This is a genomic window from Pseudomonas sp. GM25 (genome assembly GCF_000282255.1).
Classification (GTDB): domain Bacteria; phylum Pseudomonadota; class Gammaproteobacteria; order Pseudomonadales; family Pseudomonadaceae; genus Aquipseudomonas; species Aquipseudomonas aphyarum.
Window position 1 is genome coordinate 227,338 of record NZ_AKJQ01000038.1, and the last position, 55,659, is coordinate 282,996.

Here is a 55,659-nt window from a genome sequence, read left to right on the forward strand (position 1 = left end):
GCCCATCGGGCGTAGGTTTGGCGTTGGTGCGGACGGTAGAAGGAACTGTTGATTTCAACGCCATTGAATTGTGCGGTATAGCGTTGCAGGTGCGTGCCCTGCTCCGGGAATGACGGCCAGTATTCGCGGGGCAGGCTCCAACCGGCGCAACCGATGAAGATCGTCGGCGCACTCAAAACAGCACCTTGCCCGCTTCGCGCATAAAGATTTCCACGGTTTTCGGGCCGATGCCGTCGAACGCTTGCAAACGCTTTTCGAAGTCCTGGCGGTCGGTGCTCGCCTCGACCATGTTCATTACCCGCCCGGCATACTCTTCATTCAATTTGGTAGCCAGCGCGAGCAGTCGCTCGGCGGTGGTTTCGTCGTAACGCACGTAATGCGCCTGGCCGAGCATCCGCACCAGTTCGCGATGGGTGCAATGGCCCAGTTTGCGCGGGGTGTCGCGCTGGTGTTGATCGACTATCACTCGGTAGGCTTCGGCGGCAATTTCGGCCTGGATTCGTTTGCCCATCAGGAAACTGGCGAGCAGCCATTTGAACAGGGCTGATTCGCTCAACGGGTGGAGGCGGATATGCAATTCTTCGGCGCTGATGGTTTTGGTCATGCAGCTTTTGAGCGAGCGTCGGCGTGATGAGTGCGAGGCTGGCGACGAAAGGTTTGAGGCGTAAAGCGTCAGGCTTCTCCTCGTTGAGCGATGATCGATAAACAGGTTTGCATCGCGCCGTTTAAAGACATGTCGGAATGCGTCCAGATGCCTACAAATCCTTGCGCCAGAGCCTACCGCTACGCCAGAATCCGCCGGCTTGTGCGCCTTGGGGTCGGCCGGTAACTTGGATCGGGTCACTGATTTCCAGTGATCGGGTTTAGCAGCCCGTGGTCAACCTAAGGTCGTACGCGCACTATCAATCAGGTTCCATGCCTGCATTTGATGGCGGCTGTACGCAGGGCGCTTCGGCGCGCCGGCTTCCTTAGGTTCCCCGGTCTGCTAACCTGCGTCCAGCTGCCTCCCTTCTTTTAGCAGAGAAGCGGTTTCAGCATCATTTCGGAACCTGAAAATGATCAAACCGACTCCAAACCCTCCGGTCACCGAACCGGCCAGCATTACCGACCCAACCTCCCCCTACGAATGCCCTGACTCCAAGAGATTCAACGAAGCCGCCAACCGCGCCCTCGACTACCACCTCGGCCCGATCTCAGCCCACATGATGGCCGCGCCCTACTACCCCAACCGCCTCTACCAGGCCAACCCGGCCAGCAACAACGAATCCCTGCTCGCCGACGCCGTCGAGACCCTCGGTTCGGCCAACGTCATGCTCAACAACTTCGTCGACCTCCTCGAAGGCCCCCACCGCAAGACCGCGCAAGGCATCGCGCAAATCGTGATGCTGGCGGAACTGGCGGTGAATCAGGTGCTGGATAACGTCGTGCCGACGGAATAAAACCCTTGGCGGCAGGTCTCTCCTGCCGCCCCTGCATCAGTCGATCAATCCCCGCCACTGGATATCCCCCCAATCCCAATTATGCTCAATGAAACCCCGCCCTCCCGCGCGGGGCGGTGATTCTGTGCACGCTCCACGAAACACCTGATACGGCATCCGCCACAGGCCTCGGGTACGCGACGTTGATGAAGTGCTCCGGCCTACAAAAACAAGCACGACGGAGAACACCCATGGCAGTACTCGACAGCATGTCCACCGGCAGCGCGCCGCCCACCAACCACAGCATCAGCCGCGAGGAGCGCAAGGTGATTTTTGCGTCGTCCCTCGGCACGGTGTTCGAGTGGTACGACTTTTACCTGTACGGCTCACTCGCCGCGATCATCGCCAAGCACTTCTTTGCCGGGGTGAACGAGACCACGGCGTTCATCTTCGCCCTGCTCGCCTTCGCCGCAGGCTTTGCGGTGCGGCCGTTCGGGGCGATTGTGTTCGGGCGGTTGGGCGACATGATCGGGCGCAAGCACACGTTTCTGATCACGATTGTGATCATGGGTGTGTCGACGGCGATTGTGGGGTTCCTGCCCGGTTACGCGACCATCGGGGTCGCCGCGCCGATCATTCTGATTACCCTGCGGCTGCTGCAAGGTCTGGCGCTGGGTGGTGAGTACGGCGGGGCTGCAACCTATGTGGCTGAGCATGCGCCGAAGGGCAAACGCGGGTTCTTCACCTCGTGGATTCAGACCACCGCGACGCTGGGGCTGTTTCTGTCGCTGCTGGTGATTCTAGCCTGCCGCACGGCGCTGGGCACCGAGGCGTTCGAGGCCTGGGGCTGGCGGATTCCGTTCCTGCTGTCGATCCTGCTGCTGGCGGTGTCGGTGTACATCCGCCTGCAACTGAGCGAGTCGCCGGTGTTCATGAAAATGAAGGCCGAAGGCAAGGCGTCGAAAGCACCGCTGACCGAATCCTTCGCCCGTTGGGACAACCTGAAAATCGTGATCATGGCCCTGCTCGGCGGTACCGCAGGCCAGGCAGTGGTCTGGTACACCGGGCAGTTCTACGCGCTGTTTTTCCTGCTGCAAACCCTGAAGATCGACCCGCAGACCGCCAACCTGCTGATCGCCGGTTCACTGCTGATCGGTACGCCGTTCTTCGTGATCTTCGGCAGCCTGTCCGACCGCATCGGGCGCAAGGGCATCATCATGGCCGGTTGTATTCTGGCGGCGGTGACCTACTTCCCGATCTTCCATGCGCTGACGCAGTACGGTAACCCCGACGTGTTCGTCGCCCAGGAGAAGAACCCGGTCAAGGTGATCGCCAACCCCGACCAGTGCTCGTTCCAGTTCGATCCGGTGGGCAAGGCCAAATTCACCAGTTCCTGTGATCTGGCGAAGACCATCCTGGCCAAACGGGCGATCCCGTACGAAAACGTGGTGGCGGAACCGGGCACCGTGGCCCAGGTGCGCATCGGCGACAAGGTCATCGAAAGTTTTGAAGGCACGCCCCTGCCGGCCGCTGACTTCAAGACCCGCAACGACGCCTTCACCGCCAGCCTCACAACCGCACTGAAAGAAGCCGGTTACCCGGAAAAAGCCGACCCGGCCAAGACCAATTACCCGATGGTCTTGCTGCTGCTGACCATCCTCGTCATCTACGTGACCATGGTCTACGGCCCGATTGCCGCATGGCTGGTCGAGCTGTTCCCGGCGCGCATCCGCTACACCTCGATGTCGCTGCCGTACCACATCGGTAACGGCTGGTTCGGCGGGTTCCTGCCGACCGTGGCGTTCGCGATGGTCGCGGCCACCGGGGATATCTATTACGGCTTGTGGTACCCGATCGTGATTGCGGTGATGACGGCGATTCTCGGCATTTTCTTCATGCCTGAAACCAAGGATCGCGACATCCATCACACCTGAGGATTGAGCGTCGCCTGCTTCTGCAAGGAAGCGGGCGGCGCATGCCTCACCTCGTTTCTGAAAGCTCACTGGCAAGCCACGTAATCCGTTTGTGTCATGTCGCTGTCACTCTTGGTTGCTAACGTCCTCGCGCCTCTTTGCCCCGACTGCCAAGGTGACCTTCCCGGTGTACTCCAGCCCGACGCGCCAGACCATCATCCTCAGATCCGCCGATATGTCCTGCGACAACTTCGGTGCTTTGTTCTCCCGCATGTTCGGCAATCGTTATGGCGACACCCCGCCACCGCCCAAGGACATCATCATCGGCGGCGTGTACGGGCGGCACGACGGGGTCAGTTTTCGGCGCATGCATTACCGGGGCGATTTCACCGTGGTGTTCCCCGAGCCCTACGACGAAATCACCTTCGTGATTCCCACCGCCGGCCGGATCATCTTCAACGACTCGACCGAATCCCTGGGCCTGCCGCACATCGGGCTGGCCATCGACAAGGCGGATCTGCGTTCGATGCGCTTCGTCGACAATCATGCCCAGCACGGCATGTCGATCAGCCGTGCGGCGCTCACCGAACGGCTTTCGTCACTGCTGGGCCGACCGATCGTGCACAAGCTGCATTTCGAGCCGAGGGTGGATCTGAACAGCCCGGCGTTTCAGGGCATTCGTGCGCTGATCGATCTGGCCACCGGCACTGAATTCGATCTGTTGCTGAACGCCGGTTCGCTGATGCCGTCGCGCCTGCGGGAGATGCTGGTGGACGCGGTGCTGGAAGCATGGCCGCACAACTTCAGCGAAGCCTTGCGCCGCCCCGAGGCGCAGATCGCACCACGGCATGTGAAACAGGCCATCGAATACATTCAGGCGCATCCCGAGCAGATGGTCAGCGGGACGGATCTGGCGGGTTTGGTGAACGTCAGTCTGCGGGCCTTGCAGGAAGGTTTCCGGCGGTTCGTCGGCACCTCGATTGTCGCGTATCAACGCCAAGTACGCCTGGAGCGTGCCTGTGATGCATTGAAGCAAGGCCCATCGTCATCCGTGACCGACGTGGCCCTGCAATTCGGGTTCAGCAACGTCGGCCGGTTCTGCCAGTACTTTCAGGATGCCTACGGCGTGAGCCCTGCAGAAATGCGAAAAGGACTGCGCTGAGGCAGTCCTTTTTCTTCACCTGCAGTTTTGTCAGAACTGATAACTGGCCTTGAGCCCGCCGCTGAAACCCTGGCTGTCACCCCCGCCACTGGCACCGACTTCGGCGCCCAGGCTAAGCGCACCGAGGTTGGCCATCAGGTTGACGCCGCCGCTGAACTGATCGCGGTTATCGAACGCCGCGCGCTGTTCGATATCCAGCCCCAGCAGGTGCCCTTCGCTGTCGACCTGGTGATCGCCGAGCACACGCTCATAACCGACCCGCACGCCCGGCACCAGTTGCCACGCGCCCATCGGCATCGGGGCGAACGAGACGTCGAGATTGGCCACCGCGCTGCGCCGGGTTTCCTGAATGTCATCGACATTGAGAGCCAATTCGCTGCCCTTCTCCTGGAAGCCGGACAGGTCCAGGCGGCTGACGCGCACGCCGAGGCTCGGTTCCAGAATCACAGTGTTCAGCGGCATGCGATAACCCAGCGCCAGCGTCGCGCCACTGAGATTGCCGTGAGTGTCGCCTTTCGCCGAACCGAGGCCGCCGCCAAGGTCGCGTTTGCTGTCGTAGTCGACGTAACCGGCGCTGACGTTGGCATCGACAAACAGGCCACGTTCCAGGCTGGTGAAACCATAACGGGCGCCAAGCTCGAGGAAGGTGAAATCGGTGTCGGCCTCTCCGCCTGCGCCACCCACCGAACCTTTGCTGTAACCGATGCCGCCACGAGCGCTGAGCTGTTCGGAGAAACGCTGCGTGACGCCAACCATCAGGCCCTGACTGTGTTCGTTGCTGCTTTGCGCATGGGCCGAACCGTCGGTGCCGAGGTAACCGGCGAGCGCGGTGCTCCACAACCGGTACTGGCCGACCTTGAGGTCGGTGCCGCTGGCGAACGGCGCGGCGGCCTGCTCGATCATCGCGTTCTGACGCAGCAGATAACTCGCCGCATCCGCGTGAACCTGTCCGCCGACCGTGGACTCGACGCCACTAAGGGTTCCGGCGTCGATGGCCGATTGCAGGTAGTAGTTGTAGGCGCTGTATGTGCCCGACAGCTTGCTGTTCTGCAATTCCTGCAACAGCTGCGCACCGGCGGCGGCGTTGCCGATCAGCCCTGCCTGACCGGGCAGGCTGTTGTACTCGACCATCTTGCCGCGCAGCACATAAATGGTTTCCTGGGACAGACCCAGCCCCTGCTTGAGGTAGTTGTCCATGCTGCCGTATTGCGCGGTCACCTGATCCAGACCCGCTTGCAGGTAACTGGCCTCGACGCCCAGCAGCGGCGCGTAGATCGCCGCCATGCTCGGCGGCATCATCGCCAGGGTCTTGGCTACGCGGTCGGCGGTGTAGTCGTTGGTCGCCAGGTAGTTGCTCATGATCGTCGCGTTGTCGACCCCGGCGATGCTTTGCAGCACAGCGGCGGTCCAGCCCGTGCGGTCCTTGCCGGCGGTGCAATGGAACAGCGCGGCGCCGTCGACACCGGCCAGTTCGTTGAACAGCACGCCAAGCTGCCCGCGCATGCCGGCGTCGCTGACGAACGCGCGGTTGGTCTCTTGCATCATCGCCGTCGCATCGGCCGCGCTTTTGAACGAGACCGTGGTGATGTTCGCGCCCGACGTGGTGGCGCCGATGATGTCGATGTTCTGATAGGTTGCCCCGCTGATCATCGTGTCCGGCGTGGCGGCGATTTCGCTGGGGGTGCGCAGGTCGTAAACGGCCTTGATCCCCAGACCGTTGAGGGTCGCCAGATCCGACGCTGTTGGCGTCAGCGCGTTGGAGCGGTAGAACACGCCGGCGCGCATGGTGCCGTCGTGGGTCGTGGAGTAAGCGGTGGTGATACCGGCGACATCGCGAAAGTTGTCGATGCCCTTCAGGCGCGGGGTATCAAGGTCGGCCGCGTGGGCGGCGGCGATGGACAGACTCAACACGGACAGCGAACACAGAAGACGTGGAAACACGATGCAGCCTCATTGGAAACCGGTTGGGCTGCCCACTATCTACAATGGAATGTGACTGAATATGGCAAATCTTCGAAAAGCGTAAATGGCGGCGCGATCTGTCCGGCGCGCGCGCGTTCTGTCCGTGGTTGCCGACTAAATCCATTCCGTGCTTTGACGTTTTTTTTGCAAGCACCCACGTAAACTGCAGTCTTCGACCCCTCTGGAACCCGTCAATGAACGACGCAGATGATGAAATCCTGACGCAAGCGGCGCACTGGTGCATGCGCCTGCAAGACGAAACCTGCACGCCCGACGAACGCCAGGCGTTCCAGCAGTGGATTCAGATCGACCCGCGCCACGCCTTCGAATACGCGAAGATGCTTGAGGTCTGGGAATTGAGCGATCAACTGCCGGACGAGCGCGACAAGTCGAAAAAACGCAAAGCCACGACGCTGCCCTGCAGCTTCGAAGAGTTTCAACGCAACCTGGCGCAGCGCACCTAGTGCGCCGCGATACGCTGGGGTTGTTGATCTGACGGCTCGCCCAGACCCGCACCGCCTGAGCGAACAATCGCATTGATCGAGCTGCGTCCTTTATTCAGGGTTAGAATCCGCCCGGTTCGGCTAACAGTTTAAGGATGATCCCGGCATGTCCCACGACACCTCCCTGCAAGACACCGCCGCCCCCGAGGGCGTCTGCTTTGGCTGCGGCAGCAGCAACCCGCACGGTTTGCACATCAAGAGTTTCTGGCACGAAGACGGCGTGCACGTCATGGCCGAGCATGTGCCAGAAGCCAAATACTGCGGCTGGCCGGAGCTGGTCTACGGCGGTTTGATCGCGATGCTGGTGGACTGCCATTCCAACTGGTCCGCAATGGCGTATCACTACCGGGCCGAGCAGCGCGACCCCGAAAGCCTGCCGCGCATCAATTGCGTCACCGGCAACCTCGGCATCAAGTTCATCAAACCGACGCCAATGGGCGTGCCGCTGACGCTGAAGGCCCGAGTCGAGGGTGAGGTCGGGCGCAAGACCCGGGTGATCTGCGAGGTGTACGCCGGCGATGTGCTGACGGCGGTGGGTGATTCCGTATTTGTGCGAGTGGATACAGTGCAGCTGGCTGCGACCGCGCACGGTCGCTGAAATCCGTCACTGAAGGAAAACACGATGTCCGATCGCAAAATCATCATCCCCGACTCCATGAAAACCATCGTCGAACGCGCCGGATACGCCCCGGCGGTTCTGGTCGGCGACACGCTTTATTGCGCCGGTCAGGTGGGCCGGACGGCTGACTTGAAGGTCATCGAAGACCCCGAGCAACAATTCATCCGCGCCTGGGAAAACCTCGCCGAAGTGCTGAAGGCCGGTGGTTGCAGCTTCGACGATGTGGTGGAGATGACCACCTATCACGTCGACATGAGCCAGCACATGCCGGTGTTTCGCGAAGTGAAAAACCGCGTATTCCCCAAAGGCTTCTGCGCCTGGACCTGCATCGGCGTCAGCGAACTGGCCCATCCGGGGTTGCTGGTGGAAATCAAATGCGTGGCGGTGCGCAGGCGCGCTATACCTGAGTAACGCCATTCCCCCCTCATCGAGGTGTTGAACGATGGACTTGACCCTCTATTACCACCCGCTGTCGTCCTACTGCCACAAAGCTTTGATCGCCCTCTACGAACACGGCGTCGCCTTCGAGAAACGCCTGATCGACCTGTCCAGCGAAGCCGAGCGGGCCGAGCTTCAGGCGCTGTGGCCGCTGGTCAAATTCCCGGTGTTGCGCGATCACGCCCGCCAGCGCACGGTGCCGGAATCGAGCGTGATCATCGAGTATCTGGATCATCAACCGGGGCAGTCAAAGCGACTGATTCCCGAAGACTGGGAGACCGCGCTGGACGTGCGTCTGTGGGATCGGTTCTTCGACCATTACGTGATGACGCCGATGCAGCAGATCGTCGCCGACCGCATCCAGTCCGCCAATGGCGACCTGAGCAGTCAGCGGGCGCTGCTGGCCACGGCGTACGGCATGCTCGAGCAGCAACTGGCGGACCGCGAATGGATCGCCAGCGCGGATTTCAGCCTGGCCGATTGCTCCGCCGCACCGGCCCTGTTCTACGCCAGCACGCTGGTGCCGTTTGCCGCAGAACAACCGCGTTTGAGCGCCTACTTCGAACGGCTGGTGCAGCGCCCGTCGTTCAGTCGGGTCATCGAAGAAGCCAAACCGTGGTTCGACTTCTATCCCTTTGCCGAAGCCCTGCCCCAACGTTTCCGCTGAGGCGCAGCCTTACGCCGGCTGGTGACTGGTCACGCAGTGAATCCCGCCACCACCGGCCGCGATGGCGTCGATGTTGATCTGCACCACGTCGCGGTTCGGGTAGAGCTTTTTCAGCAGGTCGAAGGCCTTCTTGTCGGCGTCCTTGTCGCCGAATTCCGGGGCGATCACCGCGCCGTTGATCACGAAATAGTTGATGTAACCGGCGGCAAAATCGTCGTTGTCCCTGTTGAACTTGGTCTTGCGCGGTTTCAGCGGTGGCGACACGGTGTGGATCTGCAGCGGGCGACCGTCGGCGTCGGTGGCCTTTTTCAGGATTTCCAGGTGCGCCAGGGTGACCTTGTTGTCGTAGGAGCGCGGGTCGGTGTCGAGGTTGGCGATCACCACGCCGGGCGTGACGAAGCGCGCATAGAAATCGACGTGGGCATCGGTGATGTCCTTGCCCTTGATGCCCGGCAGCCAGATGATCTTGCGCAGACCGAGGCGTGCTTTCAGTTCCGCCTCGACGTCAGCCTTGCTCCAGCCGGGGTTGCGGTTTTCGTTGACCCAGCAGCTTTCGGTCATGATCGCGGTGCCGTGGCCATCGACTTCGATGCCGCCGCCCTCGCCCACCAGTTCGCTGCGCTGGTAGGTCGCCTGCGCATCGGCCGCCACGCGCTTGGCGATCTTCGCGTCTTTCGAGTGCTGCTGCTTGTTGCCCCAGCCGCTGAAGTTGAAGTCCACCGCGCCCAGGCCGTTTTTGTCATCGATGACGAAGTTGGCGCTGATGTCACGCATCCAGATGTCGTCGAGGTTGGCGATCTGGTAGGTGATGTTGGAGGTGCCGCAAATCTCTTCGGCCAGGCTGCGTTCGCCGCTGCGGCAATAGATGGTCAGCGGTTCGTAGCGGGCGATGGCGCGGGCGATCCGGCCCAGCGCTTCCTGGACGTCTTCGGTGAAGTCTTCCCAGATCGCGTCCTGCGCGCCGAAGGCCATGTAGGCGCGTTCGTGCTTGTCGCCCTCGTCGGGCATGAACCAGCGACCTTCGCTGGCCGCCAGCACGCGCGCCGGTGACAGGCCGAGGCCCATGACGGCAGCGCCTACGCCGGCGGCGACTGAAACCTGTTTGATGAACTCGCGACGAGTCGGCATTTGTACGTTCCTGTGGTGTAAGGGGCCACCGAGGCGGCCCGGAAAAATCACTTTGCAGTGGCGGTCTTGAATTTGGTCCAGGTGCGCATGCGGGCGCGCATGTCTGCCTGGGGAATATCCTTGCCCGGTATCAAACGAGCATAGGTCGCTTCGTCGAGGTAGATGTCCGGGTTGTTGCGCATCGCCTCATCCACGTTTGGCCGGGCCTTGGCGTTGGAGGTCGGGTAACCGGTGAAATTGCTGATCGCAGCCATGTTCTCCGGGCGCATCACGAAGTTGATGAATTCGTAGGCGTATTCCGGGTGTTTGGCATCCACCGGAATGGCCATGGTGTCCATCCACACCGTGGTGCCTTCGCGCGGCACGCGGTACTGGAAGCGGGTCTGCTTGCCGGCGCTGTCCGAGGTGCGCTGGGCCTGGGTCATGTCGCCGCTGTAGCCGAGGGACAGGCACAGGTTGCCGTTGACCAGATCGGTCACCGGTTGCGACTGGAACTTGCGGATATACGGCCGCAGTTTCATCAGCAGATCACTGGCCGCTGCCAGATCCGCAGGCTTGGCGCTGCGCGGGTCGCGGCCCAGATAGTTGAGCACCACGGCCAGCACTTCGTCCGGCGAGTCGATCATCGAAATCCCGCAATCGGCGAATTTGGCCGCCAGCTCCGGTTTGAACAGCATGTCGAGGCTGTTGACCGGCGCGTCGGCCATACGCTGCTTGATCTGCTCGGCGTTATAGGTCAGGCCGATGGTGCCCCAGGTGTACGGCACCGTGGCCTTGTTCGAATGCTCGTAATGGCTGCGCAGCTTTTGCAGGCCGGGCTCGATGTCGTTCATTGCCGTGATCTTCGACGGATCCAGCGGCAACAGGCTGCCGGCGCGCATCAGGCGTTCGGCCACGGTGTCGCCGGGGAAGATCAGGTCGTAGCCGCTGCCGCCGGAAAGCATCTTGGCTTCCAGGGTTTCGCTGCCATCCATCACGTCGTAGATCACCTTGATCCCGGTTTCGGCGGTGAATTTGCTCAACGTGTCTTCAGCGAAATAATCCGCCCAGTTGTACAGCCGCAGGGTCTTGTCTTCGGCGTGTACGGCGGGCATCAAACCGGCCAGCGCCAGGCCCAGAGCGCCCAGCAACCACTTGTGTGAAGTAGGCATATCAGACTCCTTGAGGATTCCAGCGGGCGTTAAGGTGACGGCCGTCCTGGCTCAACAATGCGCCATACATTTCCGGGCGACGGTCGCGGTAGATGCCCCAGCTCAGGCGATCTTCACGCATGGCTGCCAGATCCAGGCTTTGCACCAACACGCCGGTGCTGGCGCGGTCGGCTTCGGCGAGCATTTTTCCCTTGTGGTTGCAGATGAACGACGAGCCGTAGAAATTCATTTGCAGCGCCGCATCGGTGCCGGCCACTTCGCGGCCAAGCCGGTTGGACGCAATCACCGGCAGTAGATTGGCAGCCGCATGGCCGCGCATGGTCATCTGCCAGTGGTCGCGCGAATCCAGATCCGCGCAGCCCGGTTCCGAGCCGATAGCCGTCGGGAACAACAGCACTTCAGCGCCCATCAAGGCCAGGCAACGCGCGGTTTCCGGAAACCACTGATCCCAGCAGATGCCGACGCCGAGGCGACCGAACGCGGTGTCCCAGACTTTGAAACCGGTGTCGCCGGGGCTGAAATACTCCTTCTCCTGATAGCCGATAGCGTTGGGGATGTGGGTCTTGCGGTACACGCCCAACAGGCGCCCGTCGGCATCGGCCACGCTCAGGGAGTTGAAGTAGGCGTTGCCGGCCTTCTCGTACCAGCTCAACGGCAGCACCACGCCGAGCTCCCGGGCCAGCGCGGCGAAGCGCGACAGCACCTGACTGTCGCGGTACTCCTCGGCCAGCCCCATGTGATGGTGGCTCTGTTCGATGCAGAAATACGGCGTGGCGAACAGCTCCTGCAACAGGATCACTTGCGCGCCCTGCGAGGCCGCTTCACGCACCAACTGCTCGGCGCGGTCGAGGTTGCTTTTCAGGTCCCAGGTGCACGGCATCTGGGTGGTGGCGACTTTCAATATCGTCATCGATCAACCCTCCACCGGCCAGGCGGGCTGTTGCTGGGTGATGCAGTGCACACCGCCGCCACCGTGGGCCAGGTGATTGATCTGCACCGGCACCACTTCGCGGCCCGGGAACGCCTTGGCCAGGGTTTCTGCCGCCACATGGTCGGCCTCGATGCCGTACGCCGGCATGATGATCGCGCCGTTGGCGATGTAGAAATTGGTGTACGAGGCGCAGAACACTTCGGCTTCGGTGTCCACCGCATCGGTGGCTTCGTACAGCTCGATCAGCTCGAACTTGCGGCCCTGAGCGTCGGTGGCCAGTTCCAGTGCGCGGCGGTTTTCCCGCACGACTTCGGCATACACCGAACTGCGATCGTGAGTGGCATCCACCAGCAACACGCCAGGGCGAGCGAAGGCGCAGACGCCATCGACGTGGCCGTCGGTCATGTCGCCGGTGACATAATCCGGATCGCCCGGCAGCCAAATGGTTTTCTTCACGCCGAGCAGGCGGCTGAAGATTTCTTCCATCTCGGCCTTGCTCACGCCGGGGTTGCGGTTGGGGTTGAGCAGCACCGATTCGGTGGTGATCAACGTGCCCTCGCCGTCCACGTGGATCGCGCCGCCCTCGTTGCTCAGCGCGGTGCCGAAGCACTCGCCGCCCAAATGATTGAGCACGCGGCGGGCCAGGCTTTCGTCCAGATCATGGGCGGACTTGCCGCCCCACGCGTTGAAGCGCCAGCTCACGCCAGCCAGGCCTTGCTCCGGATGCACGACGAAGCTTGGGCCCGAGTCGCGGCACCAGCTGTCGTTGACGGCCAGTGGAATCAGTTCGATGTTCGGCCCGCACAAGGCTTTGGCACGGGCGATAGCCGACGGATCGACGACCATTTTCACTGGCTCGAACCGGGCGATCGCATTGGCGACGCGGGCGAAATCTTCCTGCACCAACGGCAACGTGACGCCCCAGCCCGACTCCCACAGGGCCTGATTGTGTGGCCAGACCATCCAGGTCGCCGCGTGCGTCACCCACTCTGCCGGCATCATCCAACTGCTGTTGTTGTTTTTGTTCTGCTGCATGGTAAAAAGCCCTTTGAGTTAAGCCATTGTGTTCAATGAAAACAGCCTTGGCGGCGTTGACGTGCATGCTAATGGCGGCCTTAAGGGCAAACAAACGATGGATTTAGCGGAAAACTGATTAGAGGAACTTATCGATCATGCTGAAACACTGGCCACCCCTCAGCTCGTTGCGCGGCTTCGAAGCCGCTGCAAGGCTGGGCAGTTTTCACAAGGCCGCCGAGGAACTGAGCCTCACGCAGTCGGCCATCAGCCAGCAGATCCGCAGCCTTGAGGCGTATCTGGAACAGCCTCTGTTTTTCCGCAGCGGGCGCAGCGTCAGCCTGACCGACGCCGGCCACGACCTGCTCAGCACCACTCAGGCGATGCTGCAGCAATTGTCGGTGGGCATCCGGCGGCTGGGGCAATACCAGAAGCCCAATCAACTGGTGCTCAACACCACGCCGGCGTTTGCCCGGCACTGGTTACTGCCGCGGCTGGGGGATTTCCGCCGTCAGCATCCGAATGTGGATCTGTGGATTTTCAGCACCGATGAAGTGCCGGACATGGCGACCCAGACCATCGATCTGGCGGTGCGCGACGACATCAGTTCGCAGGCTGAATGCAGCTTCAAGGTGCTGCATGCCGACCGCCTCTACCCCGCGTGTCACCCGAGCTTGTTAAGCGTGCCGAGCGCGCAGCGGACAACGCTGCACGGCGAGCGGGAAATGGACTGGAGCCATTGGGCGGTGGAGTCGGGAATCGATGTCGGCCAGCAGGATCAGGGCTTGAACTTCTCTGATCCGGGCCTGCTGCTGGACGCGGCATGTTCAGGTCTGGGGATTGCGCTGGTCAGTCAGTTGCTCAGCCGTCAGGCGCAACAAAACGGGCTGTTGCAGCCACTGGTGGAGCAAACCATTCGCGGCCCGAACTGGGCAATGCTGACGCACCGCGACAGCGAGAACGACCCGATGGCGCGATGCTTCAGTCAATGGCTGACAACTCAGCTGGCAGAACCCGACCCGCAGGTTCAGACCGCCGTGAAATGACCGGCGCCAAGGCGGCCTTCCAGTCGACCGAACAGTACGTAATGCTGATAACCGCTGGTGAAGGCACCCGTGGAAATCGCGTTCCTGACGTCCTGATTCATATGCAGGTATTGCGCTTCGTCGAAGTTCTCGGCACTGACTTCGCCATTGCGCCCAAGCTTGTCGCTCTCGACCGGCGCCCCCATGATCGTGCGCCGCTGGAAATCGATGATCCGGTTGACGGCGTGACTTTCCAGCGGTCCCCGATTGGAGTGTGCCGAGTAGATGTGCAATCCGTTGTTCGCGCAGCGATTGCACATGTCGATGCAGTTCGACTGGGTGGACTTGCGTTCGGTCAGTTGCGCCAGCGGCATGTCCAGGTATTTGCCGACCTGATATTCGGTCTGATTGAAAATCGAACAACACAGGATGGTGTTGCCATTGCAGTCGAGCACCAGCCAGTCATCCTTGAGCGTGCAGGCCTGCTGAGGGTACTGGCGGACCAGATTGACCAGATCGTCGTAGGGCGGCAGCGCGAGTCGCTGCAGGGTCTCGCGATCAGTATCGGTCACCGACGGGTCGCGCTCGATCAGCGCCAGCGTCTTCTCCAGCGGCATCATCACTGAATAACCGGTCGAGAATTCGAAGCCCAGGCGCTGGCTGAATTCGCGCATCAGCCCTTCTTCTTCCATGTTGTCCAGGTAGCGGTGGTAATAGACCTCGATCCGCGTGTTCAAGCCATGTTGCTGCTTGAGCTCATGCAGTTTGATCATGTTGGCCTTCACGACTTCGATGTCGCCGCCGACGTGCCCTTGTTCGTACGTCTGCTGATAAAACCCGGACAGCGAGATACGGAAGAACCATGGATTGGCGAGCATCGCCGTCTCCATGTTTTTCGCCAGATTCAGGTTGGAACTGATACCACTGCGCAGACCGGCCGCGTTGATGATTTCGACAAACTCGCCGATTCGCGGGTGGATCAACGGCTCGGTCCAGTTATACAGAAAAATGGCCTCGACCCCTTCGTTTCGGGCCTTCTCGACGATCTTCCTGAACATGTCAACTTGCATGGCTTTCTTGAAGTTGACGTTTTCCGAGTTACCCATCGGACACGAAGGGCAGCTCAAATTGCACGCGCCGACAATATCGATGTACATATTCATTGCGAGTGACGCTCCTGGGGTGAATAGCGGTGCATCCAGACTGTCGACTTTTGTGATTGCCGTTATTCGCTATTTTTTTGACAGTCCGAGAGCGCGGCCAGCAAGTTCCGCGCCATTGGCATGCGTGGCCATCAATTCCACGATCCAATCGATAAATACCCGCAGCTTTTGGCTGATATGCCGGTTCGGCGGGTACGCAACGTACAGCGGCATCGGGTCAAGCGCCCAACCCTCGAACAGCGCCACCAGCTCACCGCGGGCCTCGTGCACCGCCGACATGTAGCGCGGCAGCCAGAGCACACCCAGACCGGCAAGGCCTGCCGCCAGATAAGCGTTGCCATCATCGACCGCCAGAACATGCCGGCCCTTGATCAGCAGGTTCTCCGTGGCATTGCGCAAGGCATAAGGCACTGGCCTGCCGGTGCGCGCCCAAAGGAAACCGACCACCCGGTGATGGCTGTCTTCCAGCTCCCGGGGATGCATCGGGGTGCCGGAGCGGGCCAGATAACTCGGCGCGGCGTACACGCCAAGTTGAAGATCCGCCACCTTCCGGGCCATCAGTGACTGATCCCGCAGCTCCCCGCCTCGGATAACGCAATCGACGTTTTCATCGATGATGTCGACGATCCGGTCGCTGACGCCCATGTCGATCTGGATCTCCGGGTAGCGCGCGTAAAACTCGGGCAGCGCCGGCACCAGAATCAGGTTGGCCAGAGGACTGGGCACGTCGACCCGCAAGCGTCCCTTGGGCTGCGCTGCCGCGCCAGGCAGGCTGGTTTCGGCATCGTCCATGTCCGCCAGCAACTTGATCACCCGCTCGTAATAGGCCGCGCCGTCCGCCGTGGCGTTGACCTTGCGCGTGGTGCGGTTGAGCAACTTCACTCGCAGCCGCGCCTCCAGTTGCTGAATGAGCTGGGTCACGGTGGTCTTGCTCATGTGCAGCGTTTCGGCGGCCTTGGTGAAACTGCCCGCCTCCACCACTCGGGCGAAGGCTTGCATCGAGTCAAAACGGTCCATATCCCACCTCTGATAGCGGCTCGATTGTTTGGGATTTGCAAACAGTGAGCGCCAAGGTTGCGCGTTTATCGCGCCGAGGCAAGTCCCTAGAGTTGCTCCATCACCGGTTTTCAACCCATTGAAGGAGACACCCCATGACCCGTGCCCAGCCAAAACGCGACGTGGTTTTCCCGCCCGGACGCCATGCGCTTTACGAGCGCAACCGTTATTCGCCAGCAATTCGCTCCAACGGTTTTCTGTTTGTCTCCGGGCAAGTCGGCAGCCTTGAGGACGGCTCGCCGGAGCCGGATCTCAAGCAACAGGTGCGACGGGCCTTCACCAACCTCAACGCCATTCTCGGCGCGGCCGGCGCCAGCTTCGATGACGTGGTGGACGTGACGGTGTTCATGGTCGACCCGCAATCGTCTTTCGAAACCATCTGGGAAGTGGTGCCGGAGTTCTGGGGCGAGGCACCGCATCCGACCATTACCGCAGTCGGCGTGACGTGGCTGTATGGCTTTCAGTTCGAGATCAAGGTGATCGCCAAACTGCCGGAATGACCTGATATCGCGTCGATTTGCAGCACGGGCCGACAGTCTTCAGACTGTCGACCCGCATTCCTTTTGCGATCCATCGCCATGTCCGACACCTTGTTGAAGCCCAGCCTGCCCGGCATCGCCCTGCGCCGCTGGCGCGTGCTGCACCGCGTCAAGCAGAGCCATGCCGCCGAGTTGTTCAGGGTCACCCAGTCGACTATTTCCCGTTGGGAAAGCGGCGTGCAGGCGATGGACCCGGACGCCCATCTTCAGCTCGAACGGCTGCTCGCGGCGCGACTCGACAGCGCCGCCGATCAGGCCCTCGCGCGACTGGTTACGGACAGCGCGCGGCCGGTTCACCTGGTATGCGACCTGACTCATCGCCTGCTGGCCTGCTCCCCGGCTCGCGCGGCGCAGTTCAGCAGTCCGCTGAGCGATCTGCTGGGGCAATCGCTGTGGCGCTTTGCGACGGCGCAAATCCAGCACAAGGAATCCTTGCTGGATGACACCGGTTGGCGCGAAGTCCCGGCGCCGCCGGCACTGGAATTCGTCACTGGCCGCAATGACTCGAACCTCGTGCCCATCCGCGAAAGCCTGTGCCGCTGGACGCGGATCGCGCTGTCGGACGGCACCGCCGCACGGCTGGTGGAAACGCTGTAGGCCGCGCGCCGCATATTTTATGCGTGGACGATGAACGAGGCCGGGCCTAGGCTTTGAGCCCTGCTCTCTTAATCCCGGCCACTGTATGAACCTCGAAAAAATCAAGGGACGCCTCGACTTCCTGCGCGAAGCGGAACGGCTCAAGGACGTCCTCAGAAGCGCCCATACCTCCTCCGGACGCAGCGAAAGCACCGCCGAACACAGCTGGCGCCTGTGCCTGATGGCGATCGTGTTCGCCGACGACCTGGCCGGGCTGGACGTGCTGAAAGTCCTGAAAATGTGCGTCATCCACGACCTCGGCGAAGCCATCAACGGTGACATTCCAGCAGTCGATCAAGCCGGTTTTCCCGACAAGGGCGAACAGGAGCGCAATGACTTGCTGCTGCTCACCCGCTCCCTGGACGACGCACTGAGAAACGAAATCGTCGCGCTCTGGGACGACTACGAAAACGCCCGCTCCCCCGAAGCCAAAGCGGTGAAGGCCCTCGACAAGCTGGAAACACTTTTACAACACACGCAAGGGAAGAATCCGCCAGACTTCGACTATGGCTTCAACCTGGCCTACGGCAAGCAATACACCAACGCCGATCCGCTGTTCGAAACCCTTCGAACCCTGATCGACCGGGACACCCGAGAACGCATGAACACAAACATCACAATCCGCAACGAACGTCCCGAAGACATCGACGCCATCGCCCGAATCACCGAGGCCGCGTTCCAGCACGAAGAACACTCCAGCCACACCGAACAATTCATCGTCAACGCCCTGCGCCGCGCCGGCCAGCTCAGCGTGTCGCTGGTGGCAGTGGAGAACGACACGGTGGTCGGCCATGTCGCCATTTCCCCCGTGACGATTTCCTCCGGCGCTCAAGGCTGGTACGGCCTCGGCCCGATCTCCGTATGCCCGACCCGCCAGCAGCAAGGCATCGGCTCGGCGCTGATGAAAGCCTCGCTGGCGGAGTTGCAGCGCATTGGCGGGGTTGGTTGCGTGGTGCTTGGCGATCCGGGCTACTACGGCCGTTTTGGCTTCAAGGCTCATGCAGGCCTGGAGTTGCCGGGGATTCCGGCGGAGTACTTTCAGGCGTTGGCGTTTGCAGGTGAGTTGCCGGTCGGTGTCGTCAGCTACCACGAGGCTTTTGACGCTACCGCGTGATTGCTCACCGTCCTCGATTACTCACATTCCGTGTTCAACCGCTTCACTAATACGCTCTTGCTGCCATTTCTGCGATCAATATTCTGTGCTCATGTTGTTTTTGCCCCGGACAGAAAAGAGCGCAAGCCATGCCCAGCCCGAGAACGCTGTACCAGAAGCACATCGACAGTCACACCGTCTGCACCCTCGACGATCAGGGCCACGTGCTGCTTTACATTGACCGCCAGGTCGCCAACGAATACACCAGCCCGCAAGCCTTCAGCGGCCTGCGTGATGCCGGGCGCACGGTGTGGCGGCCTGCGGCGACGCTGGCGGTGGTCGATCATGTGAACCCCACCGCACCGAAACGCATCGCGACCATGCCCGACGCCGGGGGCGCGCGTCAGGTGTCGTACTTCGAAGAAAACTGCCGCGACTTCGGCATCGAGCTGTTCGATGTGCTGGACAAACGCCAGGGCATCGAACACGTCGTGGCGCCGGAACAAGGCTTCATTTTGCCGGGCATGGTGGTGGCGGCCGGTGACAGCCACACCACCACTTACGGCGCACTGGGCGCCTTCGGTTTCGGCATCGGCACTTCGGAAATCGAGCACCTGCTGGCAACCCAGACGCTGGTCTACAAGCGCCTGAAAACCTTGCGTGTGACGGTCAACGGTGAGCTCGGCGCAGGCGTCACGTCCAAGGACATCATCATGGCGCTGATCGAAAGGATCGGCGCGTCCGGCGCCACCGGTTACGCCATCGAATTCACCGGCCCGGCCATCAGCGCCCTCAGCGTCGAAGCGCGCATGACCATCTGCAACATGGCCGTCGAGGCCGGTGCCCGGGGTGCGTTCATGGCTCCGGACGACAAGGTGTTCGCTTACCTGCAGCTTAAGCCGCGTGCGCCCAAGGGCAAGGTCTGGGAGCAGGCCGTCGAGCGCTGGAAAACTCTGCACAGTGACGAGGGCGCAGTGTTCGATCGCGAAGTCATCCTCGATGTCGCCGCGCTGGAGCCGATGGTGACCTGGGGCACCAGCCCCGATCAGGCCGCGCCGATCAAAGGCCACGTGCCGGACCCGGCGGCCCAGCCCGATCCGATCCTGCGTCAGGGCCTGCAGCGCGCCCTCGACTACATGGGCCTGACACCCGGCATGCCGCTGAACGAAGTGACGATCAGCCATGCCTTCATCGGCTCCTGCACCAATGCGCGGATCGAAGATTTGCGCGACGTTGCCCGCGTGGTGCGCGGCAAGCGTGTGGCGGCCCATGTGCGGGCGATGATCGTTCCCGGCTCGACGTTGGTGCGCAACCAGGCGGAGGACGAAGGCCTGGCGCAGATTTTTCTCGACGCCGGTTTCGAGTGGCGGCAATCGGGTTGCTCGATGTGCCTGGCGATGAACGACGACGTGCTCGCGCCGGGTGATCGCTGTGCGTCCAGCACCAATCGCAACTTCGAAGGCCGTCAGGGCGCCGGTGCGCGCACCCACCTGATGAGCCCGGCGATGGTCGCCGCCGCCGCCATCAGCGGCCATTTGACTGACGTGCGCACCGTCGCGCTGGAGGCTTGAACCATGCAACCTTTCGACACCGTCAGCGGCAGTGCCGCGCCGTTTCTCGCATCCAACATCGACACCGACGTGATCATGCCCAAGCAGTTTCTCAAGGGCATCGATCGTCAGGGGCTGGATCGCGGGCTGTTCTTCGATCTGCGCTTTCTCGCGTCCGGCGAACCCAACCCTGAATTCGTGCTCAACCAGACGGCCTGGCAGGACGCGGCGTTTCTGGTAACCGGCCCCAACTTCGGCTGCGGCTCCAGCCGCGAACACGCGGTGTGGGGCTTGAAGCAAGTGGGGATACGGGCCTTGATCGGCACCACGTTCGCCGGGATTTTCTACGACAACTGCCAGCGCAATGGCGTGCTGGCGATTCAACTGGATGACGCGCAGTTCAAGCGCGTGGCCGAGGCGATCAGCGTCCCTGAGACCGCGCGGATCAGCGTGAACCTGGCGCAGCAGACCCTCGAGCTGGCAGACGGCACTCAAATCGAGTTCGAGATCGATCAGTTGCGCAAACAGTCGTTGCTGCTGGGACTGGACGCCATCGGCACCACGCTGCAACGCACCGAGCAGATCCGCGCCTTTGAAGCGCGGCATCTGGCGGACAATCCCTGGCTGGGTTGATGGCAAAAAAAACGGGAGGTTCATTGAACCGCCCGTTTTCATTCCACGGACAAATCGCGGAAGTACTCTTCCAGAAACTCCACGCACACCCGCAATTTCGCCGACTCGCTGAGCCGGGTCGGATAGACCGCCCAGACGTTGGCGCTCTGGGTGTAGCCGTCCAGCACCTGCACCAGCCTGCCCTGCTCGAGCATCGGTTTGACGTCCCACATCGAGCGCAACAGAATTCCGCCACCGCTCAAGGCCCACTCCAGCACGATCTCGCCGCTGTTGGAGGACAACGGGCCATTCACTCGCACCGTCTCCTCTTGTCCGTCCTTGCTCAGGGTCCAGATGCCGAATGCGTTGTTGCGCTCCTTGAGCACCAGACAATCGTGGTCTTTCAGGTCTTCGAGAGATTGCGGCGTGCCCCGGCGTTCGAGGTATTCCGGCGTGGCGCACAGCACGCGCCGGTTGCTCACCAGTTTGCGCGCCAGATGCTGACCCGGCAGGTCATCGCCGACGAGGATTTCCAGGTCGAAGCCCTCGCCCACCAGATCGACCACCCGGTCGAACACGTCCAGCCGGATATCGAGTTTCGGGCACGCCCGGGACAACTGGCTGATGGCCGGCGCCACATGATTGCGGCCGAAACCGAAGCTGCTGCAAATGTGCAGCGATCCCGCCGGCTGGTGCCGCGCCTGGGAAATCTCGCCGAGAAACTGATCGAAATCCCCGAGCAGTTTCTCCGCCCAGATCCGCACCCGCTCGCCATCGTCGGTCAGCGCGATGCGCCGGGTGGTGCGGTGCAACAGCTTGGTCGCCAGCGTGGTTTCCAGCACCGAGATGCGCTTGCTGACGTAGGCCGGTGAAAAGCCCAGCTCGTCGGCGGCGCTGGCAAAGCTGTTCTTGCGGATGACGGTGAGGAACACCTTGAGGTCTTCAGGCAAGGGAAATTGGTCACGATTCGTGTTCATAGGCCGCATGCTTCCGCTGTTTATCACGCATTTTGCGAAGGATACCATCGAATCACCGCCTCGCCACCCGAGCTCGGTGCACCGTGGTTTCCCGTCCATCCTCGATAAAAACAAACATGAGGACATGCGTCATGAGCGACTCCCTTGAGCAATCCCTGAACGTCGACGGCCCGCGCGCCGGCGGCTTCATCCAGCGCCTGCGCAGCTATGAGATCGGCGTGATCCCGCTGCCGATCTTCGTCGGCATCGCCGTGATCGTGTTTCTGTCGGCCCACCTCGGTTTTCTGCCGAAGAACATGATCGGCGGACTGGCCGTGATCATGACCATGGGCGTGTTCTTCGGCCAGATGGGCTCGCGTCTGCCGATCCTGCGGGAAATCGGTGGCGGCGCCATCCTGTGCCTGATGCTGCCGTCGGTGCTGGTGTTCTACGGTTTCTTCGGCGCGCCAACAATCGACGCGACCAAAATGCTGATGAAGGAAGCCAACTTCCTGTACTTCGTGATCGCCAGTCTGGTGGTCGGCAGCATTTTGGGCATGAGCCGGTTCATTCTGGTCCAGGGCATGATCCGCATGTTCATCCCCTTGCTGGCCGGCACCCTGGCCGCCGTCGCGAGCGGGCTGATCGTCGGCAAGCTTGCCGGCTACAGCGTCTACCACACGTTCTTTTTCATCATCGTGCCGATCATTGGCGGCGGCATCGGCGAAGGCATCCTGCCGCTGTCCCTGGCCTATTCGGCAATCCTCGGCGGCACGCCGGACATCTACGTCGCGCAACTGGTCCCGGCGGCCGTGGTCGGCAACATTGCAGCGATCATCTGCGCCGGTTACCTGGCAAGACTGGCGCTCAAACGCCCGGCCATCAACGGTGAAGGGGCGCTGATCCGGGCGAAAGCCGAGAACGACAAATTCAAGGTCAAGGAAGAAACCGGCACCAGCATCGACCTGCGGGTCATGGGCGCCGGGGTGCTGGTCATCTGCACTTTCTTCGTCCTCGGTGGCCTGCTGGAAAAGGTCGTCGGGATTCCGGGGCCGGTGATGATGATTCTCGCGGCGGTGCTGTTCAAATACGTGCGCGTGCTGCCGGAGAAACTGGAAAAAGGCGCGCAGTCTTTCTACAAACTGGTGTCGGCCGCCTTCATCTGGCCGGTGATGATTGGCCTTGGAATGTTGTATGTGCCGCTAGACAGCGTGGTGAAGGTGTTCTCGATCGGCTATGTGCTGGTGTGCCTCAGCGTGGTGGTGTCGATGACCGTCGCCGGTTTTTTCATTGGCAACCTGATGAAGATGTACCCCATCGAATCGGCCATCGTGACTTGCTGCCACAGCGGTCTGGGTGGCACCGGCGACGTCGCAATCCTGTCGGCGTCGAACCGGATGTCACTGATGCCGTTTGCGCAGATCTCTACCCGGATCGGTGGCGCCTCGACGGTGATTCTGGCGACGTTGTTGCTGGGTTTCGTCACCTGAACGCGGGGTGAATGCCGGCTGATAATCCATTGCCCCGGTCAGGTGGCGCATTCCGGCTGCGTATAGAACCGCACCGCATTCTTGCCGGCCTCCTTGGCTTCATACATGGCCTGATCCGCGCATTTCACCAGCAGCTCCGGCGTTTTGCCGTGCTCCGGATAGATGCTCACGCCGATACTGGGCGTGACGGACACCCAGTGTTCGTCCACCAGGATCGGTTCACCCACCGACAGCAACAGCTTGCGAGTGATGGGGGCGATCTGTTCAAGCTGGTGGATGTCTTCCAGCACGATCGCAAACTCATCACCGCCCAGGCGGGCCACGGTGTCCACGTCTCGCAGACAAGCCTTCAGGCGCGACGCGATCGTGGTCAGCGTGCCGTCCCCCACCGGGTGCCCCAGGCGATCGTTGATCTCCTTGAAGTGATCAAGGTCCAGGAACAGGATCGCGACTTTCGCACCGGACCGCTGCCCACGGGCGATGGCCTGGGTCAACCGCTCGCGGAACAGCAGCCGGTTCGGCAGACCGGTCAACGGGTCATGGGTGGCCAGGTAGCCCTGGAACTCCTGCTCGGCATGCTGTTTGGTAATGTCGCTGCACACCGCCGCGTAATGCAGCTCGGACTCGTTGAAACCGCTGATGGCCGTGATCGCCAGCGACTCAAGGTAAAGATCGCCACTTTTCTTGCGATTCCATAGCTTGCCTTTCCACTGCCCTTCTTCCTTGAGGCTCTGCCACATGTCAGCGTAGAAATCGCTCGATTGCCGGCCTGAGCTCCAGAGGCTCGGATTCTGGCCCAGCACCTCCGATTCGGTATAACCGGTCATCGCGGTAAAGGCCGGATTGACCTTGGTGATCTTTCCCAGCCGGTCAGTGATGATCACGCCGTCCATGGTGATGTTGAACACCTGATCCACCAGCCACAGATGCTCGCGGGATTTCTGCTCCGCCGCATCGCGCTGTTTTCTCCAGAGCAACGACATACGGATGCCGGCAACGCCCCCCACGACCACCAGGGCAATGAGCGTAATGGTGATCAAGAGAAACGTGTCGAAAATCACCTTGCTCTTGTTGGCAAATTGCGCGGCTTGATCAAGGTTGACGTTGATGTCCTGCGTCAACAGTTGATCCAGGTGATCCAGAAAAGGTACCCGTTGCTGGTACCAGGTCATGACCTCCTCGCTGCTGTGGGTTTCCAGTAACTGCAAGGCTTGCCGTGTCATCCCGGCCAACTCGGGCAGATCCTGTTTGATCTGCTCGGCGAGCCGACTCTCTTCTTTGCTGCTGACGCCAACGGGATAATAGAGCTGCCACTCCCTGGCGATATCGCCCAGTTTCGTCTCGATTTCCTGTGTGTACTCTTCAGTCTTCCCGGGATTGCGGTGGGCGAAAATCTTCCACTGCAGACGGCGGACGTTGGTCTCCGCCGAACGGATGTTGGCCAGATGCCCGATGGGGGCGGAGTTGCCGAAATACATGACCCGGATGTAACCATCGAGCCGGTTGACCGTCAGCAACACACCCAGCACCAACAGGATCACCAACACCATTCCAAGCCCGATGACCGCATAAATGCGTGAACTGGACTTTCGGCTCAAAAAAGACCGCATGACAAATACCTGCCTTGGCCCTGCTCACATCACCGACGCTGCGGAATGTGATCATTGCTTATTATTAGTTTTAGAAGACGTGCTGCCGGCCGGGAAAACACCTTGGGACGAAAGTTCCTGTCCAGCCAGGCGTTGAGTTCATACAACCTCACCGGTGCCATGCCGGGGTAGTCGCGCAACGCGTCAAACACCTCGTCCCGGGCATGGGGTCTGGCACGCAGATCCCGGCTTTCGATGTACTGATTGACGAACCAATGGATATCGCAGGTTTCCTTTCTCGATATATAGATCGTGCTCAAGCTATCCGGATACTGGCTCATGATCTCGGGCGCCATAGTCGACTCCTGCTGCAATGAAATTCATAACCAAACCAACCAGCGATCAGAGGCTGAAGCGGCCGATCAACTTGTTCAGGTCTGAGGCCAGCGCGGACAGTTCGCCGCTGGCGATGAATATCTGATCCGCCGCGGCCGTGCTCTGCGCCGACAGGTTATTGATGCTCACCAGGTTCACATCCACCGACTTGGCCACTTGCGCCTGTTCTTCCGAAGCGGTCGCGATCATGCAGTTGCGTTCGTTGATGTCGGTCACGGCCCGGGTGATTTCGGTGATCGCTTCTCCTGCCTCGCGGGCAATCTTCAGGGTGCTGATTGCTTCGAGGTCCGTCTGGCGCATGGAGCTGACCGCCTTCTCGGAACCGGACTGCACGTTGCGGATCATCTCTTCGATTTCCTGCGTCGAGACCTGCGTGCGATGGGCCAGGGCCCGCACTTCGTCGGCGACCACGGCAAACCCGCGCCCCTGTTCACCCGCCCGCGCGGCCTCGATCGCGGCATTGAGCGCCAGCAGATTGGTCTGCTCAGCAATGGCGCGGATGACGTCGAGCACCTTGGCAATGCTTTCCGTCTGATTGGCCAGCTGTTCGATTTCAACGCTGGTGCCCTGCACCGCGCTGCTGAGCTTTTCGATGGACACGATGGTTTCCGTGACCCTGTCCATGCCCATCTGCGCAGAGCTTTCGGACTGGCGAGTGGATTGCGAGGCCGCCACCGCATTGCGGGCCACCTCCTCGACCGCCGCCGTCATCTCGTTGACCGCCGTGGCTGCCAGCTCGGTTTCCATGCTCTGTTGGCGAACGCCCTCGTTGGACTCGTGGGTGATCGCGCTCATCTCTTCCGCCGAGGCCGCCAGCAGCGAAGACGATTCGGAGATGTGATTGATCGTGCTTTTGAGGCTGGTGAGCATCTCGGCAGTGGACTCTTGCAGTTCGGTCAATTCGTCATGGCCTGACACCTCGACGGTCCCGACCAGGTTGCCGGCCGCGATCTTCTTGGTGGTCGCCAGCAGTTCACGCAAGGGCAGGATCACGCTGCGGGTGAAAAACAGCGTGAGAAAGAACGTCACGACCAGCGCAACCGCGATGACGATGGCAGTGGTCACGGTGCTTTCATGGGCTTCATCGCGCGCCGCGGTGCTGGATTTTTCAGCGCGATCCGCCATCAGGCTTTGCAGGTCTTCGGTGGACTTCAACAAGGCTTCGGCGGCGGGCGCCGAATTGGCCTTGATAAAGGCGACCAGTTCTTTTTGCGAAGCGCTTTCACCCAGCTGCAGCAGTTGATCGATTTTCTGGCTGAACACATCGACATTCGTATTGACGATATCGAACCGGGCCTGCTCTTCATTACCAAAGATCAACGGGACATAGGCCGCCGTGGCGCTGCGCAAGGTTTCCCGGAGTTTGCGGACTTGCTCGGCGCGGGCCGTGAAGTTCTGCGAGTCGTCCACGGCGAAAAGCAGGTTGGCCACTCGCAACCTGTAAGCCGCCGCTTCAATCCGGGCAGCCTGACGCACACTCGGCAGGCAGTTGTCCTGCAAGTCGGTCACCGCCCACTGAACGCTGTCCATCCGCCAGATGGATTGCCATCCGAGGATGACCAGCAGCAAGGAGGTAATGCCGAAACTGATCAGGGTTCGGGGAACCAGCTTTATCTTTCTGAAAAACATCCGCACCACCGCCTTGTTCGAGTCTGTCGAACGAAATTAATCAAGGAGCGTTGGGTGGGCCGGTAAACAATCAACCACTCGAGTGCACGCAATTGCACGCCCGGTCACCGCCACGCTCGCGCCACATTAGCGGTCGACCGCGCGCCGGCTCTATCAGGCAATCCTGAAAATGAGGGCTGGGAAGGAAGAAACGGATTACTGGAACAGGTTGGCTTCCAGGCAAAAAGTGATCAGCTCCTGATCGCTGCTCACGTTGAGCTTGCGCATGGCCGTGACCTTTTGCGTGCTGATGGTCTTGGCGCTGCGATTCTGGTCTTCGGCGATGTCCCGCAGGCTCATCCCCGAGATGAACAGACGCAGGATTTCCAGCTCACGAATGGACAGCAACGCCAGGCGCTCTTCGACGTTCTGCTGGTTGTCCACCACCGAGAGCTTCTTCACTTCCGGGCATTCATAGTTGCGCCCCTGGCTGAGCGCATCGAGTGCCTTCTGGATTTCCAGGTGGACCTGGCCTTTTTGCACCACACCGGCCACTCCCAGATCGTACAGCCGGGACAGAATCAGGCCGTTGGAGACCATGGTCAGAATCAGTATCCGCAGGTCGGGAAAGTGCCGGACCAGGTATTTGATCAGCTTCAGCCCATCCCCGTAGATCGAGTTCTCGGGCATGTTGTAGTCGGTGATGAGAATGTCCGGCACCCGCGCACTCAACAGCTTGACCAGTTCGGTGGAGCTCGACGCCTCGCCGATGACCTCGAACCGCTGGTCACGCTCGACCAGCTCCCGCACGCCCAGCAGAACGATCGGATGATCGTCGGCGATGACGACGGTGATTTTTTGCCTGCTCATTGGGATATCCATGTGAATCGGTTGGCGCCAGTCATATTGATTTCAACAAGTCGGAGAGCCCGTCCAGCGCCTGCTCTATGTCAGCGACCAGACCAGCCTCCAGCGAACGCTCGCGGACTTGATGTTCCAGTTGCCCGAACACCGTCGACATCTGATCCGCCCGTACCACCGACAACGCACCGCTGACCGAATGCAGCCGCTGTACGACATCGGTTTGCCTGCCATGGGCGATGGCCGCGCGAACAGCGTCCATGTCCTGTTGCATCGTGCTGTGAAACAGGCTGCGCATTGCCGCTGACAGTGTGATGGCCGGCTGGACGGGAACCGTTTCGCCTGCCTTCAGAGGTTTAGCAACCGGGTTGCGCTTGTCACTCCCGAGCTGGCTCAGGGTGCTCATCAGGTCCGTCAGCCGCAGTGGCTTGACCATCCAGGCACTCATTCCGGCCGACTCGCAGCGCTCACCCTCATCGCGCATCGCATTGGCGGTGATGCCGATGATCGGCACCTGCCCGTCGGTCTGGCGAATCTGACGGGTGAGCTCATAGCCGTTCATGACCGGCATGTTCACGTCGCTGAGCACCACATCGAAATCGTCCTGGTTCCAGACCTGCAAGGCCTGAAGTCCGTTGCCCGTGACGGTGACCTCACAGCCCAGGGATTCGAGCTGTTCCTTGAGGATAGCCTGATTGATCAGGTTGTCTTCGGCGACCAGCACGTGCAGTTCCAGCCTCGGCAGTGCGGCCTCGGCCAGCGGCGAGAGCGCAACACCCGCAGGGTCGGTGGCCAGAAGTACGCCGTCGGCAATGGCTTGAATGTGCTGCGCGCTGACCCGTGCGCCCGTACTGGTGTGTTCAGGGGCCAGCGGCCCTTCGTATTCGCAGCGCAGGACCTTGCCCTTCCACGTCAGGGGTACGTCATCCGTCGCCAGCAGATCGACCAGCAGCGCACCGGTCGGCAGCTCTTTGGAGCGGGGTGAAATCACCGTGGCGCTGGCGCCCCAGTGCGTCATCCACCCCTGAATGTTGTCCGCCAGTTCCCGCACCGGTGCGCGGATGTAGATCTGCCGTCCACTCAGGTTCGGTCCGGCCTTTTCGGTTCGAGGGGTTTGCGCAAGCGTCAGCGGCAGCACGACGGTGAAGCTGCTGCCCAGTCCCTGTTCGCTGACCACCGAGATACTTCCACCCATCAACGCAACGAACTGACTGCAAATCGACAGGCCCAGTCCGGTACCGCTGATGAGATTGCTGGTGTGTGCCTGATAAAAGGGCTCGAAAATGTGCAGCTGTTGTTCCGCGGTGATGCCAATCCCGGTGTCGGTAACCTGAACCTGCAACTGCGGCCCCTGCCCTTCGCTCTCCAGCAACTGACAACGCAGGACCACGCGCCCGAGGCTGGTGAACTTCACCGCGTTGCTCAGCAGGTTGTTCAGAATCTGCCCCAGCTTGACGTCGTCCCCGTGTATCTGCGGTGGAAGGGCCGGATCGATGCAGGCGTATATCTGCAGGTTTTTCGAGCGCGCGCCGGCAATGTGGGCGGCCACGGTGGCTTCAATCAATGCCAGCGGAGAGAAAGACACCGGCTCGAGGGTCAGTTGGCCGGATTCGATTTTCGACACATCCAGCACGTCGCTGATGATGTCCAGCACTGTCGTGGAGGAAATCTGCATGGTGCGCAGGTAATCGAGCTGACGGGGTTCCAGCGGGGTCAGCCCCAGCAGTTCCAGCGTCCCCAGCACGCCGTACAGCGGTGTGCGGATTTCATGGCTCATCGTCGCCAGAAAGATGGTTTTCGCCTCGCTGGCTTTCTCCGCCTGTTTTTTTGCCTGGCGCAGCGCCACCGAACGTTGCTGGTGCTCGGTGACATCGGAAAACGCGCAGATCAACACGTCCTGATCCTGGTAACGGGCGCTCGCGTAATTGACCAGGTAGTGACGCTCCTGCAACGCCATGCAGGCTTCCCCGCTCAAGGTCACACCGGGCTTGCGAAACAGCCGGGAGACTTCCTGGGCAACCACCGTGCTTTGTTGTGCCCGCTGGTTTTCCATGACCACCCCGCCGTCGGCGAGACGGATGACCACCAGCCCGGCGGGGGCGCTTTCCACGACGGCGCGATTGAAGGCCTGGCTTTCGACGAGACGATCCTGGGCAACCTTCGCCGGAATCACCACGTGCTTGCGGTAGTAGACGTATAAAAGCCGGAAGCACACCGCCAGCAAGATCGACAGACCCAACAAGCGCAGAACCGGCAACGCCGCCCATTCGGCGAGATGGCGATAATCGACGAAATACTGCGCCACCCACCGTTCGCCCGTGGTCGACGGTTCAGTGGTGGTAATGGACAGTCCTTCGCCCGACCAGGCAAAACCCGCCGCCTCGACTGGCGTTTGGAGACGCCCGACCAGAGTTTCACCCTCAGGCCCGACCAACGCGAAACGGCCATGAAACGGCAGCCCGGAGTCCGCCGCCCCTTCGTTCGAGTGGCGGATGTCGGACAGCGTGACAACTGCCACGTGATCCATACCGCTGTCGACGCGCGTGCGGTTGATCGGCAGCTCGCCGGTGACAAAGGCGGCCACTTGCAGGGCAGGCTCCTGCCCGGCCGCCTCGGGCACAGGCCGGACCCAGCGGACACTGCGACTGCGCGACCGGTCCGTGTCGATGATCTGCCGGTACAGGTTCTGCAGGGTCTGGGCATAGTTCTGCCGGGTGAGCAGGTTTTCATCGCGGAACTCGCCTATCGCGGGCACCACCAGCCGGGCCGGACTTTCGGGACTGAAGACAAATACCTGAGGCGACAACAGGCTCGATTGGGCCCAGAACCGACTGTAATAGTTGGTCAGGTGCCAGCCGATGGAGGACAGCGCGTTCAGACTGGTCTGGCCCTGATCGCTCGGCATATCGACCATGAATGGCAAGGAAAACGCGCCCTCGGAAACCTGATAGACACTGTTGTGTGCGTCGCTGAATTGCAGGTTCTGCTTGAGCCCGCTCGGCACACTGGCCAGCGTTTCCGTCGGGGCGACCAGTCGATCGGAAATCGCCTGCAGGAACACCTCCTGCTCGCGCACGTTTTTCATCACCCGCGAAAAATGCGCGTCGGCCTTTTCCCGCTCGCTGTCGAACAGGCGCACGATCGCCCAGGCGTTCGTCACCACCAGCACGAACACCAGCCCCAGCGACAACAGCAGTCCGCTGCCCAGGCGCATCGAGCTCCTGGCCAGCGATCCAAACAGACTATCGGTATTCATTGCGTGCCTCGAAAGCTCCTGCACCACTGGGGTTCATGGTTGAACCATAGACAACGTTTTCACCCGGGCCAGCGCCGGCGCTCAAATGCCGTCGCGCCTGCCGGGGCCGTCCGCAGACAGCAGGCCCAGAAACTGTTGTGAATGCACCGCTTTGGAAATCAGGAACCCCTGCACCTGATCGCAGTCAAGCCGACTCAGGAGCGCGAGCTCTCCGGCTGTTTCCACGCCTTCGGCCACGACATTCAGGCCCAGCCGTTTGCCGAGGGCGACAATGCTGCTCAGCGCCGCCTCCAGGTTTTCGTTCTCGACGCAACCGCTGACCAGCGAGCGGTCGATCTTGAGCTCGGTAAAGGGCGTGGAAACCAGATTGAAGTAGGAACTGTAGCCTTTGCCGAAGTCATCCTGAGCCAGACCGAAGCCCTTGAAGCGCAGCCGGCAGACGCCTGCGAAATAATGGCCCTGGTGCTCGGTGGCGGAGCTTTCCATCAATTCGAAACTGATCTTCGACGGAATGCCGCCTCGTGCCAGAACCAGATCGTGCAGGCGATCCGGCAAGTCATCACTGGCCAGCAGGTGCGTCGGCAGGTTGATCGAGACCGGCACATCGTAGCCCTGCGCTCGCCAGGCCGATTGAGCGCTGATGGTGTGGGCGACAAACTCCATCAACAACGCCTCTTCCAGATTGTGCCGGATGATGCCCGGCAGAAAGTCCCTGGGCATCAACAGGTCGTCGCTGCTTCGGCGCCATCGAGCCAAGGCCTCCGCCGCGACGATGCGCCCCGTCGCCAGTGATTTTTTTGGCTGGAACCACGGCTGGATCTGACCGCTGCTGATAGCCGCGGTCAGGTCGCCGGAACTGAAATGGGTGGGCGCCTTCAACGCTGTAAAAGCGCCGTTGCCCGCTGCCATGGCGTGTTTGATAGTGTCTTGCAGGGCTTCGAATCTGACGGGTTTGCTCAGCACGCCCGCAACGCTGAAGCCCAGGCTTCGGGCCGCCAGGCTGACACTGCTCAGCATGCGCCCGTGGGCGATGCTCATGAATGCCAAGGCCGGTTTGTACTCAAGTTCCGTCAGGTGCTGGACCAGTTGCACACCGTCCATGCCCGGCATCATCAAGTCGCTGAGCAACAGGTCGAAGTGCCGGGTCTTGAGCAGCTCGAGCGCGTGGTGTCCATTGACCGCCGGCTGGACGCACACGCCACCCAACGAGCCGAACAATTCGAGCAGGTATTGAAGTTGAAAGGGGTTGTCCTCGACAACCAGCACGCTATAAGCCATCGACATTCACCCTTTCGTAGTGTTGCAGGCAATTGAACAGCGCGCCCAGGCCAAATGGTTTCACCAGCAATTGCTGCATGCCGGCGCCGAGGCAACGGTCACGCTCGTCACGCATCGCATTGGCGGTGGCGCCGATGATCGGCGCGGTACAGCCGAGGCTGCGCAATCGACGGGTCAGGTCATAGCCATTCATGCCCGGCATATTGATGTCGGTCAGGATCACGTCGAAGTCGTCGGCCGCCCACAGCACCAGCGCTTCAGAGGCATCGCTCGCCAGCACGACCTGACAGCCCAGCTCTTGCAGCTGATCCTTGAGGATCAACTGATTGATCACGTTGTCTTCGACCACCAGCACCTTGATCGACAGCTTCTCGCAGACGTCCGCATCCAGCAGGCGTTGCGGATGATCAACGCGCCCCTGGGCCTGAATGACTGCATCGAACAGGCCGTTGAGATCATTGAGCTCGACGTCCCAATGATTGAACGTCTGGCCTTCCGTCTGGCATCCGTCGGGGCTCACCACAATGCTCGCGCCTTTCCAGTCGCAGCACAGGAGGCCTTGTGCCTCGGGGTGTATTTCGATCAGCACCGCCGACGGATCCGCACCGGTCAGCGGCGGCTTGCCGATCTGCGCCCTGGCGCCCACGGTTCGTAGCCAGCCTTCAACGTACTCCGCCATCTCCAGCACAGGCGAATACACATACACCGGTGCCTGGGAAAACCCGCGTTTGAGCTGAACCTCGGCGGTTGTCGAGACGCGCTCCAGCGCGACGTCCAGGGTAAAGCTGCTGCCCAGCCCCGCCGCACTGACCACCCGAATGTTGCCATTCATCAGCAACGCCAGCCGCTGACAGATCGACAACCCCAGCCCCGTGCCGGCGACCACGTTGGTGGCACTGCCGGTCTGGTAAAACGGCTCGAACAGAAACACCTGATCCTCATGGGTGATGCCGGGGCCGGTGTCCGAGACTTGCCAGCAGACCTCCAGACGATCCCCGGCCGCCGCGCCCGCCCTCACCCGCAGGACAACCTGCCCGCTGTCGGTGAATTTGACGGCATTGTTCAGCAGATTGTTGAGGATCTGCCTGATCCGGGTCACATCCCCGCGCAATACGGCGGGCAGAACGGGATCGATCCAGGAATAAAGCAGCAGCCCCTTGCTGCGCGCCGCGCCCCGATAGCTCTGCACGACGCTGTAGACCAGGTCCACCGGAGAAAAATCGTGGATCTCCAGGGCCAGTTGACCGGCCTCGATTTTCGCCACGTCCAGCACGTCGCACACCAGGTTCAACAGTGCCGTCGAGGAGCTTTCAATCGCGTGCAGATAGGATTTCTGCTGGGCCTTGAGCTCGGTCTTGCCCAGCAGCTCCAGCGTACCCAGTACGCCATACAACGGTGTGCGGATTTCGTGGCTCATGGTGGCCAGGAACAAGGTCTTGGCCTCGTTCGCCGCGTCGGCCATCTGCTTGGCCATGGCCATCGCCGCTTCCACCTGTTTGCGCGAACTGATATCGCTGAACGCACAAAACAGCACGTCTTCGCCGTTGTAGCGTGTCGGCACGAAGCTGAGGTAGAGATGACGGCCATTGCCAGCCTGAAACTCGTCCGACTGGTTCGTTTCGTTCTCGTCGAACGCCCGCTCGATCCAGCCGTGGCACAGGCGTTCGCGCTCATTGCATTCGCCCAGCCACTGCTCCGATAACCGGTTTTCCAGCACCACCTGTCCGTCGGCACGCCGCAGAACGCACAGAGCAACCGGTGCGGTCTGGATCACCGCGCGGCTGAACGCTTCGCTTTCGATCAACGCATCGATGCGCTCGGTGGCGGGAGTAATCAGGCGTCGTTCAATACGCGACACCAGTCGGTTGACCATCAGTGTGATGAACGCAATCAGCGCGATCGAGATCGCCAGCGGCCACCAGAGCACATGCATCAAGGACAGCAGATCGATCGAGTAGTAAATCTGCCAGTTGGAAAACCCCAGCTGCCGGCGCATGACCAGCCGATCCGGCACGGCGCCCGGGCCCGAAAATCCGAAGTTCTGGCCGATTTCCAGGCGCAGAGCGGGCGAAGGCAGCGCCACCCCGGCACTGCTCATCATGATTTCGCCACTGGCATTGAGCATCATGAACTGCCCGGCCGTGTCGTCATGCAGGGTGTTGGTGACGTCGGATGCATCCATTTCCATGCCGATCCAGCCTGATTGCGCGCGGCTGCGATCCATCAGCGTGAACACATAGATGCGGGGCGGTGAGGCACTCTGATCGCTCATCCAGACTTCCTGGCTGACGACCGGCACCTGTTCACCGAGCCGATGCAGTCGCTGCAGGATGTCCCCGGACAACGGTGCAATCGGCGCCGAACCGCCGTTCAGATAAAACGCCGGAAAGTCAGGCTCATCCGCCACATACACCAGGTTGATCCGGTTCTTTTCAAGAAACTCGACGGCGCGCTGCGAGAGCGGCAGGTTCCACGGTCTGGCGGCGTTGGGGACGCCCGCCTCGTTCGCCGCATTGAGTTTGTCGAGTGCCGAGAACGCCAGACATCTGAGCAACACTTCACGCTGGGTAAAGAACACCCGCGCATGGGTGATGGCGTCACTCATGTAGCCTTGCCGCCGGGAAATCTCGCTGCTGAACACGGAACTGAGCGTGACGATGGCACCGGCGACCATGCCCAGCACGAGCAACTGGGCAAACAGGCGCAACAACCTGCGCGCCGCTTTCGGCGTAGAAAAATAGGCATCGGCAGGCTGGAGAAATTGCTTGAGTTTCATGGCGCAAGGGTAGAGCCCGGCCCCCGCCGCACACCATCAGGCAAACCTTAAAATGAGCCGCCCCGGCACGCCGTCCTGATTCACTGCGCCTTGCGCGCAGCGTTTCTCAACCGGCTCAAACCACCGCCCGGCCCGAGGAACCGGTCCATGGAGTGAAGGTGTTCCAGCTGCATATGTGCGGTGAACAGGTCGATCAGGTCGACAATCTCCGGCCCGACCTTTTCGCCGCAGTACAGCACCGCCGCCAGCCGCCCCATGATTTCGGCGTTCAGGCGCGAACGCTCGCGCACCGCATGGGGCGTCGCGTCCTTTCCTATATCTTTGTAAACGACCGGGATCAACGCACCGCCAATCGCGTCGATCAACTCCCGCATGTCCAGATCGGCAATTTTCATGGGCCCCCTCCTGCAAAAATTCTGTTTCCTGTACGGTCCGCTCAGCGCAACAACAGGGCGGTGATACAGGCCCCGATCGCCGCGCCGATGCCGGCAGACAGGCCGGCGACCAACGCTGCCTGCAGCATGGCGCTGAGAAAAATCTGCCGTGACTGTTTTTCGAAGCGCTCCATGCCGGCGCGCTGCTTGACCTCCGCCGTGCTCAATACGCTGCGAAGCTGCCGGTGCGCCTGCACCAGTTCGGCGTTGGCCGACAGCATGTTCACGGCCAGATCGTTGGCCGCTTTCGATGCAGCGTTGCCGATCGCCGTGACGCCGGCCATCGCTCTGTTCAGTTCAGCCACGAATGGATCGGCGCCCGGCAAAACCCGCTCGGCCGGCAACTCATTTGCAATCGCTGGCTCACACACAATGTCTGCGCCCATCACTTACCCCAGCCTGTGAATGTGAGTCTCAAGTCCTGAATCGTTTGGTCAGGTCTGCCATGGCAATCGCCAGTTTCGACAGTTCGTTGCTGGCCATCGCGGTCTGATTCGCCCCGGTCGAGGTCTGCATCGACAGGTCGCGGATGCTGACCAGATTGGTATCCACCGAACGCGCGACCTGCGCCTGCTCTTCCGAAGCGGTGGCGATCATGAAGTTTCTTTCGTTGATCTCGGTGATCGTGCGCGCAATCTCCGCCAGCGCCGAACCCGCCTCATGGGCGATGCTCAAGGTGTCCTGGGCGTTGACGCAGCTGTTGGACATGGCCAGCACCGCCTGATCCGCCCCCGCTTGAATATCGGCAATCATGTTTTCGATTTCTTTGGTGGACTCTTGCGTACGGTGAGCCAGCGCCCGGACTTCATCCGCAACCACGGCAAATCCTCGCCCCTGGTCTCCCGCCCGGGCCGCTTCGATTGCAGCGTTCAAGGCCAACAGATTGGTTTGCTCGGCGATGGCGCGAATCACGTCCAACACCTTGCTGATGCTCTGGGCCTTGACCGCCAGCCCCTCCACTTCCCCGCTGGTTTTTTCCACCGTGGCGGTCAGGCCCTGAATCGCCTTGACCGTTTCCGTGACGCGCTGGGATCCGGTGCGGGTCGAACGCTCCGACAGCTGCGCGGATTCGGACGCAGAGGCCGCGTTCCTCGCCACCTCTTCCACCGCGACGGTCATTTCGTTGACCGCGGTGGCGGCCTGCTCGATTTCGTTGTTCTGGCGCTGAATCCCGGCACTCGACTCTTCGGTGACGGAATACATTTCTTCCGCTGCCGAGGCCAGTTGACTGGACGAATCCCCCATGTGGCGAATGGTGTCGCGCAGACTGGCCTGCATCGCGGCAGTCGACGCCATCAGATCAGCGAGCTCGTCTTTGCCGGTGATTTCAAGATCGGATCGCAGATCGCCTTCGCTGATGCGTTTATTGACGTCCAGCACGGCCAGCAACGGAACCGTGATGCTTCGGGCAAAGACAATGCCCAGAAAAACACTGATCAACAGCACAGACAGACCAATCCCGATGACCGTCTTGATCGAACTCTGGTAGATCCCTTCCGACTCGATACCGGATTGCTGACCACCCAGGCGGTTCAACTCGACCAGTTTGCCGACGGCGAGCTGAAGCTCGTTGGTCGGTTGGCGGATATTCTGATCGATATATCGAGCAGCGGCGGTTGCATCACCCGACTGGGCCAGCGACAGGAAACCGTCCAGTTTATTGTCGTAGTTGGCGACCCCGGACTTGACCTGTTCGTAGAGGGCTTGCTCTTCCTTGCTGCTCACCTGCCCCTGATAACCCTCCACCAGTTCCTTCAACTTGACCCGAGTGGTGGCCAGGGTATCGGTGGAGATTTTCCGGACATCATCACTGCTGGTATTGATCAGCCGGAAACTTTCCAGGCGCAGGGTCAGTACCATCGAGTTGATCAGGCCGGCCTGACGGACGCTTTCCATCCAGTTCTTTTCGATCTCGACGGCGGCCGCGCGCACCCGTCCCATCTGCGACAGCGCGATCCCGCCCAGCGCCACCACCAGCACATTTATTATGAAAAAAACCAATATGGCCCGTTGAACGAGCCTGAACTTCCTAAGCAGCATATTCTCAGTCCTACATGAAACCGGCCTGACCTGTTCATCAGCGGTAGTTGAGTCTATTAACGAGAAATGCAGAAAACGATCAGGCGATCCTTAATTGTCAGGCGGCAAGTTGCAGCCGCCATCACCTGCGAGCAAGTCGACAACACCCTGTTCATCGAGCAGGCCGGCAATCAATCCGCCCTGGGCTTCATCGCAGCCGATCTGCCGCAGCAATTTCAACTCCTGCGCTGTCGTCACGCCTTCGGCAACGACCGTAAAACCCGACTGCTTGCTTTCGAACACGATACTGGCCAACGACTTCGCGAGTTTTTCATTGGAGATTGCGCTTCGAAGTAACGGCAGAAAGATTTTGACGTCGGTGAACAACCGCACATCCAGCCGGAAATAAAAACTGTATCCCTGACCGGCATCACTGTGAGTCATCGCGAATCCGTGCAACCCCAGTTGATAAATCGACTCGGTGTATGGCCCCAGACTCTCGCGCCTCAGGCACTTGCGCAGATCCAGCCCGATAGAGCCAGGGTCCCCTCCTCGCAGGATCACTCGCTCATAGAGACGATCCGGATAGTCGGCGCCATCGAGCAGATAAAGCGGCAACTTCAGCCAGACCGTTATGTTGTGCCCCCGTTGCCGCCACGACCGCTGAACAGCGATGACCTTGTCCAGAACATGGTCGAGCTCCGTCTCGGGAGACTCCCGTTCAAACACCGCCTCGACAGCCACAACCCGGCCGTCCTGCAGATTGATCCGGGGTTTGTAGCGGATCTGAAGGTCTGGCGACGGGTTGAAATCCTGATCATGCGCCAGGAGCTGTTCTGCCCGAGCCACCGCGCGCAGGGCCAGCGATTTGACCTGTACGCTGCGCAAGTCAGCGACGTCGGCCGGTCTGGAAATCGAACCGACCACCGGGAAGCCGAGATTTCTGACCGCCAGAATCGCGCTGACCGTCCGTTGCCTGGAACGAGCGTTGACGATCGCCAGCGCTGGTCTGAGCGGGAGAGCCGCAGCTTTGCGAATCAACGCCGCGCCTTCTTGCTCCAGCAACTCCAACGGCCCCAGGATCATGTCGGCCGGGCGTTCATGCAGTCGCTCGATGGCCTCTCGCAGGGTCGCCGCGTTCTGCAGGGTCACGTCGCCCATGCTCGCCTTGATTGCCTGCAAAAAACGGCTGGCGGATGCATCCAGCCCGACCACCAGTATCGTGTAGAACAAGGCCAGCCCTCCTCGGCGCGCGGCTCGGAGTGTCCGGTTCCGGACGCCTGCCAACCCTGCGAATGGTCTTTTATCGGGTTTTATCAATCCATAAGCCGATCCTGAAAAAGCATTCGCGAGCCGTTGCAGCGCCCGTTTGCCTGAGCGGCATGACCGTTCGGCGCTTTTTCTGGCAGCCCTGCACAAACGGGTCTAGGGTTGCGTGGCTGGCAAAATGCTGGCCACTTGGCAAACGTCGCTCGACGAGCGCCATCAGCGGCACTGGAAGAAAAATCAGGGATGGTTTTTGTGCTTGCGCGGGTATTGCACTCTTGAAGAGTGAACGACCTATCCCTGTGTTTCGTTGCTTTCTATCAAGGACAGAAAGATGAACAACGTACAGGCGAGATTTCCCCGTTTGCCCCAGCGGGACACCCCTTCATTGACGCCCGAGGCCAGGCCCGACGGTTTTGGCTGACGACGCTTGCGCGTGAGCCGGCGCTGCGGCGTCGAACCTGCGCGAACCCCATTTGCGGATTGATCAGATCCCGACGGATCAGGCTGTCACGTCGCCGAGAATCCCGGTTGCCGGTGGTTCTGGCCGATGTCGTTCGCCTGCCTGTCAGGAAAGGCGCCCCTTCTGCGCAAGGGGTCGAGCGGCACACACCCACGAGGAAGGCCTCGATATGACCGGTTCAAACCACAACATCCCGCCCTACGGCGTCGCCATCCAGAGCGCGATCACTGGCGGCGATCTGCAGCAGATGAAGACTTTGTTGAAGCAGCGCGATTCAACGAAGCCGGAAGCGAAGGAGCTACAAACCGCGTACGAAAAACTGGCCAAAGAAGTTACTCGACTGGAAAAACCCTAAGGCCATTTCCCACATTGCAATGGAGGCAATCAACATGTCAGCAACTCAGCAAAATGTCGGCTTGTTCCCGGTGAGCTACCGGATCGGTACGGGCCAGCCGGGGGCGCAGAGTCTTGCGCTGAACCTGCTGGTGTCCACGCCACAGCAGCATGTCACCGGCAACGCTGCCGTAACTCAGGCAACCAATCCGCCGCTCGACATCGATTCGGACGTCTGGGGCGAATACACCTACATGACGGTAATGAAGCCCGGTGTCAGCAAGATCCTGATCACCGCCCAGGGCAACCATGGTGGTCCCGGCTCCAACTCGATCATCAACTTCAAGATTCATCTGGTGGTCGGCACCGACTGGCGCGAAGGCGTGGCCAACTATGAGTACTTCGACGGCCAGCGCTGGCACGAACTGAACAACGTGCCGGCGCATCTGGTGGAGGTGCCTTCGAACGTCCTCCAGCCGTTCAATCCCGGCCCGGTGATCGAGCCGCACAAACCGGTTCTGCCGCTGTATGCCGCGCCGATTCAGGGCGCCATCGCCAGCGGTGACCTGGCCCAGATGAAAAGCCTGTCCGCACAGGCCAGACAGCAGCTGGAGCAACTGCCGCTGCTGCGCAAAGCCGTGGACGACGCCAACAAAGAAATCAGCCGCGTGCAAAGTCGCTGATCGGCCATTTGGAACCATCACTTTCACAAGGGAGCAGCATCATGTCGATCGGACTTTTTCACACCCGCCTCATCGCCAGCAATTCACTGCTGGGCGCACCGGTTCTGACCCTCGATATCGTGGTCGATACCGTCCGCAAAAAAGTCAGCGGAACCGCCAGCGTGTTTCAAAGCACCTGGCCACCGGTGAATTTCCATGCCCGGGTCTGGGGCGACTATTCCGAGGCCAGGCTCACACCATCCACCGAGACCTACCTTATTCTCACCCTCGACGGCAGCCCGAGCGGCCCGGTGAGCCAGATCGCCCAGACCTTCCACCTCAAGGGCATTCTGAACGACTGGACCAGTGGCTTTGTCGATTACCGCTACAACGAAGGCGGCCAGTGGCAGGACGTGCGGCACGTCGCCGTGCATCAGGCGCCAAGTGTCGAACCTCTACCGCCCGAGCATCATGTCCATCCGCTGTATGCGGTGGCCGTGCAAACGGCTCAGGCCAGCGGTGATCTGGCGCAGTTGAAAGTCGCCGTGCAGCAGGGCGAACAACAGCTGGCCCACGAGGACGCCTTGCGCGGTGCCCTTGCGCAGCTGAATGCGGAAATCGCGCGACTGGAAGCGCGCTAAGCGGTACGGCCCGGGCGCGGTCATGGGTGACCGCGCCCGGTCTTCCAGCCAATCGAGGTCAGTCCACTCGTGCCGCGCACAGGCTCGTGCGCAAGGATCTCCCATGACAGACAACCGCCCTGCCCGCTACCTCAGCGACACCGATCTCAAACGCTACGTGCCGGTGCACGTGGTCTGGGAAATCACCCTCGCCTGCGACCTCAAATGTCTGCATTGCGGTTCCCGCGCGGGGCATCGGCGCCCCGATGAACTCAATACCCGCGAATGCCTCGACGTGATCGATTCCCTCGCCGCCCTCGGCACCCGCGAGATCACCCTGATCGGCGGCGAAGCCTATTTGCGCAAGGACTGGACGCAACTGATCCGCGCCATCCACGACCACGGCATGTACTGCGCGATCCAGACCGGCGGGCGCAATCTGACCCCGGCGAAGATGCAGGCAGCGGTCGATGCCGGGCTGAACGGGGTCGGCATTTCCCTGGACGGACTCGCGCCGCTGCACGACAAGGTGCGCAACGTGCCCGGTTCGTTCGACAAGGCCGTCGACACCCTGCGCCGGGCCAAGACGTCGGGGCTGGCGGTGAGCGTCAACACCCAGATCGGCGCGGCCACGTTGCCGGACCTGCCGGAGCTGATGGACACCATCATCGAGCTCGGCGCCACTCATTGGCAGATCCAGATCACGGTGGCTATGGGCAACGCCGTCGACCATCCGGAACTGTTGCTCCAGCCTTATAAGCTGCTGGAAGTGATGCCGCTGCTCGCCCGGTTGTACCGCGAAGGGCTGGATCGCGGCCTGCTGATGAACGTCGGCAACAACATCGGATATTACGGCCCTTACGAACATCTATGGCGCGGCTTCGGTGACGAGCGCGTGCACTGGAGCGGCTGCGCGGCCGGCCAGACCGTGCTGGCGCTGGAAGCAGACGGCACGGTGAAAGGCTGTCCGTCACTGGCGACCGTCGGTTTCTCCGGCGGCAACGTGCGCAACATGAGCCTGCACGACATCTGGCATTACAGCGAAGGCATGCACTTCGGCCGCCTGCGCTCGGTCGATGACCTGTGGGGCTACTGCCGAAGCTGTTATTACAACGACGTCTGCCGGGGTGGCTGCACCTGGACGTCGCACTCGCTGCTGGGCAAACCCGGTAACAATCCCTACTGCCATTACCGAACCCTGGAACTACAGAAACAGGGTTTGCGCGAGCGCATCGTCAAAGTCGAAGACGCCGCCCAACGCTCGTTTGCCGTCGGACGTTTTGACCTGATCACCGAACGCATCGACACCGGCGAAAAAGTCAGCAGCGTCAGCGACAGCGGCCAAGTGATCAAACTGGCCTGGATCAATCAGGGCCAGTCCTCCCCCGAGGAAGGACGCCTGCCGACGCAACTGGCCCTGTGCCGCGACTGCCTGCAATACATTCAGCCGCACGAATCGATCTGCCCGCACTGCCACGCCGATGTCGCCGCCGCCGAGGCCCGGCACCTGACCGACCGGGCGCGGCAGCAGGCGATCATGAAGACGCTGACCGGTTTGCTGGCGGGAGTGCCGGGTTCGTTGAGCTGAAACGGTGACGGCTGCCGTTTGCCCGCTCGCCGCGAAAAATCTCGAACTCGCTCAGTGGCGCTGCATCCAACGTTTAAGCCAACGGAGGTCAGCGCCATGAACAACGACAGTAAAGCTCCACCCACCGATACGTCCGGCAAACCGGTCAATGTGGTGAAACGCGATCTTGAGGACCCGGACGACGACACCCGCGGCGTGGATGAGGTCATCACGCCCTCGTCGACCCGCACCAAGGAGCAGGACGCTGAAGAGTTGCAACGCAAGGTCGACGAAATCGAACGCAAGGTTGCGGACGGCAACTGACCGGTTCGTCGAGGCAGGTCTTTGCCAGGTTTTCGGGCTACAGCGGTCGCGCCGGCTTGCATGGCGTTCGCTGAAAAGCCCGAAAAACCTGACCGGCGATACCGTCCGGGAAATAAGTAGCTGTTTTCCCTGAAATTTATTGGCTTCAGGGGTTCACAGAACGCAAGAGCGCTGGTAAAGTGCCGCCCACTGTTGCAGAGGTCCTCCCGGGACTGAAACCAATAGCTACAGGGGCGTCGCCAAGCGGTAAGGCAGCAGGTTTTGATCCTGCCATGCGTTGGTTCGAATCCAGCCGCCCCTGCCATTTTTTTCCTCGTTTCACCCTCCTCCGCTTCACCTCTGCCTCAACGGCAAATCACTTCTTTGAATTCAACGTAATCGCCGAACGCACCAGCGCTTTCAGAGCCTTGGCATCGATCTTGTCGTCTTCGTGAACATCAATCGCCCGCCGGGTGTTGCCTTCAAGGCTGGCATTGAACAGTCCTGACGGATCCTCCAGCGCCGCGCCTTTGGCAAAAGTCATTTTCACCACAGCCTTGTAGGTTTCCCCGGTGCAGATGATGCCTTTGTGTGACCAGACCGGAACGCCCCGCCACTTCCACTCCTCGACGACCTCCGGATCCGCCTCATGAATGATCGCGCGAATCTCGGCCAGCTTCTGGCCGCGCCAGTCGTTCAGTTCCTTGATTCTCGCGTCGATCAGCACAGAGGGATTCTCAGTCGCCGCGCCGCTGCTGTCCTTCTTCATATCCTTGTTCTCCCGAAAACCTTTTCCGCTATCCAGCGTAGCGCCGACTGAGCCAAACGCCGGGCAAAAAAAGCCCCGCAAGGTGCGGGGCAAAGGAATTGGTTGGTTGCGGCCAACCAAAGGAGCATCGTCAAAAAGCGTTAATCGTCAGGTGTTACAGGCACTCCTGGGCAGCCCGTTCAAAACTCGACGGCATGAAACTCGAAGCCAGCAAGTGGCGCTCGTACAAAAACACCTTGCCGCCGTCCTGCGCCTTGTAGGCTTCCAGGACGTTGTCTGCCGCCACCTTGCTCGGCACCACGATCCGGTAGCTGCGCTGGGTCTGCGACACGGTCGGGTTCAGCGCACTGCCCTGCAGTTTCGGCACCACGCATTCGGCGTACTGGGCGGGCGTCTTGTGCGTCTGCAGGGTCAGCGTCGGGTCGTTCGGCGCAGAAGCGCATGCGGTCAGCAACAAACTGGCAGAAGCCATGGCAGGGATAAAAAAGGCACGCATGGATAAAATCCTGAAAATAAAAGGTTCGGTTCTTCGGCAACGTTCAGTGTCACGGGCACTGCCGTTGCCGTTTTTGATTAGGCTGTTCAGCCTGCACTCACCAGGGCCTTGAGCGAGTCATCAAACTGCTTCAAGGCACTCAGTTGCAGGTCGCGCTGCTGTTCAATCCCGGCAGCGATTTCGGGCGCTGCCTTGTTGTGTACCCACACCGAAGGCAGTTGCTTCTCCACCGCGCCTTCGGCCTTGCCGATGTATTGCAGGTTGGCGTCGTAGAAGCGTGCAGCGAACCGCGCTTCGACCTGACTGTTGCGCTGGGTCAGCAGCCGGTTGTGGGTGTCGAGCATCACCACCACGTCCGGATGAGCCTGCACCAGCGCATCGAGGCTGTCGTAGACGGTCACCGAGAGAAACTGTTGTTGCAGCGAGCTCATCAACCAGTCGATGGCCAGCTCCGGATCGGAGCTGTCGACGAAGGCGTCACGGATCCGCGCATCAAGCGCATCCTTGGCACCGTTCACCGCCACATCGTGGTAACGCTCGAGGTATTGCAGGTTGTCCAGAGTGTTTTCGCTGTACAGCACACCGACGGTTTGCGAGTGCTGCAGCGCGGCGCTGCTGCCGGCGACGGGCAGAAAATGGCACGATTTGGCGTCGTCTGCGTAAGCCGGGGCTACGGCGGCGGCCACCCCGCCCATCAGCAGGGCGACTACAGCCAGTCGGGTCAAAGTCTTCATCGCGCAATTCCTTCAGCGGCGTGTTCGATGGAGGCGATTTTCCGCCCATCGGCGCCAAAGCAGAACTTGCGTTTCTTGATGGTCACTATTACTTGAACCAATAGTTGCGCGGCGTGCAGACTGCTGCACACTCAATCACAACGAAAACAGATGAGGATTACCCGTGCGAACCTTTGATCTGATCCGCGATGCCGTCCTGCCCGAATTCCGCGACCGGGTGGCCGAATACCTGGTCGAATACGAAACCGTGCTGGGCCAGCCAGCGGACAATTCGGAGTCGGTGCGGGCCGCGGCCAATCAGTTGCGCGGTTATCTGCGCGGCCTCAATACCACGCGAGTACTGGGCATGGCGGACTGGGAAGAACTCGACCGGCGCGTGCTGAACACCTGGCTAGCGCCCGCTCGATGACACGCTAGACTCTTCAGGCTGCGCCCGCAGCGCCAGACCTGGAGGTGTCCCATGAGCAATAACACCGAACCCACGACATTCACCGGCTGGGCCGCCACTTCGGCCGGCGCGCCGCTGGAGCGCTTCAGTTACGACCCCGGCCCGCTGGGCGATGAAGAAGTCGAAGTCGCCGTGGAATATTGCGGCGTCTGTCACTCCGACCAGTCGCTGATCGACAACGACTGGGGCATCAGCCAATACCCGTTCATTCCCGGTCACGAAGTGGTCGGCCGCATCGTGCGCACAGGGCCGCAGGTACGCGGCCTGGAAGTCGGCCAGCGTGTGGGGATCGGCTGGTATAAGGGCAGTTGCATGCATTGCTCGTCCTGCATCGGCGGTTCCCATCACCTGTGCGCCACCGCCAAACCGACGATCATCGGCAGCCATGGCGGGTTCGCCGATCGGCTGCGCACCCATTGGGCGTGGGCGCTGAAACTCCCGGACAACCTCGACCCGGCCCTCGCCGGCCCGTTGTTCTGCGCCGGCTCCACGGTGTTCAATCCGCTGGTGGAGTTCGACATCAAGCCGACCGATCGGGTCGGCGTGGTGGGTATCGGCGGCCTCGGTCACCTGGCCCTGCGGTTTCTCAATGCCTGGGGATGCGACGTCACCGCCTTCACCTCATCCCTGAGCAAACAGGACGAAGCCAAACGCCTCGGCGCCCACAAAGTCGTCGCCTCCACCGACAGCGAAGCGCTGAAAGCGATTGCCGGCACCCTCGACTTCCTGCTGATCACCGCCAACGCCAACCTCGACTGGACGGCCATGCTCGCCACTCTGCGCGGCAAGGGCCGACTGCACTTCGTCGGCATCGTGCCCGACGCGATTCCGGTGCACGTGTTCAACCTGATCCCGCAACAGAAATCCCTGTCAGCCTCCCCAGTCGGCTCGCCTGCCACGGCGGCGACCATGCTGGAGTTCTGCGCGCGGCATCAGATCCTGCCGCAGGTGGAGGAATTTCCGATGAGCCAGGTCAATGAGGCTGTCGACCATCTGCGCAGCGGCAAGGCGCGGTACAGGATTGTGCTGAACGCCAGCAAATGAAGGATCGGCGCGTCGGCTGACGTCGAACGCGCCTTCCCGCTCTCGTAAAAATCCTGGCCTGAGGTTCGCTGGTACCCCAAGGGAACGTCAGATGCTCGGCAACAGGAATGCCAATAGCAACAACGCACTGATAGCGACCAGACTCACGGCCATGCTCAGCCACTTGGATCCGCCATACAGAGCCTTCATGCCAAGCTCGCCATTACGCCCGGCGAGCCTCATGGCTACGCCTATACCGAGCAATGTCACGAGCACTCCGGTTTGGTGCTGTTCAACGTATTGATTCAAGAGCATCGCAAGGTCACCTTGAGCCTTCCACTGCCACAGGCCATACACAACGACAGCGCTGTAGAGACTCAGCCACAGCCCCCACGCTGCAGTCGTGACCACGAAATACTTCAGCGGTGGATTGCGCAGATTAGGACGCCATCTGCGTATGAACGAAATAGCCCCGAAGTGATAGCTCCAGCGCAGGCCGGCCAGGGCATAGACCAATACTGCGGAAAAAACGAACGCAAACCAGAAATAGCGTCCCTCGGTATTGTGCAGCATGAGCAACAAGTCGGCCGCTGGCCTGGAAGGATCGGACTTGTTCATTTCACGCCAGAACACCCACTGGTAAACCGACCGGATAGTCGCCGCAGCCACGCCGGCTACCAACAGAGGCGTTACCCAAAGGCCTGGCAGTTTTGCATAGATCGGCTGAGCCTCATGAGGCACTCTCACAAATGCCAAGGGTTTGATAAACATTGGGCCCAGCATCAGCAAAACGTAGGCAGTGGCTTTGGCTCCGCGCAGAAGGCGCCAGGCTCGACGAAGTAAGGGGGGCATTAAAAACGTCTCTGGATGTCAAAGCACAGACGCTATCCGTCACCTGCGCGAAGACCAACCTAAAATTCGATTTGCCAAATTCGCAGAAAAGAAGCCGAGTGTTTATCGCCCCCTTACCGCCGATGACAAAGAAAAATCGACGAACCGATCAAATAACCAAAAAGAATTAATAAATAAACAATCAGTATTTATCGTTATAAAAATCTCGGCGTACTCTCACCTCATTCCGTCATTGAACACAGTGAAGTGCGCCATGAAACCGACTGACAACCTGATCGACTTCGCCGTCTACCGCAAACGCCGCCACGCCCAGCAACAGGCCCGGCTGATGTGGGAAATGTATGCGCGCAATGCCGGTTATCAGGCTTACCAGTGGGTGCAGGCCGCTCGTTCCAGCGAGACGCGTCAAGCGTGAACGCCCGTGAACCCTCGCGCTTTCTGGCGAGCGCCGATGAACCTGTGCTGGACCTGAACAACCTCGATTCCCTGGAAGAAGACCCGATCTGTGAACGCGTCGCGCAGAACCTGCAACGTCTGCGCGGCAAGCGGCACCTGTCGCTCGATGCCCTCGCCCGCCAGTGCGGCGTGAGCCGGGCGATGCTGGCGCAGATCGAATCCGGGCGCAGCGTGCCGTCGATCAAGGTGCTGTGCAAAATCGCCAAGGGTTTGAAGGTGTCGGTGGCAGCGTTTCTGGAGCACCGCGCGTTTGAAGGCGTGGCCGTGTTGTCGGCGAGCCAGAGCAAACGTCTGGTCAGCGCCAGTGGGGCCTTTGTCAGCCGCGCGTTGTTTCCCTTTGATGTAGCGCGCCAGTCGGAATTCTATGAACTGCGCCTGAGCCCGCTGGGCGAGGATCAATCCGAGGGCCACGGCCCGGGCGTGCAGGAAAACCTGGTGGTGGCTCAGGGAGTGCTGGAGATCAGCGTCAACGACGAGCGCTATCTGCTGTCGACGGGCGACTCGATCCTGTTCTACGCCGACCAACCCCACCGTTATCGCAATCCTGCCGACAGTGAAGCGGTGGCGTATCTGGTGGTGACCTACCCCGAACGCCTGGACTGACAAACAGACAGACAACAAAAAGCCCGACCGGGAATTTCCCGGTCGGGCTTTTTCATGCGCTGGCGCAAATCAGCAGGTGCAGCACATCATCGGCATGCCGTTGCAGCTCATCATCATCGGCATGCTGCAGTCGTTCATCATTTTCATCATCAGGGCGCAGCAGTTTTTCATCATGTCCATGTTCATGCCCGGCATCGGCATGATTTTGCACATCATGCAGTCGGCCATCATGGTGCATTCCATCACGCACTTCATCGATGGCATCGGCATGCCCATCATCGGCATTGGCATCATCATGTTCATCATCGGCATGGCCATGGCCGCCGGGGACATGCACATCATGCTCATGTTGCCGCAATGCATCATCATCGGCATGCCGCAGTCCATCATCATCTGCATCATTTCAGCGCTGTTCTTGAACATGGCCATGTCCATGCCAGCGGCCGGCATCATCTTGCACATCATGCCGTCGTCCATCATGTCGCAGCTCATGGTCGCCATCATCATCGGCATGCCCGTCATCGGCATCATCGGCATGTTGGCGTTCATCGGCATTTGCATTTGCATGGCGTTCATCATGGTGTAGCTCCCTGAGGATTAAGAACTGGATGAGAAGTTGATGGAGCGGATTCTAAGGATTGGGAAATCCGCAACAAGCTGTCCATCGAGCAGCAAAAACTGCTGTTCAAACGCTTCAAGTGCAGCGTTCCGTGCGACTTGAACCGTTGCAGCAGCAGAGTAGACGCCATGACAGATCCGGAAAATGCGGGAGCAGGTTTTTGAACGTGATGGATATGCGATCTAACACCAAGCAAATAACTTAAAGAAATAATCGTTCTAACCAGCGGGCACTATTTTTAGCTTGCTTGCTTATTCCATTAGTTCAGCGACGATCCATTTTTTAATCTTTTATTGCTATTAACCGTCACCTCTATAATTCGGGACAGTTCTTAACAATAAGGAAGTTCCATGCCGCAACGTTTTCTATTGGCAGCACTGTTCCTGGCGGTCGCCGGGTGTGCCAGCTCTCCTCCTGTTTCCGTGCATACCAAGGATCCCGCAAGTTCCACACTGCAAGGCGATGCCACGCGGCCGGCGCAGGCGCAGTGGGTGCGCACCGAGTTGTATTTCTCGGTGGGGCCGCTGGAAGGCAAGGAAGGTGTGGTGAGCCCGGCGCGCTGGCGCGAGTTTCTCGATCAAGAAGTGACGACGCGGTTCCCGGACGGGTTCAGCGTGTTCGATGCCTATGGGCAGTGGAAGGACCACGACGCGAAAGTGCCCGAGCGACTGGCGACCAAGGTGATTGTGATCCTGCACGAAAGCAGCGCGAAACGTGAGAGTGACATTGAGGCGATTCGTTTGGCTTACAAGCGGATTACGGGGGATTTGTCGGTGTTGCGGTTGTCGCAGCCGGCGGTGGTGTCCTTCTAATCTACGCTCCGTTGCAGAGCCTGCCGAGGTGTCGACACCAGGCGGCTCAACCCGGCCAGCAACAACGCGCCAACCATCAAAACCCCGATCCCCAAAAACGCCCCCAACCCCACCACCGTCACGCTGGAATACAGCATGTAAACGCACAACACAAAAAACAGCAGCGGCAACAGCGGATAAAGCGGCACCCTCACCGGCCGGGGCACCTCGGGAAAGCGCCGCCGCAGAATAATCAACGCCAGACTGCTCAGACTCAGAAACAACCAGTAAACCGGCGTCAGATACTCAACCATGGTGTTGAAGCCACTCTGGGTAAAACTGCCAAACAACACTAACAACAACGCCACCGCCCCCTCAGCCAGTAATGCCTTTCGCGGTACACCGTCACGCTCGTCCCATTCCCCGAAGCGACGCAGTTGCGGCACATCGCGGGCGGCGGCGTAGGTGGTGCGAGCACCGACCAGCAAGGTCGAGTTGATGGTGGCGATGGCCGCGATGCCGACCATCAAGAGAATCAGCAGCACGCCGGGGGCACCGAAGGCGCGGTTCAACAGTTCCACCGCCGGCGCGTTGCTCGCGGCCAGACCTTCGAATCCTAGCCCCTGGACGAACGCCCAGTTCAGCGCCAGATAGATCGCCATCAGCACCGTCAGCGCACCGAGCATGGCGATGAAGATCCCGCGTCGACCGTCGCGCACTTCGGCCGATAACGTCGCCGCATCGCTCCACCCGCCGAAGGCCAGAAACACGAAGATCATCGCCGCAGAAAACCCTGCTGCGCCAGTGTGCTCAGGCACGACCGGATCGCTGGGCAGCGTTGGTTCGATCCCTTGCCACGCCAGCCAGACCCCGGCGCTGGCAATGCTCAGGAACCCGAGAGCAAGCAGCCCGACCAACACAGTCTGAGTAATGAAACCAATGTGCTTGCCCGTCAGATTCAGCAGCACCAAAGCGGCAATGATCGCACCGGCAAACACTCCCGATCCGTAATGCCCCAACGGCACGACCGCATTGAAGTAGTCGGCAAACATGAACGCCGACAACGCGATCCACCCGGTGTGCATCACCGAGAACCGCGACCAGGCAAACAGGAAACCCATACGCTCGCCGTAAGCGGTGCGCAGGAAATGATAGTCACCGCCCGGATGCGGGAACGCGGTGGCCATCTCGGCAAAGCACAAGGCCCCGGCCATCGACGCCAGTCCGCCGAGCACCCAGACCCAATAGAAATGTTCCGGCCCGACGTTCAAGGCAACGGTCGGCGTGGTTTTGAGAATGTCAGTGGTGATGACCATGCCCAGCGTGATCAGCAATGCCTGGAACACCGGCAGGTGCCGCTTGGGGCCATTGGTTTGAGTCATGAAGGTTCCCGCTGATGATCCGCCATCCATGGCGGAAAAAAGACTCAGAAGCCGTAAGTGGCGGTGGCGTAGTAATAAGCGCCGTTGGTGCCGATCGGCGACAGCACGTCGTACGGCAGGTTGCCGCCGTAGTTGATGGCCGAGCCGGAGCGTTCCGGGTAGTTGTCGGTCAGGTTGTTACCGCCCAGGGCGATACTGAATTTCGGGGTGAATTTGTAGGTCACCTCGGCGTCCAGCTGCCACACCGCGCCATAGGTTTGCTCCGGCTGCGAGTCGCCGAAATCGAACACCCGAGTGGTCTCGCCCTGACGGGTCAGACGCCCGAGCAGGCCCCAATGTTCGCTGGTCCAGTTGGCGGACAACACGAAGCGATCCTTGGGCGCGGCGTCGGTCAGGGTGTTGCGTTCCTCGACGCCGACCAGCGCGTCATTGCCGATCCCTAAGGCGGTCAGCTGCGACGGCGTGCCCTTGGTGCTGGTGACCTTGGTGTGGTTGTAGGTGTACGCGGTGGTCAGGCCCAGTTGCCCGTCGTAGAACGGCTGATGGTAGTTGAGCACCAGTTCCGCGCCGTCGGTGCTGGTGTCGGCGGCGTTGGTGAAGAAGTTGACGTCGTGCACGCCCGCCACGCCGAAGTTGTCGTTGATGTAGCTTTCCAGCGCGTCGCTGCCGATCCGCTGCGACAGGGTGATGCGGTCTTTGACGTCGATGCGGAACACGTCGAGCGACGCATCGAAGCGTTCGTTCAACTGGAACGTCAGGCCGAGACTGAAGTTCTTCGAGGTTTCCGGATCGAGTTTTTCCGCGCCCAGGGCACGGGCAATCGGATCGTTGACCGACAGCACGCGGATATCGGTGAGCGTGCCGCCGTCGCCGAAGTTGCTGGTGGTGTTCTGGAAGCCACTCTGGGCCAGCGACGGCGCGCGGAAGTTGTTCGACACCGCACCGCGCAACGCCCATTGATCGGTCAGCTTGTAGCGACCGCTGAGCTTGCCAGTGAGTTTGCTCCCGGCGTCGTCGTAATGTTCCCAGCGCGTGGCGGCATCGACGAAGAAGCGATCGGTGAGATCACCGGACAATTCGGCGTAGGTGCCGAACACGTTGCGATCCAGATCCGACTCTTCACTCGGGCGCAGGCCGTTGGCGCCATCGGCCCCGGAACCGATGTAAGAGGCCTCGTCCCCGGCAAAGGTCAGGTAGTTTTCGTAGCGATATTCACCGCCCACCGCCAGCACGAACGAGCGGCCGCCGAGGCGCAATTCGCGGCTGAAATCCAGGTTGGTGGTGGTCTGGCGCAACTCGTAGTCGCCAGTGTCGAAGCGGGTCGGCGAGTCCGCGCCGAGGCTGACGTTGAGGGTGCGACGGGTCGCCGATTCGAAGCGGTTGCGACCGTGGGTGACGCTGCTGTCGAAATCCCAGTCGTCGCCAATCAAGCCTTTGTAGCCGGCGGTGGCGGAGATGTCGGTGTTGTCACCCAGCGATTGCGGCAGGTAGCCGTTGGGGTAGAACTGCGCCTGCTCGGACGGGTAGCGATAGAACTCGGCGCCGGTGGTGTGACGTTCGTTGTAGGTGCCGAAGCTGTAAGCCTTGCCGCCGGCCAGCGGCAATTCGCCGTTGAACCAGGCGTTGACGTCCCGCGCCACACCGTCGCCCATTACGTAGTTGCGCTGGCCCGGGGTGTCGGCGAAACCGTCGTAGCCGGCGCGGTTGGTCGGGTTGCGATCCTTGTACTCGGTGCCGCCACGAATGAACCCGCCCTCCTCACCCAGCCGCGTGCCGATCTTGGCGGTGGTCACGCTGTTCTGGCCGTCGGTGGTGGTTTTGCCGATGGCGTCCTGGTGGGTGTGGTAGGCACCGTAGCTGGTGGAGACTTCGCCGCCTTCGGGGGCGTCGTCGAGGATGATGTTGATCACCCCGGCAATCGCGTCGGAGCCGTACTGCGCACCGGCGCCGTCGCGCAGCACTTCGATGCGTTTGATCGCGCTGATCGGGATCGAGTTGAAGTCCACCGGCGCCGTGCCGCGACCGATTTTCGACGAGTCGTTGACCACCGCCGAGGTGTGACGGCGCTTGCCGTTGACCAGCACCAGCACCTGATCCGGGCTCATGCCGCGAAGCTGCGCGGCGCGCACGTGGTCGGCGCCACCGGAGTTGGACTGGCGCGGAAAACTGAACGACGGCAACAGCGTCTGCAACGCCTGGCCCAGCTCGCCGCCACTGGCGCCGGCGGTCTTCAGGTCCTCGGCGGTCAGCACATCCACCGGTACCGGCGAATCCAGCACCGTACGAGCGGTGCCCCGGGTGCCGGTGACCAGCACGGTACCCAGCCGTGTGTCATCGTCGACGCGCGCGGAAGTCTCTTCAGCTTGTGCAGGAAGTTGCCAGATTGCACTGACAACAGCGATGGCGAGTAATGAACGCGAACGGTGAATCATGCGACAGCTCCTTGAATCGCAGTTAATAACCGGCCGCTGCCGAATCATGAAGTGTCGGCAATCAGTGCACGGCAATTTCTGCTGTAGTTTTGATATTCAGAAAGGCAGCCAAGTGCGTTGAACAACTATCGGCTGTTAGAGCGCAAGAACCCCAAAGTTAGTAGAACCCCCTGACTACCGATGCTAGACGAGCGATCGCCTGCCGCAAAAGAACCAATAACGCTTAGGTTATGCCCGACGAACGGAGTGTTTCCTGAGCAACACTTGTGTTTGCGCAACAACATGAACACCCAACTAACTAACAACTAATCACGCACAAAAACGCACTCCACGTTGTTGTAGAGAGCGTTATTAATTTGTGTTTCTTTCGGTGCGAAGTTAGATGCCGTCAGTCGAAGTCCTTTTCCCGCCAGGCATCTTCAGCAATGTCCAGCGCATCGCCGCTGAAGCGCTGTTCAATGAACGGATCGGCGTGCAAATGAAAGCCGTTGCGCTCCCAGAATCCCGGTTGTTCCTGATCGGTGAACTCGAGCCCGCGCAGCCATTTCGCGCTCTTCCAGAAGTATCGCCCCGCCACCACCAGCCGCAGCGGCCAGCCATGTTGGGCGGTCAGCGGCTGACCGTCGTAATGGGTGGCCAGCAGGCTGTCCGGGTGCAGCAGGTCTTCGAGACGCAGGTTGGTCTGGTAAGCGTGATCGGCGTGGGCCATGACGAAGGACGATGTCGGTTCAATGTTCCGGGCCTGCAACAGGTCTTGCAGGTGCACGCCGCTCCAGCGGGTGTCGAACTTCGACCAGCGTGTCACGCAATGAATGTCGCATTGCAACGAGCGTTGCGGCAGCGCTTGCAGATCGGCGTAGGTCAACTCGACCGGGTTGGCCAAGGTGCCGAACAGGCGCAGCGACCACGACGCCAGGTCATAGGCCGGCACCTCGCCTTCGTGCAGGATCGGGAAACGCTCCGTCAGCACCTGCCCCGGCGGCAGCCGTTCGCCCAGCGCCACATCGGCTTTCGGCGAACGGCTCTTGCGCAGGCGCGCAGCCTTGTCGTGCATGTAGGTTCCTCAGTTCGCCACGGGAATCCACGGTGCCCGCGCGACATTCGCGGTGTCACCGAAGGCCGGCAGTTTTTGCCCCAGGTCCCGCACGTTTTTCACGTCCAGATCCAGCAGTTGCTGACGGGTGATCAGGGTCGGCGGCACCAGCACCTTGTGCCCCGGATTTTCCCCGGCAATCAGCATCGCCAGGCTGCGCACGCTGATCGCCCCGGCCACTTGCGGATTGACCGCAGCGGTGGCGGCCCAGGCGCTGTCCGGTTCCTTCATGATCTGGATGTCGGCGGTGGAAATATCGGCGCTGTAGATCTTCACCTTGCGGCTCAGACCGGCCTCGTCCACGGCGATCTTCGCGCCTTTGGCGAACTCGTCGAATGGCGCAAAAATCACGCTGATTCCCGGATTGGCCCGCAGCACGGCGCTGGCCTGATCGGCCACCGAGTTGGCAATCGGCGGATTGAGCGTGCCGAAACGCGCCTTCTCGATGATCCCCGGATTGCTCGCCTTGACCTGGCTCCAGATCTCGTCGCGGCGCTCCATCGGCGTGAAGCCGCTGATGTAGACGTACCCGGCGTCGAAGCGGGTGCCGTTGTCCTTCACCGCTTGATCGAGTGCCAGACGTGCCAGTGCGTGGTGGTCCTGCTCGACCTGAGTCACCTGCGGCGTGTTCAGATCGACGTCGAACGCCACGACCTTGATGCCTTTGGCGAGCGCCCGGTCAATCGGGCCTTTGAGGGTTTCCGCCAGGCCCAGTTGCACGATGATCCCGTCGACGCCGAGGTCGGCGGCCTGATCGATCATCTCGCCCTGGCTCGCAGCCTGTTGCCGCGCGTCGAACACCCGCAGGTTGGCGCCCAGCGCTTCGGTCTGTTTCTCCACGCCGCGCAGGTAGGCTTCAGGGAAATCCCCGGAAAACAGATAGCCCACCAGCGCGATCTGTACCTGACCTTTATCGAACGGCGCCGGTGCGCCGGGCAAGGCCTTGGCCTGCGCATTGAGGGCCAGCGCCGAGAGCAACGCCCCGGCGAGGCAATGACGTGCGAACTGTTTGATTGAACCGTGCATGGATCTTTCCTTGAAGCATCAATGAACCGGCTCAGCGCGCCCGATGCGCGAGGCCGAAGGTGAACATCAGGGCCAGCACCAGCACCAGTCCCTTGACGAAATCCTGCGCGTAATACGGCGCGTTGAGCATGGTCAGGCCGTTGAGCAACGAAGCCACCAGCAGCGCGCCGACCAGCGTGCCAAACGCATTGGGCTTCTTCGCCCCGAGTACGGCAAAACCGATCAGCGCAGCGCCCAGCGCGTCAAGCACCAGCCCGTTGCCGGAGCTGACATCGCCGCGCCCCAACCGCGCCGCCAGCAGCAAACCACCGAGCGATGCGAGCAGCGCCGAGAGCACGTAAGCCAGCAACTTGAAGCGCTGCACCGGCGCACCCGCCAGACGCGCCGCCTGCTCGTTGCCGCCAATCGCATAGAACAACCGGCCGATGCGCGTGCGTTCGAGAAACAGCCACACCGCCACCGCGACCACCGCCGTGAT

The 55,659-nt window shown here is 60.9% G+C and carries 55 protein-coding genes, 1 tRNA gene and 1 pseudogene (2 of these 57 cut by a window edge); 26 read left to right on the forward strand and 31 right to left on the reverse strand.

Annotated features, from left to right (window positions below; translation table 11 throughout):
• Together PMI24_RS15290 and PMI24_RS15295 are read right to left on the reverse strand one after the other, a co-directional pair.
• Positions 1-176: the 5' portion of a DUF72 domain-containing protein gene (locus tag PMI24_RS15290; RefSeq protein ID WP_007955414.1), read on the reverse strand. 556 nt of this gene lie to the left of the window's left edge; only the first 176 of its 732 coding nucleotides appear in the window; it begins with the start codon at positions 174-176; its stop codon lies beyond the left edge, outside the window.
• A complete protein-coding gene (locus PMI24_RS15295) occupies positions 173-604 on the reverse strand; it encodes a hypothetical protein (protein WP_007955415.1) in 432 nt (143 codons plus the stop codon). The genes PMI24_RS15290 and PMI24_RS15295 overlap by 4 nt, the downstream gene beginning before the upstream one ends.
• A gap of 451 nt (positions 605-1,055) precedes the next feature.
• Between PMI24_RS15295 and PMI24_RS15300 the strand changes: the two genes are divergently transcribed.
• The 3 genes from PMI24_RS15300 (at position 1,056) to PMI24_RS15310 (ending at position 4,493) form a co-directional block, all read left to right on the forward strand.
• Positions 1,056-1,439: a DUF6124 family protein gene (locus PMI24_RS15300; protein ID WP_007955416.1), complete on the forward strand. Its 384-nt coding sequence runs from the start codon at positions 1,056-1,058 to the stop codon at positions 1,437-1,439.
• Positions 1,440-1,669: 230 nt separating this feature from the next.
• Positions 1,670-3,352: an MFS transporter gene (locus PMI24_RS15305; RefSeq protein WP_007955417.1), complete on the forward strand. Its 1,683-nt coding sequence runs from the start codon at positions 1,670-1,672 to the stop codon at positions 3,350-3,352.
• Positions 3,353-3,518: 166 nt separating this feature from the next.
• A complete protein-coding gene (locus PMI24_RS15310) occupies positions 3,519-4,493 on the forward strand; it encodes an AraC family transcriptional regulator (RefSeq protein ID WP_007955418.1) in 975 nt (324 codons plus the stop codon).
• 30 nt (positions 4,494-4,523) lie between these two features.
• Here the strand turns inward: PMI24_RS15310 and PMI24_RS15315 are convergent, their stop codons facing one another.
• On the reverse strand, positions 4,524-6,434 hold the full coding sequence (locus PMI24_RS15315) for a tyrosine-protein phosphatase (protein ID WP_007955420.1): 1,911 nt from the start codon (positions 6,432-6,434) through the stop codon (positions 4,524-4,526).
• Between the two features lie 215 nt (positions 6,435-6,649).
• Here PMI24_RS15315 and PMI24_RS15320 point away from each other — a divergent pair, with 215 nt between their 5' ends.
• The 4 genes from PMI24_RS15320 (at position 6,650) to PMI24_RS15335 (ending at position 8,682) form a co-directional block, all read left to right on the forward strand.
• Positions 6,650-6,919, forward strand: coding sequence for a FecR/PupR family sigma factor regulator (locus tag PMI24_RS15320; protein ID WP_007955422.1), 270 nt, complete (start codon positions 6,650-6,652; stop codon positions 6,917-6,919).
• Between the two features lie 145 nt (positions 6,920-7,064).
• The gene (locus tag PMI24_RS15325; protein ID WP_007955424.1) at positions 7,065-7,556 is read left to right on the forward strand and encodes a PaaI family thioesterase; all 492 of its coding nucleotides are present in this window, start codon (positions 7,065-7,067) and stop codon (positions 7,554-7,556) included.
• A gap of 24 nt (positions 7,557-7,580) precedes the next feature.
• Entirely contained in the window at positions 7,581-7,988 is a 408-nt protein-coding gene (locus PMI24_RS15330; protein ID WP_007955425.1) for a RidA family protein, read from the forward strand.
• Positions 7,989-8,019: 31 nt separating this feature from the next.
• Positions 8,020-8,682 carry a glutathione S-transferase family protein gene (locus PMI24_RS15335; protein WP_007955426.1) on the forward strand — a complete coding sequence of 221 codons (663 nt, stop codon included), beginning with the start codon at positions 8,020-8,022 and terminating at the stop codon, positions 8,680-8,682.
• Positions 8,683-8,691: 9 nt separating this feature from the next.
• Here the strand turns inward: PMI24_RS15335 and PMI24_RS15340 are convergent, their stop codons facing one another.
• From PMI24_RS15340 to PMI24_RS15355, 4 genes are read right to left on the reverse strand one after another with little or no spacing between them, the layout of a single operon-like run.
• On the reverse strand, positions 8,692-9,810 hold the full coding sequence (locus PMI24_RS15340) for an agmatine deiminase family protein (protein ID WP_007955427.1): 1,119 nt from the start codon (positions 9,808-9,810) through the stop codon (positions 8,692-8,694).
• Between the two features lie 47 nt (positions 9,811-9,857).
• On the reverse strand, positions 9,858-10,961 hold the full coding sequence (locus tag PMI24_RS15345) for an extracellular solute-binding protein (protein ID WP_007955429.1): 1,104 nt from the start codon (positions 10,959-10,961) through the stop codon (positions 9,858-9,860).
• 1 nt (position 10,962) lies between these two features.
• Positions 10,963-11,871, reverse strand: a complete 909-nt coding sequence (gene aguB, locus PMI24_RS15350) for an N-carbamoylputrescine amidase (RefSeq protein WP_007955431.1) — start codon at positions 11,869-11,871, stop codon at positions 10,963-10,965.
• 3 nt (positions 11,872-11,874) lie between these two features.
• Entirely contained in the window at positions 11,875-12,927 is a 1,053-nt protein-coding gene (locus tag PMI24_RS15355) for an agmatine deiminase family protein (protein WP_007955432.1), read from the reverse strand.
• A 137-nt stretch (positions 12,928-13,064) separates the two neighbouring features.
• On the opposite strand from PMI24_RS15355, the gene PMI24_RS15360 reads away from it, so the two are divergent.
• Positions 13,065-13,952, forward strand: coding sequence for a LysR substrate-binding domain-containing protein (locus PMI24_RS15360; protein ID WP_007955434.1), 888 nt, complete (start codon positions 13,065-13,067; stop codon positions 13,950-13,952).
• On the opposite strand, the gene PMI24_RS15365 is transcribed toward PMI24_RS15360, so the two are convergent.
• Entirely contained in the window at positions 13,934-15,094 is a 1,161-nt protein-coding gene (locus tag PMI24_RS15365) for a radical SAM protein (protein ID WP_007955435.1), read from the reverse strand. The genes PMI24_RS15360 and PMI24_RS15365 overlap by 19 nt on opposite strands.
• A 69-nt stretch (positions 15,095-15,163) precedes the next feature.
• Positions 15,164-16,111 carry a LysR family transcriptional regulator gene (locus PMI24_RS15370; RefSeq protein WP_007955436.1) on the reverse strand — a complete coding sequence of 316 codons (948 nt, stop codon included), beginning with the start codon at positions 16,109-16,111 and terminating at the stop codon, positions 15,164-15,166.
• 134 nt (positions 16,112-16,245) lie between these two features.
• On the opposite strand from PMI24_RS15370, the gene PMI24_RS15375 reads away from it, so the two are divergent.
• The 6 genes and pseudogenes from PMI24_RS15375 (at position 16,246) to leuD (ending at position 20,601) form a co-directional block, all read left to right on the forward strand.
• Positions 16,246-16,650, forward strand: a complete 405-nt coding sequence (locus PMI24_RS15375; protein ID WP_007955437.1) for a RidA family protein — start codon at positions 16,246-16,248, stop codon at positions 16,648-16,650.
• 78 nt (positions 16,651-16,728) lie between these two features.
• A complete protein-coding gene (locus PMI24_RS15380) occupies positions 16,729-17,286 on the forward strand; it encodes a helix-turn-helix domain-containing protein (RefSeq protein WP_007955438.1) in 558 nt (185 codons plus the stop codon).
• An 85-nt stretch (positions 17,287-17,371) separates the two neighbouring features.
• Positions 17,372-17,929 (forward strand): annotated as a pseudogene (locus PMI24_RS29490) (HD domain-containing protein); the annotation flags it as partial.
• Positions 17,927-18,439 carry a GNAT family N-acetyltransferase gene (locus PMI24_RS29495; RefSeq protein ID WP_238553832.1) on the forward strand — a complete coding sequence of 171 codons (513 nt, stop codon included), beginning with the start codon at positions 17,927-17,929 and terminating at the stop codon, positions 18,437-18,439. The pseudogene PMI24_RS29490 and the gene PMI24_RS29495, both read left to right, overlap by 3 nt.
• A 128-nt stretch (positions 18,440-18,567) precedes the next feature.
• Positions 18,568-19,989: a 3-isopropylmalate dehydratase large subunit gene (leuC, locus tag PMI24_RS15390; RefSeq protein WP_007955440.1), complete on the forward strand. Its 1,422-nt coding sequence runs from the start codon at positions 18,568-18,570 to the stop codon at positions 19,987-19,989.
• Positions 19,990-19,992: 3 nt separating this feature from the next.
• Positions 19,993-20,601 carry a 3-isopropylmalate dehydratase small subunit gene (leuD, locus tag PMI24_RS15395; protein WP_007955441.1) on the forward strand — a complete coding sequence of 203 codons (609 nt, stop codon included), beginning with the start codon at positions 19,993-19,995 and terminating at the stop codon, positions 20,599-20,601.
• A gap of 38 nt (positions 20,602-20,639) precedes the next feature.
• Here leuD and PMI24_RS15400 read toward each other — a convergent pair whose 3' ends face one another.
• On the reverse strand, positions 20,640-21,557 hold the full coding sequence (locus PMI24_RS15400) for a LysR substrate-binding domain-containing protein (RefSeq protein ID WP_039773187.1): 918 nt from the start codon (positions 21,555-21,557) through the stop codon (positions 20,640-20,642).
• A gap of 131 nt (positions 21,558-21,688) precedes the next feature.
• Between PMI24_RS15400 and PMI24_RS15405 the strand changes: the two genes are divergently transcribed.
• A complete protein-coding gene (locus PMI24_RS15405; RefSeq protein WP_007955443.1) occupies positions 21,689-23,026 on the forward strand; it encodes a 2-hydroxycarboxylate transporter family protein in 1,338 nt (445 codons plus the stop codon).
• A gap of 38 nt (positions 23,027-23,064) precedes the next feature.
• Here PMI24_RS15405 and PMI24_RS15410 read toward each other — a convergent pair whose 3' ends face one another.
• The 11 genes from PMI24_RS15410 to PMI24_RS15460 form a co-directional block, all read right to left on the reverse strand.
• The gene (locus PMI24_RS15410; protein WP_007955444.1) at positions 23,065-24,636 is read right to left on the reverse strand and encodes a diguanylate cyclase domain-containing protein; all 1,572 of its coding nucleotides are present in this window, start codon (positions 24,634-24,636) and stop codon (positions 23,065-23,067) included.
• A 29-nt stretch (positions 24,637-24,665) separates the two neighbouring features.
• The gene (locus PMI24_RS15415) at positions 24,666-24,971 is read right to left on the reverse strand and encodes a hypothetical protein (protein WP_007955447.1); all 306 of its coding nucleotides are present in this window, start codon (positions 24,969-24,971) and stop codon (positions 24,666-24,668) included.
• A 46-nt stretch (positions 24,972-25,017) separates the two neighbouring features.
• Positions 25,018-26,640 carry a methyl-accepting chemotaxis protein gene (locus PMI24_RS15420; RefSeq protein ID WP_007955449.1) on the reverse strand — a complete coding sequence of 541 codons (1,623 nt, stop codon included), beginning with the start codon at positions 26,638-26,640 and terminating at the stop codon, positions 25,018-25,020.
• 195 nt (positions 26,641-26,835) lie between these two features.
• The gene (locus tag PMI24_RS15425) at positions 26,836-27,489 is read right to left on the reverse strand and encodes a response regulator (RefSeq protein ID WP_007955450.1); all 654 of its coding nucleotides are present in this window, start codon (positions 27,487-27,489) and stop codon (positions 26,836-26,838) included.
• A 31-nt stretch (positions 27,490-27,520) separates the two neighbouring features.
• A complete protein-coding gene (locus PMI24_RS15430) occupies positions 27,521-30,736 on the reverse strand; it encodes a hybrid sensor histidine kinase/response regulator (RefSeq protein WP_007955451.1) in 3,216 nt (1,071 codons plus the stop codon).
• A gap of 81 nt (positions 30,737-30,817) precedes the next feature.
• Positions 30,818-32,014 carry an EAL domain-containing response regulator gene (locus PMI24_RS15435; RefSeq protein WP_007955452.1) on the reverse strand — a complete coding sequence of 399 codons (1,197 nt, stop codon included), beginning with the start codon at positions 32,012-32,014 and terminating at the stop codon, positions 30,818-30,820.
• Positions 32,004-34,790 carry a response regulator gene (locus tag PMI24_RS15440; protein ID WP_007955453.1) on the reverse strand — a complete coding sequence of 929 codons (2,787 nt, stop codon included), beginning with the start codon at positions 34,788-34,790 and terminating at the stop codon, positions 32,004-32,006. Before PMI24_RS15440 ends, PMI24_RS15435 begins: the two co-directional genes overlap by 11 nt.
• 80 nt (positions 34,791-34,870) lie before the next feature.
• Positions 34,871-35,185: a hypothetical protein gene (locus PMI24_RS15445; RefSeq protein WP_007955454.1), complete on the reverse strand. Its 315-nt coding sequence runs from the start codon at positions 35,183-35,185 to the stop codon at positions 34,871-34,873.
• Between the two features lie 41 nt (positions 35,186-35,226).
• Positions 35,227-35,610 carry a hypothetical protein gene (locus PMI24_RS15450; RefSeq protein ID WP_007955461.1) on the reverse strand — a complete coding sequence of 128 codons (384 nt, stop codon included), beginning with the start codon at positions 35,608-35,610 and terminating at the stop codon, positions 35,227-35,229.
• Positions 35,611-35,638: 28 nt separating this feature from the next.
• The gene (locus tag PMI24_RS15455) at positions 35,639-37,264 is read right to left on the reverse strand and encodes a methyl-accepting chemotaxis protein (protein WP_007955463.1); all 1,626 of its coding nucleotides are present in this window, start codon (positions 37,262-37,264) and stop codon (positions 35,639-35,641) included.
• 90 nt (positions 37,265-37,354) lie between these two features.
• A complete protein-coding gene (locus PMI24_RS15460) occupies positions 37,355-38,476 on the reverse strand; it encodes an EAL domain-containing protein (protein ID WP_007955465.1) in 1,122 nt (373 codons plus the stop codon).
• 665 nt (positions 38,477-39,141) lie between these two features.
• Between PMI24_RS15460 and PMI24_RS15465 the strand changes: the two genes are divergently transcribed.
• The 6 genes from PMI24_RS15465 to PMI24_RS15490 all read left to right on the forward strand — a co-directional run bounded on the left by PMI24_RS15465 (position 39,142) and on the right by PMI24_RS15490 (position 42,782).
• Positions 39,142-39,327, forward strand: a complete 186-nt coding sequence (locus tag PMI24_RS15465) for a DUF1843 domain-containing protein (protein WP_007955467.1) — start codon at positions 39,142-39,144, stop codon at positions 39,325-39,327.
• A gap of 34 nt (positions 39,328-39,361) precedes the next feature.
• Positions 39,362-39,988: a DUF1842 domain-containing protein gene (locus PMI24_RS15470; RefSeq protein ID WP_007955470.1), complete on the forward strand. Its 627-nt coding sequence runs from the start codon at positions 39,362-39,364 to the stop codon at positions 39,986-39,988.
• Between the two features lie 41 nt (positions 39,989-40,029).
• A complete protein-coding gene (locus PMI24_RS15475; RefSeq protein ID WP_007955472.1) occupies positions 40,030-40,608 on the forward strand; it encodes a DUF1842 domain-containing protein in 579 nt (192 codons plus the stop codon).
• A 103-nt stretch (positions 40,609-40,711) separates the two neighbouring features.
• Positions 40,712-42,175, forward strand: coding sequence for a GDL motif peptide-associated radical SAM/SPASM maturase (locus PMI24_RS15480; RefSeq protein WP_007955475.1), 1,464 nt, complete (start codon positions 40,712-40,714; stop codon positions 42,173-42,175).
• Positions 42,176-42,271: 96 nt separating this feature from the next.
• Entirely contained in the window at positions 42,272-42,478 is a 207-nt protein-coding gene (locus PMI24_RS15485) for a hypothetical protein (protein WP_007955480.1), read from the forward strand.
• A 229-nt stretch (positions 42,479-42,707) separates the two neighbouring features.
• Positions 42,708-42,782 (forward strand) — tRNA-Gln (locus tag PMI24_RS15490).
• 51 nt (positions 42,783-42,833) lie between these two features.
• Here the strand turns inward: PMI24_RS15490 and PMI24_RS15495 are convergent.
• The 3 genes from PMI24_RS15495 to PMI24_RS15505 form a co-directional block, all read right to left on the reverse strand.
• The gene (locus PMI24_RS15495; protein WP_007955482.1) at positions 42,834-43,226 is read right to left on the reverse strand and encodes a DUF1801 domain-containing protein; all 393 of its coding nucleotides are present in this window, start codon (positions 43,224-43,226) and stop codon (positions 42,834-42,836) included.
• Positions 43,227-43,380: 154 nt separating this feature from the next.
• Positions 43,381-43,722, reverse strand: coding sequence for a hypothetical protein (locus PMI24_RS15500; protein ID WP_007955484.1), 342 nt, complete (start codon positions 43,720-43,722; stop codon positions 43,381-43,383).
• Positions 43,723-43,808: 86 nt separating this feature from the next.
• Positions 43,809-44,456 carry a hypothetical protein gene (locus tag PMI24_RS15505; protein ID WP_007955486.1) on the reverse strand — a complete coding sequence of 216 codons (648 nt, stop codon included), beginning with the start codon at positions 44,454-44,456 and terminating at the stop codon, positions 43,809-43,811.
• 163 nt (positions 44,457-44,619) lie between these two features.
• Between PMI24_RS15505 and PMI24_RS15510 the strand changes: the two genes are divergently transcribed.
• Both PMI24_RS15510 and ahr read left to right on the forward strand, forming a co-directional pair.
• The gene (locus PMI24_RS15510) at positions 44,620-44,865 is read left to right on the forward strand and encodes a hypothetical protein (RefSeq protein ID WP_007955488.1); all 246 of its coding nucleotides are present in this window, start codon (positions 44,620-44,622) and stop codon (positions 44,863-44,865) included.
• Positions 44,866-44,916: 51 nt separating this feature from the next.
• Positions 44,917-45,948 carry an NADPH-dependent aldehyde reductase Ahr gene (gene ahr, locus PMI24_RS15515; RefSeq protein WP_007955490.1) on the forward strand — a complete coding sequence of 344 codons (1,032 nt, stop codon included), beginning with the start codon at positions 44,917-44,919 and terminating at the stop codon, positions 45,946-45,948.
• Between the two features lie 87 nt (positions 45,949-46,035).
• Here ahr and PMI24_RS15520 read toward each other — a convergent pair whose 3' ends face one another.
• Complete coding sequence (locus tag PMI24_RS15520; RefSeq protein ID WP_157222940.1) at positions 46,036-46,698, reverse strand: hypothetical protein; 663 nt, start codon at positions 46,696-46,698, stop codon at positions 46,036-46,038.
• A 334-nt stretch (positions 46,699-47,032) separates the two neighbouring features.
• Between PMI24_RS15520 and PMI24_RS29360 the strand changes: the two genes are divergently transcribed.
• Complete coding sequence (locus tag PMI24_RS29360; RefSeq protein WP_007955494.1) at positions 47,033-47,194, forward strand: hypothetical protein; 162 nt, start codon at positions 47,033-47,035, stop codon at positions 47,192-47,194.
• Positions 47,195-47,247: 53 nt separating this feature from the next.
• The gene (locus PMI24_RS15525; RefSeq protein WP_162130482.1) at positions 47,248-47,838 is read left to right on the forward strand and encodes a helix-turn-helix domain-containing protein; all 591 of its coding nucleotides are present in this window, start codon (positions 47,248-47,250) and stop codon (positions 47,836-47,838) included.
• A 69-nt stretch (positions 47,839-47,907) separates the two neighbouring features.
• Here the strand turns inward: PMI24_RS15525 and PMI24_RS29500 are convergent, their stop codons facing one another.
• A complete protein-coding gene (locus PMI24_RS29500) occupies positions 47,908-48,417 on the reverse strand; it encodes a hypothetical protein (protein ID WP_007955499.1) in 510 nt (169 codons plus the stop codon).
• Positions 48,418-48,807: 390 nt separating this feature from the next.
• On the opposite strand from PMI24_RS29500, the gene PMI24_RS15535 reads away from it, so the two are divergent.
• The gene (locus PMI24_RS15535; RefSeq protein WP_007955500.1) at positions 48,808-49,269 is read left to right on the forward strand and encodes a DUF3574 domain-containing protein; all 462 of its coding nucleotides are present in this window, start codon (positions 48,808-48,810) and stop codon (positions 49,267-49,269) included.
• Here PMI24_RS15535 and PMI24_RS15540 read toward each other — a convergent pair.
• From PMI24_RS15540 to PMI24_RS15560, 5 genes are all read right to left on the reverse strand, one after another.
• Positions 49,266-50,630, reverse strand: coding sequence for an APC family permease (locus tag PMI24_RS15540; protein WP_007955501.1), 1,365 nt, complete (start codon positions 50,628-50,630; stop codon positions 49,266-49,268). The two genes, PMI24_RS15535 and PMI24_RS15540, sit on opposite strands and share 4 nt — an antisense overlap.
• A gap of 44 nt (positions 50,631-50,674) precedes the next feature.
• Entirely contained in the window at positions 50,675-53,062 is a 2,388-nt protein-coding gene (locus PMI24_RS15545) for a TonB-dependent receptor plug domain-containing protein (protein ID WP_007955502.1), read from the reverse strand.
• Between the two features lie 388 nt (positions 53,063-53,450).
• The gene (locus tag PMI24_RS15550) at positions 53,451-54,116 is read right to left on the reverse strand and encodes a sulfite oxidase-like oxidoreductase (RefSeq protein ID WP_007955503.1); all 666 of its coding nucleotides are present in this window, start codon (positions 54,114-54,116) and stop codon (positions 53,451-53,453) included.
• A gap of 9 nt (positions 54,117-54,125) precedes the next feature.
• On the reverse strand, positions 54,126-55,181 hold the full coding sequence (locus PMI24_RS15555) for a substrate-binding domain-containing protein (RefSeq protein WP_007955504.1): 1,056 nt from the start codon (positions 55,179-55,181) through the stop codon (positions 54,126-54,128).
• A gap of 31 nt (positions 55,182-55,212) precedes the next feature.
• On the reverse strand, positions 55,213-55,659 hold the 3' portion of the coding sequence (locus PMI24_RS15560; protein WP_007955505.1) for an ABC transporter permease. Its footprint extends 579 nt past the window's final position; only the last 447 of its 1,026 coding nucleotides appear in the window; its start codon lies beyond the right edge, outside the window — the gene reads right to left on this strand; its stop codon occupies positions 55,213-55,215.

What these genes read in the sequence shown, in the direction of transcription:
- PMI24_RS15295 (WP_007955415.1), bottom strand. Translation starts at nt 604, where the DNA reads ATGACCAAAACCATCAGCGCCGAAGAATTGCATATCCGCCTCCACCCG.
- PMI24_RS15300 (WP_007955416.1), top strand. Translation starts at nt 1,056, where the DNA reads ATGATCAAACCGACTCCAAACCCTCCGGTCACCGAACCGGCCAGCATT.
- PMI24_RS15305 (WP_007955417.1), top strand. Translation starts at nt 1,670, where the DNA reads ATGGCAGTACTCGACAGCATGTCCACCGGCAGCGCGCCGCCCACCAAC.
- PMI24_RS15320 (WP_007955422.1), top strand. Translation starts at nt 6,650, where the DNA reads ATGAACGACGCAGATGATGAAATCCTGACGCAAGCGGCGCACTGGTGC.
- PMI24_RS15325 (WP_007955424.1), top strand. Translation starts at nt 7,065, where the DNA reads ATGTCCCACGACACCTCCCTGCAAGACACCGCCGCCCCCGAGGGCGTC.
- PMI24_RS15330 (WP_007955425.1), top strand. Translation starts at nt 7,581, where the DNA reads ATGTCCGATCGCAAAATCATCATCCCCGACTCCATGAAAACCATCGTC.
- PMI24_RS15335 (WP_007955426.1), top strand. Translation starts at nt 8,020, where the DNA reads ATGGACTTGACCCTCTATTACCACCCGCTGTCGTCCTACTGCCACAAA.
- PMI24_RS15340 (WP_007955427.1), bottom strand. Translation starts at nt 9,810, where the DNA reads ATGCCGACTCGTCGCGAGTTCATCAAACAGGTTTCAGTCGCCGCCGGC.
- PMI24_RS15345 (WP_007955429.1), bottom strand. Translation starts at nt 10,961, where the DNA reads ATGCCTACTTCACACAAGTGGTTGCTGGGCGCTCTGGGCCTGGCGCTG.
- aguB (WP_007955431.1), bottom strand. Translation starts at nt 11,871, where the DNA reads ATGACGATATTGAAAGTCGCCACCACCCAGATGCCGTGCACCTGGGAC.
- PMI24_RS15355 (WP_007955432.1), bottom strand. Translation starts at nt 12,927, where the DNA reads ATGCAGCAGAACAAAAACAACAACAGCAGTTGGATGATGCCGGCAGAG.
- PMI24_RS15360 (WP_007955434.1), top strand. Translation starts at nt 13,065, where the DNA reads ATGCTGAAACACTGGCCACCCCTCAGCTCGTTGCGCGGCTTCGAAGCC.
- PMI24_RS15365 (WP_007955435.1), bottom strand. Translation starts at nt 15,094, where the DNA reads ATGAATATGTACATCGATATTGTCGGCGCGTGCAATTTGAGCTGCCCT.
- PMI24_RS15370 (WP_007955436.1), bottom strand. Translation starts at nt 16,111, where the DNA reads ATGGACCGTTTTGACTCGATGCAAGCCTTCGCCCGAGTGGTGGAGGCG.
- PMI24_RS15375 (WP_007955437.1), top strand. Translation starts at nt 16,246, where the DNA reads ATGACCCGTGCCCAGCCAAAACGCGACGTGGTTTTCCCGCCCGGACGC.
- PMI24_RS15380 (WP_007955438.1), top strand. Translation starts at nt 16,729, where the DNA reads ATGTCCGACACCTTGTTGAAGCCCAGCCTGCCCGGCATCGCCCTGCGC.
- PMI24_RS29495 (WP_238553832.1), top strand. Translation starts at nt 17,927, where the DNA reads ATGAACACAAACATCACAATCCGCAACGAACGTCCCGAAGACATCGAC.
- leuC (WP_007955440.1), top strand. Translation starts at nt 18,568, where the DNA reads ATGCCCAGCCCGAGAACGCTGTACCAGAAGCACATCGACAGTCACACC.
- leuD (WP_007955441.1), top strand. Translation starts at nt 19,993, where the DNA reads ATGCAACCTTTCGACACCGTCAGCGGCAGTGCCGCGCCGTTTCTCGCA.
- PMI24_RS15400 (WP_039773187.1), bottom strand. Translation starts at nt 21,557, where the DNA reads ATGAACACGAATCGTGACCAATTTCCCTTGCCTGAAGACCTCAAGGTG.
- PMI24_RS15405 (WP_007955443.1), top strand. Translation starts at nt 21,689, where the DNA reads ATGAGCGACTCCCTTGAGCAATCCCTGAACGTCGACGGCCCGCGCGCC.
- PMI24_RS15410 (WP_007955444.1), bottom strand. Translation starts at nt 24,636, where the DNA reads ATGCGGTCTTTTTTGAGCCGAAAGTCCAGTTCACGCATTTATGCGGTC.
- PMI24_RS15415 (WP_007955447.1), bottom strand. Translation starts at nt 24,971, where the DNA reads ATGGCGCCCGAGATCATGAGCCAGTATCCGGATAGCTTGAGCACGATC.
- PMI24_RS15420 (WP_007955449.1), bottom strand. Translation starts at nt 26,640, where the DNA reads ATGTTTTTCAGAAAGATAAAGCTGGTTCCCCGAACCCTGATCAGTTTC.
- PMI24_RS15425 (WP_007955450.1), bottom strand. Translation starts at nt 27,489, where the DNA reads ATGAGCAGGCAAAAAATCACCGTCGTCATCGCCGACGATCATCCGATC.
- PMI24_RS15430 (WP_007955451.1), bottom strand. Translation starts at nt 30,736, where the DNA reads ATGAATACCGATAGTCTGTTTGGATCGCTGGCCAGGAGCTCGATGCGC.
- PMI24_RS15435 (WP_007955452.1), bottom strand. Translation starts at nt 32,014, where the DNA reads ATGGCTTATAGCGTGCTGGTTGTCGAGGACAACCCCTTTCAACTTCAA.
- PMI24_RS15440 (WP_007955453.1), bottom strand. Translation starts at nt 34,790, where the DNA reads ATGAAACTCAAGCAATTTCTCCAGCCTGCCGATGCCTATTTTTCTACG.
- PMI24_RS15445 (WP_007955454.1), bottom strand. Translation starts at nt 35,185, where the DNA reads ATGAAAATTGCCGATCTGGACATGCGGGAGTTGATCGACGCGATTGGC.
- PMI24_RS15450 (WP_007955461.1), bottom strand. Translation starts at nt 35,610, where the DNA reads ATGGGCGCAGACATTGTGTGTGAGCCAGCGATTGCAAATGAGTTGCCG.
- PMI24_RS15455 (WP_007955463.1), bottom strand. Translation starts at nt 37,264, where the DNA reads ATGCTGCTTAGGAAGTTCAGGCTCGTTCAACGGGCCATATTGGTTTTT.
- PMI24_RS15465 (WP_007955467.1), top strand. Translation starts at nt 39,142, where the DNA reads ATGACCGGTTCAAACCACAACATCCCGCCCTACGGCGTCGCCATCCAG.
- PMI24_RS15470 (WP_007955470.1), top strand. Translation starts at nt 39,362, where the DNA reads ATGTCAGCAACTCAGCAAAATGTCGGCTTGTTCCCGGTGAGCTACCGG.
- PMI24_RS15475 (WP_007955472.1), top strand. Translation starts at nt 40,030, where the DNA reads ATGTCGATCGGACTTTTTCACACCCGCCTCATCGCCAGCAATTCACTG.
- PMI24_RS15480 (WP_007955475.1), top strand. Translation starts at nt 40,712, where the DNA reads ATGACAGACAACCGCCCTGCCCGCTACCTCAGCGACACCGATCTCAAA.
- PMI24_RS15485 (WP_007955480.1), top strand. Translation starts at nt 42,272, where the DNA reads ATGAACAACGACAGTAAAGCTCCACCCACCGATACGTCCGGCAAACCG.
- PMI24_RS15495 (WP_007955482.1), bottom strand. Translation starts at nt 43,226, where the DNA reads ATGAAGAAGGACAGCAGCGGCGCGGCGACTGAGAATCCCTCTGTGCTG.
- PMI24_RS15500 (WP_007955484.1), bottom strand. Translation starts at nt 43,722, where the DNA reads ATGCGTGCCTTTTTTATCCCTGCCATGGCTTCTGCCAGTTTGTTGCTG.
- PMI24_RS15505 (WP_007955486.1), bottom strand. Translation starts at nt 44,456, where the DNA reads ATGAAGACTTTGACCCGACTGGCTGTAGTCGCCCTGCTGATGGGCGGG.
- ahr (WP_007955490.1), top strand. Translation starts at nt 44,917, where the DNA reads ATGAGCAATAACACCGAACCCACGACATTCACCGGCTGGGCCGCCACT.
- PMI24_RS15520 (WP_157222940.1), bottom strand. Translation starts at nt 46,698, where the DNA reads ATGTTTATCAAACCCTTGGCATTTGTGAGAGTGCCTCATGAGGCTCAG.
- PMI24_RS29360 (WP_007955494.1), top strand. Translation starts at nt 47,033, where the DNA reads ATGAAACCGACTGACAACCTGATCGACTTCGCCGTCTACCGCAAACGC.
- PMI24_RS29500 (WP_007955499.1), bottom strand. Translation starts at nt 48,417, where the DNA reads ATGATGAACGCCATGCAAATGCAAATGCCGATGAACGCCAACATGCCG.
- PMI24_RS15535 (WP_007955500.1), top strand. Translation starts at nt 48,808, where the DNA reads ATGCCGCAACGTTTTCTATTGGCAGCACTGTTCCTGGCGGTCGCCGGG.
- PMI24_RS15540 (WP_007955501.1), bottom strand. Translation starts at nt 50,630, where the DNA reads ATGACTCAAACCAATGGCCCCAAGCGGCACCTGCCGGTGTTCCAGGCA.
- PMI24_RS15545 (WP_007955502.1), bottom strand. Translation starts at nt 53,062, where the DNA reads ATGATTCACCGTTCGCGTTCATTACTCGCCATCGCTGTTGTCAGTGCA.
- PMI24_RS15550 (WP_007955503.1), bottom strand. Translation starts at nt 54,116, where the DNA reads ATGCACGACAAGGCTGCGCGCCTGCGCAAGAGCCGTTCGCCGAAAGCC.
- PMI24_RS15555 (WP_007955504.1), bottom strand. Translation starts at nt 55,181, where the DNA reads ATGCACGGTTCAATCAAACAGTTCGCACGTCATTGCCTCGCCGGGGCG.